Source organism: Sporosarcina sp. NCCP-2222 (assembly GCF_023168145.1).
Classification (GTDB): Bacteria; Bacillota; Bacilli; order Bacillales_A; family Planococcaceae; genus Sporosarcina.
Genome location: NZ_BQYK01000005.1, coordinates 1 through 50149 on the forward strand (window position 1 = coordinate 1; position 50149 = coordinate 50149).

At 44.6% G+C, this 50149-nt stretch carries 43 protein-coding genes, 1 rRNA gene, 2 pseudogenes and 4 riboswitches; of the genes and pseudogenes, 22 read left to right on the top strand and 24 right to left on the bottom strand.

The window, feature by feature from the left end; all coding sequences use genetic code 11:
* From NCCP2222_RS11780 to NCCP2222_RS11815, 8 genes are all read right to left on the bottom strand, one after another.
* Positions 1 to 65 (bottom strand): 16S ribosomal RNA (locus NCCP2222_RS11780); the annotation flags it as partial.
* 647 nt (positions 66 to 712) lie between these two features.
* A complete protein-coding gene (locus NCCP2222_RS11785) occupies positions 713 to 2047 on the bottom strand; it encodes an NCS2 family permease (RefSeq protein WP_248512560.1) in 1335 nt (444 codons plus the stop codon).
* 87 nt (positions 2048 to 2134) lie between these two features.
* A riboswitch (purine riboswitch) is annotated at positions 2135 to 2236 on the bottom strand.
* Complete coding sequence (gene guaA / locus NCCP2222_RS11790) at positions 2232 to 3776, bottom strand: glutamine-hydrolyzing GMP synthase (RefSeq protein WP_248512561.1); 1545 nt, start codon at positions 3774 to 3776, stop codon at positions 2232 to 2234. Its footprint overlaps the riboswitch before it by 5 nt.
* 106 nt (positions 3777 to 3882) lie before the next feature.
* A riboswitch (purine riboswitch) is annotated at positions 3883 to 3984 on the bottom strand.
* 33 nt (positions 3985 to 4017) lie between these two features.
* The gene (locus NCCP2222_RS11795) at positions 4018 to 6207 is read right to left on the bottom strand and encodes a DUF4129 domain-containing transglutaminase family protein (protein WP_248512562.1); all 2190 of its coding nucleotides are present in this window, start codon (positions 6205 to 6207) and stop codon (positions 4018 to 4020) included.
* Positions 6207 to 7415 carry a DUF58 domain-containing protein gene (locus NCCP2222_RS11800; protein ID WP_248512563.1) on the bottom strand — a complete coding sequence of 403 codons (1209 nt, stop codon included), beginning with the start codon at positions 7413 to 7415 and terminating at the stop codon, positions 6207 to 6209. Before NCCP2222_RS11800 ends, NCCP2222_RS11795 begins: the two co-directional genes overlap by 1 nt.
* Positions 7412 to 8362 carry an AAA family ATPase gene (locus NCCP2222_RS11805; RefSeq protein ID WP_248512564.1) on the bottom strand — a complete coding sequence of 317 codons (951 nt, stop codon included), beginning with the start codon at positions 8360 to 8362 and terminating at the stop codon, positions 7412 to 7414. Before NCCP2222_RS11805 ends, NCCP2222_RS11800 begins: the two co-directional genes overlap by 4 nt.
* A gap of 566 nt (positions 8363 to 8928) precedes the next feature.
* The gene (gene nadE, locus NCCP2222_RS11810; protein WP_248512565.1) at positions 8929 to 9753 is read right to left on the bottom strand and encodes an ammonia-dependent NAD(+) synthetase; all 825 of its coding nucleotides are present in this window, start codon (positions 9751 to 9753) and stop codon (positions 8929 to 8931) included.
* Positions 9754 to 9765: 12 nt separating this feature from the next.
* Complete coding sequence (locus NCCP2222_RS11815) at positions 9766 to 11235, bottom strand: nicotinate phosphoribosyltransferase (protein WP_248512566.1); 1470 nt, start codon at positions 11233 to 11235, stop codon at positions 9766 to 9768.
* A gap of 298 nt (positions 11236 to 11533) precedes the next feature.
* Here NCCP2222_RS11815 and NCCP2222_RS11820 point away from each other — a divergent pair.
* Both NCCP2222_RS11820 and NCCP2222_RS11825 read left to right on the top strand, forming a co-directional pair.
* Positions 11534 to 12166, top strand: a pseudogene (locus tag NCCP2222_RS11820) (ABC transporter ATP-binding protein); the annotation flags it as partial.
* On the top strand, positions 12163 to 12915 hold the full coding sequence (locus NCCP2222_RS11825; RefSeq protein WP_248512568.1) for an ABC transporter permease: 753 nt from the start codon (positions 12163 to 12165) through the stop codon (positions 12913 to 12915). The pseudogene NCCP2222_RS11820 and the gene NCCP2222_RS11825, both read left to right, overlap by 4 nt.
* A gap of 150 nt (positions 12916 to 13065) precedes the next feature.
* Here the strand turns inward: NCCP2222_RS11825 and NCCP2222_RS11830 are convergent, their stop codons facing one another.
* A complete protein-coding gene (locus NCCP2222_RS11830) occupies positions 13066 to 13380 on the bottom strand; it encodes a DMT family transporter (RefSeq protein ID WP_248512569.1) in 315 nt (104 codons plus the stop codon).
* Positions 13380 to 13724, bottom strand: coding sequence for a DMT family transporter (locus NCCP2222_RS11835; RefSeq protein ID WP_248512570.1), 345 nt, complete (start codon positions 13722 to 13724; stop codon positions 13380 to 13382). Before NCCP2222_RS11835 ends, NCCP2222_RS11830 begins: the two co-directional genes overlap by 1 nt.
* Before the next feature lie 167 nt (positions 13725 to 13891).
* Positions 13892 to 13998, top strand: a riboswitch (SAM riboswitch).
* Between the two features lie 80 nt (positions 13999 to 14078).
* Here NCCP2222_RS11835 and NCCP2222_RS11840 point away from each other — a divergent pair.
* The 9 genes from NCCP2222_RS11840 to NCCP2222_RS11880 all read left to right on the top strand — a co-directional run bounded on the left by NCCP2222_RS11840 (position 14079) and on the right by NCCP2222_RS11880 (position 23386).
* Positions 14079 to 15212 carry a methionine biosynthesis PLP-dependent protein gene (locus tag NCCP2222_RS11840; RefSeq protein WP_248512571.1) on the top strand — a complete coding sequence of 378 codons (1134 nt, stop codon included), beginning with the start codon at positions 14079 to 14081 and terminating at the stop codon, positions 15210 to 15212.
* Positions 15213 to 15279: 67 nt separating this feature from the next.
* Positions 15280 to 16041, top strand: a complete 762-nt coding sequence (locus tag NCCP2222_RS11845; RefSeq protein WP_248512572.1) for a cyclase family protein — start codon at positions 15280 to 15282, stop codon at positions 16039 to 16041.
* A gap of 318 nt (positions 16042 to 16359) precedes the next feature.
* Entirely contained in the window at positions 16360 to 17346 is a 987-nt protein-coding gene (locus NCCP2222_RS11850) for an ABC transporter ATP-binding protein (RefSeq protein ID WP_248512573.1), read from the top strand.
* Positions 17343 to 18380, top strand: a complete 1038-nt coding sequence (locus NCCP2222_RS11855; RefSeq protein ID WP_248512574.1) for an ABC transporter ATP-binding protein — start codon at positions 17343 to 17345, stop codon at positions 18378 to 18380. Before NCCP2222_RS11850 ends, NCCP2222_RS11855 begins: the two co-directional genes overlap by 4 nt.
* Positions 18381 to 18516: 136 nt before the next feature.
* Positions 18517 to 20340 carry a peptide-binding protein gene (locus tag NCCP2222_RS11860; RefSeq protein ID WP_309295962.1) on the top strand — a complete coding sequence of 608 codons (1824 nt, stop codon included), beginning with the start codon at positions 18517 to 18519 and terminating at the stop codon, positions 20338 to 20340.
* 67 nt (positions 20341 to 20407) lie between these two features.
* A complete protein-coding gene (locus NCCP2222_RS11865; protein WP_248512575.1) occupies positions 20408 to 21373 on the top strand; it encodes an ABC transporter permease in 966 nt (321 codons plus the stop codon).
* An 11-nt stretch (positions 21374 to 21384) separates the two neighbouring features.
* Entirely contained in the window at positions 21385 to 22302 is a 918-nt protein-coding gene (gene opp4C / locus NCCP2222_RS11870) for an oligopeptide ABC transporter permease (protein ID WP_375709183.1), read from the top strand.
* Between the two features lie 409 nt (positions 22303 to 22711).
* On the top strand, positions 22712 to 23008 hold the full coding sequence (locus NCCP2222_RS11875) for a KGG domain-containing protein (protein WP_248512576.1): 297 nt from the start codon (positions 22712 to 22714) through the stop codon (positions 23006 to 23008).
* A 189-nt stretch (positions 23009 to 23197) separates the two neighbouring features.
* Complete coding sequence (locus NCCP2222_RS11880; protein WP_248512577.1) at positions 23198 to 23386, top strand: hypothetical protein; 189 nt, start codon at positions 23198 to 23200, stop codon at positions 23384 to 23386.
* 48 nt (positions 23387 to 23434) lie between these two features.
* On the opposite strand, the gene NCCP2222_RS11885 is transcribed toward NCCP2222_RS11880, so the two are convergent.
* A complete protein-coding gene (locus tag NCCP2222_RS11885) occupies positions 23435 to 23578 on the bottom strand; it encodes a hypothetical protein (RefSeq protein ID WP_248512578.1) in 144 nt (47 codons plus the stop codon).
* Between the two features lie 764 nt (positions 23579 to 24342).
* Here NCCP2222_RS11885 and NCCP2222_RS11890 point away from each other — a divergent pair.
* Together NCCP2222_RS11890 and NCCP2222_RS11895 are read left to right on the top strand one after the other, a co-directional pair.
* Complete coding sequence (locus NCCP2222_RS11890; RefSeq protein ID WP_375709186.1) at positions 24343 to 25137, top strand: squalene/phytoene synthase family protein; 795 nt, start codon at positions 24343 to 24345, stop codon at positions 25135 to 25137.
* Positions 25138 to 25249: 112 nt separating this feature from the next.
* On the top strand, positions 25250 to 25552 hold the full coding sequence (locus tag NCCP2222_RS11895) for a translation initiation factor 2 (protein WP_248512580.1): 303 nt from the start codon (positions 25250 to 25252) through the stop codon (positions 25550 to 25552).
* 178 nt (positions 25553 to 25730) lie between these two features.
* On the opposite strand, the gene NCCP2222_RS11900 is transcribed toward NCCP2222_RS11895, so the two are convergent.
* Positions 25731 to 27287, bottom strand: a complete 1557-nt coding sequence (locus tag NCCP2222_RS11900) for an ABC-F family ATP-binding cassette domain-containing protein (RefSeq protein ID WP_248512581.1) — start codon at positions 27285 to 27287, stop codon at positions 25731 to 25733.
* Positions 27288 to 27353: 66 nt separating this feature from the next.
* Positions 27354 to 27887, bottom strand: a complete 534-nt coding sequence (locus NCCP2222_RS11905; RefSeq protein ID WP_248512582.1) for a hypothetical protein — start codon at positions 27885 to 27887, stop codon at positions 27354 to 27356.
* 123 nt (positions 27888 to 28010) lie between these two features.
* On the opposite strand from NCCP2222_RS11905, the gene NCCP2222_RS11910 reads away from it, so the two are divergent.
* Positions 28011 to 30035: a penicillin-binding transpeptidase domain-containing protein gene (locus NCCP2222_RS11910; RefSeq protein ID WP_248512583.1), complete on the top strand. Its 2025-nt coding sequence runs from the start codon at positions 28011 to 28013 to the stop codon at positions 30033 to 30035.
* 106 nt (positions 30036 to 30141) lie between these two features.
* Here the strand turns inward: NCCP2222_RS11910 and NCCP2222_RS11915 are convergent, their stop codons facing one another.
* Positions 30142 to 32328, bottom strand: coding sequence for a YcdB/YcdC domain-containing protein (locus NCCP2222_RS11915; RefSeq protein WP_248512584.1), 2187 nt, complete (start codon positions 32326 to 32328; stop codon positions 30142 to 30144).
* Positions 32329 to 33159: 831 nt separating this feature from the next.
* Here NCCP2222_RS11915 and NCCP2222_RS11920 point away from each other — a divergent pair.
* Positions 33160 to 34431, top strand: a complete 1272-nt coding sequence (locus NCCP2222_RS11920; protein ID WP_248512585.1) for an Nramp family divalent metal transporter — start codon at positions 33160 to 33162, stop codon at positions 34429 to 34431.
* Positions 34432 to 34464: 33 nt separating this feature from the next.
* Here the strand turns inward: NCCP2222_RS11920 and sda are convergent, their stop codons facing one another.
* The gene (gene sda, locus NCCP2222_RS20740) at positions 34465 to 34632 is read right to left on the bottom strand and encodes a sporulation histidine kinase inhibitor Sda (RefSeq protein ID WP_282570699.1); all 168 of its coding nucleotides are present in this window, start codon (positions 34630 to 34632) and stop codon (positions 34465 to 34467) included.
* Positions 34633 to 34932: 300 nt separating this feature from the next.
* On the opposite strand from sda, the gene NCCP2222_RS11925 reads away from it, so the two are divergent.
* A complete protein-coding gene (locus NCCP2222_RS11925) occupies positions 34933 to 35814 on the top strand; it encodes a LysR family transcriptional regulator (protein WP_248512586.1) in 882 nt (293 codons plus the stop codon).
* An 89-nt stretch (positions 35815 to 35903) separates the two neighbouring features.
* Positions 35904 to 36003, top strand: a riboswitch (purine riboswitch).
* 40 nt (positions 36004 to 36043) lie between these two features.
* Positions 36044 to 37237: an MFS transporter gene (locus tag NCCP2222_RS11930; protein WP_248512587.1), complete on the top strand. Its 1194-nt coding sequence runs from the start codon at positions 36044 to 36046 to the stop codon at positions 37235 to 37237.
* 32 nt (positions 37238 to 37269) lie between these two features.
* On the opposite strand, the gene NCCP2222_RS11935 is transcribed toward NCCP2222_RS11930, so the two are convergent.
* The 3 genes from NCCP2222_RS11935 to NCCP2222_RS11945 form a co-directional block, all read right to left on the bottom strand.
* Positions 37270 to 38430, bottom strand: coding sequence for an MFS transporter (locus NCCP2222_RS11935; protein ID WP_248512588.1), 1161 nt, complete (start codon positions 38428 to 38430; stop codon positions 37270 to 37272).
* A gap of 257 nt (positions 38431 to 38687) precedes the next feature.
* Complete coding sequence (locus NCCP2222_RS11940; protein WP_238083423.1) at positions 38688 to 38804, bottom strand: YjcZ family sporulation protein; 117 nt, start codon at positions 38802 to 38804, stop codon at positions 38688 to 38690.
* Between the two features lie 280 nt (positions 38805 to 39084).
* Positions 39085 to 39195, bottom strand: coding sequence for a YjcZ family sporulation protein (locus NCCP2222_RS11945; protein ID WP_184212006.1), 111 nt, complete (start codon positions 39193 to 39195; stop codon positions 39085 to 39087).
* Positions 39196 to 39423: 228 nt separating this feature from the next.
* Here NCCP2222_RS11945 and NCCP2222_RS11950 point away from each other — a divergent pair, with 228 nt between their 5' ends.
* The 4 genes from NCCP2222_RS11950 to NCCP2222_RS11965 all read left to right on the top strand — a co-directional run bounded on the left by NCCP2222_RS11950 (position 39424) and on the right by NCCP2222_RS11965 (position 43020).
* Positions 39424 to 39693, top strand: coding sequence for a hypothetical protein (locus NCCP2222_RS11950; protein WP_248512589.1), 270 nt, complete (start codon positions 39424 to 39426; stop codon positions 39691 to 39693).
* 157 nt (positions 39694 to 39850) lie between these two features.
* Positions 39851 to 41092 carry a dicarboxylate/amino acid:cation symporter gene (locus tag NCCP2222_RS11955; protein WP_248512590.1) on the top strand — a complete coding sequence of 414 codons (1242 nt, stop codon included), beginning with the start codon at positions 39851 to 39853 and terminating at the stop codon, positions 41090 to 41092.
* Between the two features lie 82 nt (positions 41093 to 41174).
* Positions 41175 to 41762, top strand: a complete 588-nt coding sequence (locus NCCP2222_RS11960; RefSeq protein WP_248512591.1) for a TetR/AcrR family transcriptional regulator — start codon at positions 41175 to 41177, stop codon at positions 41760 to 41762.
* A 55-nt stretch (positions 41763 to 41817) separates the two neighbouring features.
* Complete coding sequence (locus tag NCCP2222_RS11965) at positions 41818 to 43020, top strand: YhgE/Pip domain-containing protein (protein WP_248512592.1); 1203 nt, start codon at positions 41818 to 41820, stop codon at positions 43018 to 43020.
* Positions 43021 to 43368: 348 nt separating this feature from the next.
* On the opposite strand, the pseudogene NCCP2222_RS11970 reads toward NCCP2222_RS11965, so the two are convergent.
* Positions 43369 to 44579: pseudogene (locus tag NCCP2222_RS11970) on the bottom strand (IS3 family transposase).
* 532 nt (positions 44580 to 45111) lie between these two features.
* Here NCCP2222_RS11970 and guaD point away from each other — a divergent pair.
* Positions 45112 to 46479, top strand: a complete 1368-nt coding sequence (gene guaD, locus NCCP2222_RS11980) for a guanine deaminase (protein WP_248512593.1) — start codon at positions 45112 to 45114, stop codon at positions 46477 to 46479.
* 57 nt (positions 46480 to 46536) lie between these two features.
* Here the strand turns inward: guaD and NCCP2222_RS11985 are convergent, their stop codons facing one another.
* From NCCP2222_RS11985 to NCCP2222_RS12005, 5 genes are all read right to left on the bottom strand, one after another.
* Positions 46537 to 47937 carry a serine hydrolase domain-containing protein gene (locus NCCP2222_RS11985; RefSeq protein ID WP_248512594.1) on the bottom strand — a complete coding sequence of 467 codons (1401 nt, stop codon included), beginning with the start codon at positions 47935 to 47937 and terminating at the stop codon, positions 46537 to 46539.
* 14 nt (positions 47938 to 47951) lie between these two features.
* Positions 47952 to 48755 (bottom strand): serine hydrolase, encoded by an 804-nt coding sequence (locus tag NCCP2222_RS11990; protein WP_248512595.1) that lies wholly within the window; start codon positions 48753 to 48755, stop codon positions 47952 to 47954.
* 19 nt (positions 48756 to 48774) lie between these two features.
* A complete protein-coding gene (locus NCCP2222_RS11995) occupies positions 48775 to 49215 on the bottom strand; it encodes an SRPBCC family protein (RefSeq protein WP_248512596.1) in 441 nt (146 codons plus the stop codon).
* A 12-nt stretch (positions 49216 to 49227) separates the two neighbouring features.
* The gene (locus NCCP2222_RS12000) at positions 49228 to 49908 is read right to left on the bottom strand and encodes a DNA alkylation repair protein (protein ID WP_248512597.1); all 681 of its coding nucleotides are present in this window, start codon (positions 49906 to 49908) and stop codon (positions 49228 to 49230) included.
* A 10-nt stretch (positions 49909 to 49918) separates the two neighbouring features.
* On the bottom strand, positions 49919 to 50149 hold a 231-nt coding region (locus tag NCCP2222_RS12005; protein ID WP_248512598.1), incomplete at its 5' end, for a DUF1572 family protein.

A 50149-nucleotide genomic window follows, 5' to 3' on the forward strand; every position in this document is an offset into this window, starting at 1 on the left:
TCGACTTGCATGTATTAGGCACGCCGCCAGCGTTCGTCCTGAGCCAGGATCAAACTCTCCATAAAAGAGAAATTCGTATAGCTCGAGTTTCTTGCTAGCATCATTTAAGATGTCAATTTCGAATCCGAAGATTCATGTTTGTCTTCTTCCCGACAGGGTCGGGTTCCGACTTTATTGTTGACGTTTTGCTGTTCAGTTTTCAAGGTTCATTTGCTGTCGGTTGCTGTTGTTTCTTGTTGCTGTTCCCGACTGCTTTATTACTATACCAAATTGTTTTCACATCGTCAACACTTTAAACATCTTTTTTAAATTTATTTTTAAAATCTTGATGAAAAGCGGCTATTTACTAGTATAAACAGCTGAAATCTGCTTAGAAAGCAGCAATTAACATTCCAACACTTAAACTAAGTTCAATCATTTAAGTAATTCGGATTCCCTTTTCAGATCGATATGCTGTTTTTTCTAAAACGAGCAACTCACTTTCCCAAATGCTCTTTCTAAGTGACAGCTTACCATCCTCAACTCAATATGTTCTCACTAGAGTCTTGAACTTACCCGTTAGGGCCCAAACTAGTAGTTGAAATGAACGCACAGTAATAATTAATTCAAACCCTTTGCTATTCGGTTGTTTTACGCACCTTTTTTGCCCATCCATTCTGAATTCTAAAACGGCTGCCCAATTGAATCCAGGCAGCCGTTTGGTGGTTTTCTTCTATTTAATAAAGATAAAATACAAGATGAACAGTACCGCAAGTCCATACATGATTGGATGAATTTCTTTTCGTCGCCCACTTAGCAACATGGTAATCGGATAAAAAACAAATCCAATTGCGATACCCGTCGCAATACTATACGTCAAAGGCATGGCAACGATGGTGAAAAATGCAGGAACCGCAATTTCAAACTTGGTCCACTCAATATTCCCTAGTGTCGATACCATTAACACACCAACGATAATTAATGCTGGGGCTGTTACTTCAGGTGTAATGACGAACAAGAGCGGCGAGAAGAAAAGTGATAGTAAGAACAGGATCCCAATTATAATAGAAGAAAATCCTGTTTTCGCTCCTGCTGCTACACCAGCTGTAGATTCAATGTAAGAAGTTGTTGTGGAGGTTCCGAAAATAGCACCCGTCACTGTTGCCAATGAATCAGCAAGTAATGCTCTGCCAGCACGAGGGAGTTTATCATTTTTCATTAAACCTGCTTGATTCGCTACTGCTACTAATGTGCCCGCAGTATCGAAAAAGTCGACAAACAGGAATGTTATGACCACAACTAAAAACTGAGTCGTCATTAATGAAGAAGGATCTTCAAAAATAGTATGGAAAGCCGCACCGAAAGTTGGACTGACACTAGGTACTTTGGAGACGATTTGATGAGGTACCTCTATGAGGTTAACTGCCATTCCCACTAAAGTAGTAGCAATCATTCCATAAAAAATCGCGCCTTTGATTTTACGTACCATCATGATAACAGTAATAACCAATCCGAATATAGCCAGCAGTGTAGGGCCAGACGATAGCTTTCCTAATGTCACTAAAGTATTTGGATCGCCGACTATAATTTTTGCATTCTGCATTCCTAGAAACGTAATGAACAATCCGATACCGGCTCCAACGGCAAACTTTAATTGGGCTGGTATGGCATTGATAATCAGTTCACGCAAGCCAGAAAGTGATAAGACAATAAAAATTAGACCAGAGAATAATACACCTGTCAAAGCCGTTTGCCATGGAATTCCGTATGTCAGCACAACTGTGAAAGCAAAAAATGCATTTAACCCCATTCCTGGAGCCAAACCGATCGGATATCTTGCAATAAGCCCCATGAATAGTGAACCGACTGCCGCCGCTAATGCTGTTGCGACAAAAACAGCTCCCTTATCCATTCGCATTGCATCCGGCAAATCTGGAACAGCTTCCAATGACAAAGTAATTGGATTGACAGCTAAAATATATGCCATTGCTAAAAACGTTGTAAGACCCCCGACGATTTCACGACGGTAATTCGTACCCAACTTGTCAAACTCAAAATATTTCTTCATCCCATACCCTCCTGATGGTAAAACATAAAAGAGAGCATACGTATTCAATCGTATGCTCTCTCCATTACCCCTCTTGAAAAAGCGGATGCCTTACAAGAGGGATATCGTAGTCGGATCATTTACGGTGTTCCGGTAGAAACTTCTGGGCCCTATCCCCAAATTTATACGATTATGCTATTTAATTTTATTCCCACTCAATTGTGCCTGGTGGTTTTGGTGTAATATCATACACTACGCGGTTTACATGGTCTACTTCCGCTGTAATCCGGTTACTGATTTTTTCAAGTACATCCCAAGGGATTCGTGCCCAATCTGCAGTCATTCCATCTACAGAATGAACAGCACGCAGACCGACAGCATAGTCATAAGAACGTTTTTCGTCTCTTACACCAACGCTGCGGATATCAGGAAGAATCGCAAAGTATTGCCAGATACTCTTATCTAGGCCAGCTTTGGCGATTTCATCGCGCAAAATCCAATCCGCTTCACGAACGATTGCCAACTTGTCCTCTGTTACTTCACCAAGGACACGAACGCCAAGACCTGGGCCAGGGAATGGCTGTCTGCGAACGATATCTTCCGGCAAGCCAAGCTCAGCACCTACAGCACGGACTTCATCTTTGAAAAGTGCTTTCAATGGTTCGATTAATTCAAACTCCAAATCCTCAGGTAGGCCACCGACGTTGTGATGCGATTTGATCACTTCGTTTGTTGCTGTACCGCTTTCGATGATGTCTGCGTAAATTGTGCCTTGAGCAAGGTACTCAATACCGTCTAATTTAGCTGCTTCTTCATCAAAGACATAAATAAATTCGTTTCCGATCGTTTTCCGTTTCACTTCAGGATCTGTTACACCCTTCAGCTTGTCCAAGAAACGTTTGCGAGCATCCACTTTAATAAAGTTCATATTGAATTTATTGCTGAATGTATCCACAACGCTTTCAACTTCACCTTTACGAAGCAAACCGTGGTCAACAAAAATACAAGTCAACTGGTCACCGATCGCGCGGTGAATCAATGTGGCAACAACGGAGGAATCAACCCCTCCACTTAATGCGCAAAGTACTTTTTTATCTCCGACTTGAGAACGGATCTTCTCTACTTCAATGTCAATGAACGCTTTCATTGTCCAATCTTTTTTCGCTCCACAGATTGAAACGAATTGACTAAGCATGTCACGGCCGTTTTCAGTCTGCTCTACTTCTGGATGGAACATGAAGCCATAAATGCGCTTCTCATCGTTAGCAATCGCAGCAATTTCAATTTCCTTGCCAGAAGCAATTGTTTTGAAGCCAGCAGGTGATTGAGTAACCATCGTGCCTTGGCTTGCAAATACTGTTTGCTCTCCAGCTAATCCGGAAAAGATGGAAGAGGATTGATCAACCGTTACCACTTCGGATTCGTTATTATTTTTAGAACCAAGTGAACCACCGAATTCCTTAGCAATCAATTGCATACCATATGAAATTCCAAGGATCGGAATATCTAAAGAGAAAATTTCAGGATCAATCGACAAAGCATTTGCATCTTCAACTGACTTGTCGCCGCCTGAAAGAATAATGCCGACAGCATTCATTTTCTTGATGTCCTCTGCAGTGACAGTGTGCGGATACAATTCACTATAAACACCCAACTCACGAATTGTGCGTGTAATTAGTTGGTTGTAGGAGCTACCGTAATCAAGTACCACGATTTTTTCTTGTTCGACTAATAAAGGAGCTGTTGACAATTGATCCACCTCTTCCAAAGTATTGTACGATGCTAAATAATTGAAAAGACGCGTTAGAAAGATTCTTTCTACGCGTCTCTACAACTACAAAAAGCAGGAATAGCAAAATAACCATTCCCACCTTCATAGACAAGCCGTTTAAGGTGGCTTGGTAGAGACGTCCGAACCGTATTATCAGACTTATATGAGGGCTGCATCGTTTTGTTCTTTTGTCATATCATACTCTCACGCATATCAAAAATCAACCGGCTGACCTAATGATTAAATCTTCCCATATTTCCTGCAAAACGGGCCAGTTATGCGTTTCGATATGTCCGCCATATACACCCTGTTCATAGACAGCAGTTAAATCCCTCATCCGTCTGCCGCCAAAATGACGATCGACTTTCAATGCATATTCAGAGAGTGTCATGCCGCCTGAACGTTTAATGCCAAAACGATCTAATTGACGCAAAAGACTCTTATATTGTTTATCGAATGTTTCCCAATCACCGCTCGTCTTCTGATGCATGCGAATGAGCAACTTAGGCATCCATTTATGGCGAATGAAGTAGATTCTCCATGTAATGCCTGTTAAGACAAGAACTACGAACACCAATGTCCACACATTCGACTTTACCCATGCGAACGCCTTTTGAAAACCTGTTGGTCCACCCGAATTATTTTCAGGTTTCGCAGCTGGAGTTTGCTTTTCTTTCTCTTCCCTCTCTTTTTCCTGCATTTCTGGTGATTGAGGATCGTCCAGACTCGTTTCGATATCATAATCTATACCAGCCATGTTCGTAAACCCGATAGTCGGTTCAAACGGCATCCACCCGATGCCTGGCAGATATGCTTCCACCCAGGAATGAGCCTCATTGTTTGTGACTTCGTAAATTCTTTCTCGCTTGTCATTCAGTTTTGATTCACCTGGTGCAAACCCTTTTACCCAACGCGCAGGGATATCCACCGAACGCAGCAGTACAACCATTGATGAGGAAAAATTGTCGCAGTACCCGCGTTTCGTATCAAACAAGAATTGATCGACATAATCCTCACCCTCACGAGGGACTGGAACATTTTGCTGGTCATACGTAAACCCATTATTCCGGAAATATCTTTCAATTGCTTTCGCTTTATCATAAACGCTTTCTTCATTTTCCGTAATGGAGTTGGCCAACTCTCTTACCCGATCAGGAACCTGCTCCGGCAGCTGTAAGTACGGTGAAAAGTCAATGCTTGCATCATAATCATCCATCGATGTCGCCCGCAAAGCTTTCATACTATATTTTGGCTCAACAAACTCAATTTCATACGAATCAAGTTCCAGCTCCGAGCCATTCTTGGTCGCCCAAATCTGTTCCGAATCAAACCGTCGATTCAAAACGATGTCTGGTCTCGTATTTATTTTCGCAGCACCATACGGATAAGCAACATAAGGCAAGCTCTCGATGATCTGCAAACTTGCGCTAACCTGTTCAGATTCATTGCCATCTAAAGACGTTTGATCTTCTGCTATTGGGTCGCCAGGGGAAAAGCTCTGTTTCTCGCTTTCTGCAGGATGCTTTTCCCAGCCCTTTGAAGTATACGTGCTCTTCGTTTCAATTTTCCAATATTGCTTACTTGGCACCTTGGCTTCAAAAACAACCGTATGGTCAGGTGTGAAAGGCCCTCCCAATACGGAATCGTCAGGATCATATCCACTCGTAGCCGTCATAGTGCCTAGCCCTTGACCGCCTTGAACTACGGACTTAAAGAATGGCACGGGATCCGGCCAAGCGGGATCCTTCTCAGGAATAATGCTCGCAAAAGCGGAACTGGCAACGACTACGAATAATAAGGGAAGTGAGATTGCCGCATAAACGCCTGTTTTCAATGGCCTATGGTGTTTTTCAGAGAGCCGTAAAATATATAGAAGACCGACCAGCAGCAAACCACTCACCATGATTCGAAAAATAGCATTTTCAGCAGAGTACGGGCTAAACGTGTCAATAAAGGCAATAAAGACAACCGTCATTACATAGAACAACAGAATGCTTCTACGGACTTCAATCCAGTGGCGTATCAAATAGGTCGTCATCCATAACAGAACGAAAAAGAGAATGGTTCGAAACGGGTTTGTAATACCCTCCCAATCACCAGTTTCAAGTATGGATAAATTACTCATAATATCGGTCATGAGCAAAGACAGCGAATCTCTCGTAAAGAATATGAGATTCAAAAAGACAAAGTGAACAGCCCAGAAAATGTATAGTATTTTAACAGGTAAGGTAATCCACCATTTGAAACTGAGTAAAGATGTAAGGAAAGACAGACCGATGAAAACCATGAAGAGACCTAGATAATTCGTGTCCGTTAATGCCATTACCGGCAGAAGCCATTCGCGCAATAAAACGAATGCCAGCGAATATAGGATGATTAGCAATTTCCTGTCCATTTTCGTTTCTTTCATCAGGATGCCACCTCCCGAAATGCTTCTGCAAACTCTGTTTTCCCAAGAACGTGCACCGTAATTCCCTTCGTCCGTAAATATTGGATTCGTTCCAGTTGTATGTCTGTCAGCGGTTGTTGGCGGTCAACCACCGCAAAGCAGATAACAGCTTGGACATTTCGCAAGGTCGTTACAATCGGCTGAATAAATGACCAATCTGGTTCACTTGAAATGAGAATAACACTACCCCCACTCGCCATCGTCATACTAAAATCGATGGCTTCGGGCAGAACATCCACATCGGGCTTCAGTTTTGCTAAATGGACGAGGGTATTGCGGAGGTGTTCAGCAGATTGAAGTAACGGGAAATGATGTACTTTCTCTCCAACTGAGAGAAAACTGACATTGGCCTGTTTCGAAGTAGCTTCTTTCAATATGGAAGCCGCCAATTCAATTTCTTCTTCAAAGAGTTTTGATTTTCTGCCATCCAGGATTATCGTCAACTCTTCAGATTGGCGATCCTCAAATTCTTTGGTCATCAATGTTTGCGTCCTCGCAAACGATTTCCAATGAATCCATGTGACACGGTCTCCTGATTGATAATCACGAACACCTGTAGCCATGGTCGTATCTTTAACGAGCGAAAAAGGAGACGCCAGCGTTCCACGATCATATTGTGCTTTGATCGGCACATAATGAATTTCTTTCATTTTCGGGAAAACCAATACAGCGTCTTTCATATCAATGATTCTGGATTTACGGATCCATCCAAAAAAATCAGAGACCTCAATTTCAATTCCACTTAAAACATGTTCCCCCCGGGGCATGTCTTCTAATACATAAGACCACTCTACTTTTTTACGGAAACCAAAAAGGAATAGCCTCTTCCCTTTTTCCCCCATTAGCTTGGCAATCGCTGGATCCTCCCATTTTTCCGATGCAACTGTATAGAGCAGCGGAAATGGGAGATGACGCTCGATTTCAAGTCGAACCTCCAGCTTCCCACCTCTTTCTAGCGTCCGGGCGGTCAGCTTTCGCCCCGCTTTCATATCACGCAGTGGATAGAAGAACAGCAGACAGGAATAGAGGACGAAAGGCAACAAAATATAAAAAATGCTCCAACTCACTTTCCCGCCTTGAAACATGGCAAATATATAGGTGATGGCAAGCAGAAGGAGGACGAAAACAAACCGGCCAGATTCTGAAAGGAAACGAAGACGCTGCTTCATCTCACCCGGATCCTTTCAATCGGCACATTCACTTTCGTCAAAATACGATCCATAATTTCCTCTGTTGTTATCCCTTCATACTTTGCTTCAGGTTTTAAAATAATTCGATGGCCAAAAGCGAACGGTGCTAAATATTTCACATCATCCGGTGTAACATAATCCCGTCCTCGCATAAGGGCAAACGCCTGGCAAGCTTTCATTAAAGCTAACGATCCCCTTGGACTGACGCCTAAATAGACATAAGGATTTGTCCGTGTCTCCGCAGCGCAATCGACAATGTACTTCTTAATCGTATCGTCCACATTCACATTGGACACACCCTGTTGCAGTTCCCTAAGCTCTTCCAGTGTAATGACCGGCTCCAATTGTTCAATCGGCACTGCCTTCTCAGCACGTTGCAGCATCTCCACCTCAGCAAGCCGCTCTGGATACCCCATTTTGAGTTTGAATAAGAATCGGTCCAGCTGGGCTTCCGGAAGAGAATACGTCCCCTCATATTCGATCGGGTTCTGTGTCGCCATGACGAAGAAAGGCTGCGGAATTCGAAGCGTTTCCCCATCGACCGTGACAGAAGATTCCTCCATACTTTCAAGCAAAGCAGACTGCGTTTTCGGGGAGGTCCGGTTAATTTCATCAGCCAATACAATGTTGCCGACAATTGGCCCCGGCCTGAACTCAAACTCCATATCCCGCGGGTTGTATATCGAAACGCCTAGCACATCCGAAGGCAATAGATCCGGTGTAAACTGAATCCGCTTAAAGGAAGCGCCTATCGATTTCGCCAACGATTTGACCATCATCGTCTTGCCGACACCCGGCACATCCTCCAGCAAGACATGGCCGCCTGCAAGCAGTGCCGTCAAGCTCAGCTCAGCGATGTTCCGTTTACCGATCATCACTTTATCAATATTCGCTAATACCTTGTCGATCGTCTGTGCATGAGTCATAATGAATCCTCCATTTTAGCTGATACAAACAACTATAGTTATCTTACTAACAAGCAAGCCAGTTAGCCTACTTCCACAAAAAACCATATCACTGTCCGAAAATTAACAAAATGTAACTTAATAATACATCACATCCAATTTCCCTACAACCTTTTCACCACTGGTGACGATGTTGCCAATAACCTGGCAGCAGGAGAATTCCCCCTCCAAAGTGACCTTTGTGCAAAAGAGTAGAGTAAGAATAATGCCGTATATTTGTTCGGTTATTCGATCTCTCTCAAATAAACAGGATCTCATGCAAGGGAGTTGAGAAATCTTCTGGACTTACGAGCACTCTCTCAATGAATTCAAATACTCTTCCACTATGTGAGGACTGCCACAGTAAATTTATGCACTTCAGTAGATATACGAAACAAATCCGCCAAAGACTCCAGCTTTATGCACTACATGAATAAATCGGACAGTCAGAAGGTGCAAAAGAAAGTGGTTACTATTTACATTCTACCCAATATCCTCGTCTCACATAAAAAAAGCACCCCAATTAATACCTTTTGGGGTGCTTCTTTTCACTTCCAGAAGTCATCGAATACTGTGATGGGCATATGCCTTTTATGGGCCGAGCGCAAGTAGAGTTTTTCAATTTGCTCTTGCGACTTTACGGAGACTTCTTTTCCTTCGAGATAGTCGTCGATCTCTCCGTAGCTGACGCCTAATGCGACCTCATCCGGGAGCGCCGGACGATTTTCTTCCAAATCGGCTGTCGGGACTTTGTTGTATAGATGCTCTGGACAATTTAATGCTTTCAAAATCTCACGGCCTTGGCGCTTGTTCAAGCGGAAAATTGGCATTAAATCGGCTCCGCCATCTCCAAATTTAGTATAGAATCCGGTTAATGCTTCAGCGGCTTGATCCGTGCCAAGGACGATGCAGCTATGGGCCGCAGCGATTGAGTATTGGACTTTCATCCGTTCCCGAGCCTTTTCGTTCCCTTTTGTATAATCAGAAATGATGACACCTGCTTTGGCGAGAGACTTCTCACTCGCATCGACAGCATTTTTAATATCTACCGTGTAAATGGTGGAAGGCTGGATGTAATCAAGGGCATCTTGACAGTCATCCTCATCAAATTGTGTACCATAAGGCAGTCGGACCGCGATGAATTTGAAATGGTCGGTGTTTTGCTCTTCGTTTAATTCATCGACGGCCATCTGGGCCAGTTTTCCTACAAGGGTGGAATCCTGTCCTCCTGAAATGCCGAGTACAAAGCCATTCAGAAATGTATTTTTCTCAATGTATTCCTTCATGAAGTCGATCGATTTGCGTATTTCAGCCTGTGGGTCAATCGACGGCTGCACTTTTAATGCTTCAATAATCTGTTGTTGAAGTGACATATCTGTTCCTCCTCACCGTAATGAATAGGCATCCACTTTCTCCCGCACTTCGCGGATATTGCGCATTTTATTATCCCAGCACTTCTGGCTTAGATCGACTGGGTATTCTTCTGGATTGAGGGAGCGTTTGTATTCCTCCCATAATAGATCCAAATTGGCATGTGCATACTTTTGCATTTCCTGCAAAGTAGGGTTCGTGTAGATGACGTTCCCTTTCTCCATTACTTTCGCATGGAGATTCACCGCTTTAAAGTTCGTCACAAACTTCGAAATGAAGGTATGGACTGGGTGGAACATTTTAATCCGTTCCTCTGATGCCGGCTCTTCATCATACATCGTAATGTAATCACCTTGCGCTTTGCCGTTTTCCTTGTCGATAATCCGGTACAGTTTCTTGAGCCCAGGCGTGGTGACTTTTTCTGCATTGGAAGAAATTTTAATTGTATCTTCCATTTCGCCTTGCTCATTTTCAATGGATACCATTTTATAAACAGCACCGAGAGCAGGCTGGTCGTAGGCTGTAATCAGCTTTGTGCCGATTCCCCATACGTCTACTCTTGCCCCTTGCGCTTTCAAGTTCAAGATCGTATATTCATCCAAATCGTTTGAAACCACGACTTTTGCATTCGGGAAGCCGGCTTCATCCAGCATGCGGCGTGCTTCTTTTGATAAAAACGCAATATCCCCGCTATCGAGCCGGATGCCAAGGAAATTGATTTGATCGCCAAGTTCCTTTGCGACTTGAATGGCAGTCGGCACTCCGATTTTCAGGGTATTGTACGTATCCACTAGGAAAATACAATCTTTGTGGCGCTTCGCATACGAGTGAAATGCTTCATATTCACTCTTATACGCTTGCACAAGCGAGTGGGCATGTGTACCCGCGACCGGAATGCCGAAGCGTTTTCCGGCTCTTACGTTACTTGTCGCCTCGACTCCGCCGATGAACGCCGCACGTGCGCCCCATACAGCTGCATCCATCTCATGGGCACGGCGGCTGCCGAATTCCATTACCACTTCGTCTTTGACGACCTGCTTAATACGGCTTGCTTTCGTCGCAATCAACGTCTGGAAATTAACGATATTCAAGATTGCCGTTTCTACGAGCTGCGCTTCCGCAAGTGTCGCTTCAACTCGGACGATCGGTTCGTTTGCAAATACAAGTTCTCCTTCGACCATTGAGTAAACATCACCCGTAAACCGGACGCCCTTCAAATAGTCGAGGAAATCCTCCCGGTACCCGACTTCATCACGCAAATAAGCGATATCGCTCTCGCTGAAATGAAAACCCTTCAAGTAGTCAAGAATCCGTTCCAGTCCTGCAAAAATTGCGTATCCATTGCCGAATGGCAAATGCCTGAAGTAAACCTCAAACACCGCTTTCCTTTCATGTATGCCGTCTGCCCAATAGGACTCGGTCATATTGATCTGATAAAGATCGGTATGTAAAGCCAAACTGTCATCTGCATATTGCGAACTCATGCAATTCCCTTCTTCCACAATCACTATTTGGATTTAGTATACACCATTTACCCGGAAATCGAACGGAATTAACATAAATTGTGGCAGATGCGGGTTGCAGGCCAGTCGTTCGATGTGGTACACCGCCAAAAGTAGGTTTTTCTATTTATCTATGGTAAAGTAGCAAACGAAAATACGATTTATCGAAGGAGGGATTCAAGTGTCATCCCACCAATCCCCTGCACTGCAGTTTAGCAACGTCCATTACACCATAGATGATATCGCTATTTTACATAATGTATCCGGCTGCTTTCCAAAAGGAAAAATCACTGCATTGGTCGGGCCGTCAGGAGCAGGCAAAACAACCTTGCTAAAGCTTTGCAATGGTCTTTTATCACCAACATCCGGTTCCATTTGTGTCAACAGCCAACCAATTGATCAGTTTGAACCACCCCAATTGCGGAGGCATATCGGAATGGTTTTACAAAATTCTCCTATGCTTAAGGGCTCCGTATATGATAACCTTGCACTTCCCTTTCGCCTGAAAGGCGAGCAATTGACAAAAGAGGAAGCAGTCAACCTTCTGGAACAAACAGGACTTCAACGTTCTTTTCTTGAGGCGGATGCCCTTAATTTATCCGGCGGTCAGCGACAAAAGGTTTCAATCGCCAGAACTTTGGGAAACCAGTCTTCCGTTTTATTGCTGGACGAAATCACTTCGTCACTGGACCGCACTTCAGTGCAAGAAATCGAAACATTGATTCTTAGGCTGAATAAAGACAACGGCACCTCCGTCATCTGGATCACCCATAATTTAGAACAAGCCATGAGAGTAAGTGATTACTTATGGGTCATGATGAACGGGCAAGTTGTTGAAACAGGAGATCCCTCACTATTAGACTCGCCTGCCAATGAACAAGTCGCAAAATTTGTGAAGGGGGAACAGTCATGAGTTATTTGACTTTGGCACTCACTCTAGTCTTTGTACTCATTCCTCTTCTGTTATCCAAGTCTCTTGGGTTAGGACTTGAAAAGGACACGGTAATCGCCACCGTTCGATCGATTATCCAGCTTCTAGCTGTAGGCTACGTATTAAATTTTGTCTTTGATTCGGAAAGCTTTCTATTCATCTTCTTGATGGTCGCTTTAATGATCGCAGCAGCGACGCAAAACGCCCGCAAAAAAGGGACTGGAATACGTGGTGTAACATGGAAGCTAACATTGACCTTTGTAAGCATTGAACTGTTAACTCAAAGTATTCTCATCGGCTTTAATATCGTTCCGGCAACAGCCCAATATATCATTTCACTCAGCGGTATGGTTGTCGGCAATTCGATGGTGCTGGCCATCCTGTTCTTGAACCGCTTTTCTGCCGAGGTGGAATCAAACCGGGACATTGGGGAATTGATTCTTTCACTTGGCGGGACTCCTAAGCAGGCAATCCATCAGCAACTGATCACATCCATCAAAGCAAGTATGATTCCAACGATCGAAAGCCAGAAAACGATCGGACTGGTTCAACTTCCAGGAATGATGAGCGGCCAGATCATTGCAGGCGCCGATCCAATCCAAGCGGTGCAATTCCAGCTGCTTGTTCTTTTTCTTCTTCTATCAACAGCTGCTTTGACAAGCGTTCTGCTTGGATTTCTTGTGTACCCAACTCTTTTCAATGAACGCATGCAGCAAATACCATGGAAATAGCCAGCTAACAATCCGGCAATCTCCTGCCGGACAAAAAAGCCCCCTGTCAACGAACATACTATCGACAGGGGAATGGCTCATTTATCATATACATTTCTTCCGCCTACACTTGGGCTTGTTCCTCATTCAAATCAAAATTGCATGTTAAATTCATCCGAACAGTTTCAACCCGACTGCACCACCGATAATCAACATTAAAAACAGCATCCGCTTCCAGCCTGTCGGTTCGTTAAAAAATAAGATCCCCACAGTCACAGCACCAGCCGCTCCAAGACCTGTCCAGACCGCATACGCCGTCCCCATTGGTATTACGCGCATAGCTAATGAAAGGAAGAAAAAGCCGCCCGAAAATACAGCAGCTAACAGGATCAACCGAGGGAGCGTTTTCTTTTGAAGAAATAAATTAATGAAATACACGCCAAAGATTTCACCGAAGCTCGCAATGATCAAGTAGAGCCACGCCATTACCCCACTCCCCCTTCCGATTCTTGAGGTTTCTCATCAGTCGTTGTCATCTTGATACCGATAACTCCTATCAAAATCATTCCAATGAATAATACTTTCACGAAAGAAAAATCGGCATGGAAAAGGATAAAGTCGATCAGGACGATTGCTGCCGCCCCGGAACCTGTAAACACGGCATATACAGTCCCGCTCGGCAATTTCTCGCAAGCTTTTATTATGAAAAAGAAACTGAACAATATGGCCACAATAGTGCCCGTCCATTCCAGCAGTGAATCTGAATACCGAAGGCCGACCACCCAAAATATCTCAACAATTGCTGCAAAGACAACATATAACCAAGCCATCGGAAACTACCTCCTGTCATCCTGGATCATTCGCCAGGCAATGTACTGTTATCTAGTAAACAGAATCGAGCTAATCACCAATTAGTATAACAAAAATACCAGCTTGCAAATGCCACTCTTTCATGCTATCTTTAGATAAACTATTTTTAAACAATTCCATATTTTTATTCTTATCAAGAGAGACGGAGGGATTTGGCCCGACGAAGTCTCAGCAACCAGCCCGATTTTGGTATGGTGCTAATTCCAAGTGACGTGCGCGTCATGAAGATGAGAAGATTGATTTCAACACTTGAATGTTGAGGGCCCTCTTCTTGCAGGGTCCTTTTTTATTTTTCACACAGAGGAGATGCAACGATGAAAAAACGATGTTTAGACACGAAATTTGTTCAGCTAGGGAATCAGAGTGATCCAAGTACAGGTGCCGTCAACCCGCCTATTTACCTGTCCACCGCATATAAGCATGACGGACTCGGTAAATCAACGGGATACGATTATACTCGTACAAAAAATCCAACCCGAACGATTCTAGAAGAAGGGATTGCAGAATTAGAAGGAGGAGATCAAGGCTATGCCTGCAGTTCTGGAATGGCAGCGATTCAACTGGTTCTCTCTTTGTTCCGTTCAGGCGATGAATTGATTGCCCCTGAGGATCTTTATGGTGGTACTTACCGGCTGTTTGACCAATACGAAGATCTTTATGGCATCCGGACATCTTACGCTTCCTTTGAAACGGTAGAAGAAATTGAACAATTGCTTACCGATAAGACCAAAGCGTTGTTTCTTGAGACACCAACAAATCCGCTCATGCAGCAAATTGACGTTGCTGCCTTTGCCGAATTGGCAAAGAAACACGATCTCTATCTCATCGTTGACAATACATTCTTGACACCTTTTTATCAAAGGCCGATTGAGGATGGAGCAGACATTGTCATTCACAGTGCTACAAAATATATAGGCGGACACAACGATGTGCTCGCAGGACTCGTCGTTGCCAAGGGAGAGTCATTATGCGAACAGCTCGGTAAAAATCATAATGCCATCGGCGCGACATTGTCCCCATTTGATTCTTGGCTTGTTGTCCGTGGGTTAAAGACGCTGCACGTACGGATGCGCGCCCATGATGCGAATGCCAAGGAGATTGTCGCCTATTTAGAAAAAGAACCGCTTATTGATAGCGTCTTGTACGCTGGGCAAGGCGGCATGGTATCCTTCCGTCTTCAAAAGAGCGAATGGATCGGTCCCTTCCTAGAAAATCTAAAGCTGATTACGTTTGCTGAAAGTCTTGGCGGAGTCGAAAGCTTCATTACATATCCGACGACACAAACTCATATGGATATCCCGCTGGAGGAGCGCCTGCGCCGTGGGATTGACGACCGGCTTCTGCGGTTTTCAGTTGGCCTGGAGGATGCAGACGATTTAATTGAAGATGTTCAGCAAGCGTTGAAAGCCGCCAGCAGAACGACCGAGCAAGTGTCCACCTTATCGTAAAGCGCCGCCGGAGTTACATGAAATTGCTCATTTACTATAGAAAACACGCGTAGAAAGAGGGATGGAAATGACGATTAAAACTAGTACAGAAATACAAGAGGCTCTGCAGCTCCTGAAATCGAAAGAGTGGATTGATCTTACCCATACGTTCGGCCCGGATTCTCCACACTTTTTCATGTTTGAGGACGCGAAATTTGAGACGCTTTTTAACCATGATGATGGTTTTCTAGCTCAACAATTCACGTTTCCCGGGCAATACGGAACACATATCGATGCACCTATTCACTTTGTCCGTGATACCCGCTATCTAGAAGAACTGCAGTTAAAAGAGTTAGTTCTGCCACTTGTCGTGATCGATAAATCAAAAGAAGCAGCGGAAGATAACGATTTCACACTTGGCGTTCATCATATTCTTGAATTCGAAGAGATTCATGGAACGATCGAAGAAGGAACGTTTGTAGCGCTTCGTACAGATTGGAGTAAACGATGGCCGGATGCAGAGGCCTTCAATAATAAAGACAACGAGGGCAACAATAGGATTCCAGGTTGGGGGCTTGACGCTCTCCAATTCCTCTTCGAGCAGCGCCAAGTGAAAGCAGTCGGACACGAAACGTATGATACGGATTCGTCCGCAGATTTCCGTGCCAAAGGAAAATTGGAAGGAGAGTATTATGTACTCGATCAGGATACGTATCAAATTGAGTTGATGACAAACTTGGATAAGTGCCCTGCCAAAGGAGCCATCATTTTCAATATTGTTCCGAAACCAGAAAAGGCATCTGGCTTCCCAGTTCGCTCTTTTGCAATACTGCCCGAATCTATTAAATAATTGTTTGAAATCTCGGCAAAGGGAACTACTTCCCTTTGCTTTTTTTATTACTTTCTATTATTCCCTCTCCTTTCGCATCAGTCTTAGATGGATGAAAAACTGAATATTTTGTAGAATTTCCCCCCTATAAACCCTTCTACTTTTATCATAACTTGTCGAAACCTGTGCTATCTTGTCTAATAAACTGATTTTTCTTAATTTTATATTGACACTCTCTTCATTAGTCATTAGTATCATAGATAATTGTCAGGACAATCTCCTATACGGGCGGCTCTGGCCGTATAAGGAAGTGTCAACACATTGAAATGGAGTGACCCTATGAGCAATCAACCTGTTTTGGATGTCAGTAACCTGAAGACATATTTTTATTTGGAAAAGGATGTTGTGGCAAAAGCAGTGGATGATATATCTTTTTCCGTCTATCCCGGTGAAACAGTTGCAATCGTTGGTGAGTCCGGCAGCGGAAAGAGCATTACAGCACTTTCTATCATGCAGTTGATTAACAAACCAGGGCAAATCGTCGACGGTTCGATCCGATTGAAGGAACGCAATTTGGCCACCTTAAAATCAAAACAGATGACATCCGTCCGCGGCAATCATATCGGGATGATCTTCCAAGAACCGATGACCGCACTCAATCCTGTTTTCACGATTGGAAGCCAAATGACGGAAACGCTTCGCAAACATAAGAAACTCTCGAAAAAGCAAGCACATGAAAAAGCAATTGAATTACTGCGTATCGTCGGCATCCCAAGACCCGAACAAATCATCCACGAATTCCCTCACCAACTATCGGGCGGCATGCGCCAGCGTGTCATGATTGCTATGGCCATTTCCTGCGAACCAGAGCTGCTGATCGCTGATGAACCGACAACCGCCTTAGATGTAACGATTCAAGCCCAAATACTGGATCTGCTTTTAGAAATGCAAAAAAGGTACAATATGGCGCTTTTACTCATCACGCATGATCTTGGTGTTGTCTATGAATACACAGATCGCGTCATGGTGATGTATGGCGGTCAAATTGTTGAACAAGCCCCGACAAAACAACTTTTGAAACTGACTAAACACCCATATACACAAGGGTTGCTCAGCAGCCTGCCAAGCATCGATCAAGACGTTGAACGGCTTGGCACCATTAAGGGCACTGTTCCACCAGCGTACAACTTTCCGAAAGGATGCCGATTTTCTACCCGTTGCCCTTTTGCCATGGAACGTTGCAAAGAATCAAACCCCGTACTGACTGAACTGGAGAAAGATCATTACGTGCGTTGTTTTCTCTACGATGGGGGTGAAACGTCATGACTCTGAAAACCACCGAGTCCAGTCACTATCAAACATCTGAAGAGAAGAAAGAAGTATTGATTGATGTAAAGAACGTCAAAAAATATTTCCCTATCAAAGGCGGCGTGTTGAAGCGTACAATCGGCCAATTAAAAGCGGTTGATGATGTTTCTTTTACTATTTATAAAGGCGAAACATTAGGGATTGTTGGGGAATCCGGTTCTGGCAAGTCAACATTGGGAAGGTTGTTGATTCGTCTGCTGGACCCGACCGAGGGCAAGATCATGTTCCAGAACGCGGATATCACCCATTTGAAACAGCGGCAGGTACGTCCGTATCGGCAGGATATGCAAATTGTATTTCAAGATCCTTTTGCCTCGCTGAATTCCAAAATGAGTGTCGAGCAGCTGATTGAGGAGCCCCTCATTGTCCAAGGACTTTTGAACAAAAAAGAACGCAAAGCGAGGATTTTGGAAATAATCGAGAAGGTCGGCTTGCGGCCAAGTGACCGGCAAAAGTATCCGCATGAGTTTTCCGGTGGCCAACGACAACGAATCAGCATCGCCCGAGCTTTGGTCTTAAAGCCTAAATTTGTCATTTGTGACGAACCCGTATCCGCGCTCGATGTTTCTATTCAAGCACAAGTACTCAATCTCATGAAAGATCTACAAGATGAGTTTGGCTTGACGTATCTTTTTATCGCACATGATTTGAGCGTTGTTAAACATATTAGCGAACGGGTAGCGGTCATGTATTTGGGACGTCTTGCCGAAATTGCGCCAAAGAACCGGTTATACGAAAATCCGTTGCATCCCTATACGAAAGCGTTGCTGTCATCGATTCCAATTATCGATTTGGATGAAGAGGTTGGCAAAATGAAACGGGAAAAAATTAAATTATCCGGGGATCTTCCAAGCCCCGCCAATCCACCATCGGGGTGTACGTTCCGGACAAGATGTCCTCAGGCACACGATCGATGCGCAATTGACCGGCCTGAGCTGATAGAGATTGAGGAAGACCATTTTGTTGCTTGTCATTTATATGACAGCAACTAAATATACTCTAGGAAGCCTTCGTCCGTCCGCATAACAATAGGGATTTCCTTGTAGGGGGTGATGCAGCGAGTTGAGATGTCTGGCTTTCATACGAACTTCAGTTTTTCATCAAACAAAATATAAAGGGGGATTTCAATTGGTAAAACGAAGTAAACAGTACGTATTCCTTCTTCTTTTGCTATTGGTTTTCGGCATGGTGCTGGCAGCCTGCAATAAGGAAGAAGGCGAAGAGAAACCTGCCGAAGCAGAAAAGCCTACTGAAGAGACAAATACAGAAGAAGAGGCTGGCGCTTCTTCCGGCCCTAAGGAAGGCGGAACAATTACTGGAGCTATGTACTCCGCTCCTACTGGTATGTTTAACCCTATATTTTATCAAGAAGCCTATGAAGCAAATATCCTTAATTTCACACATGAAGGCTTAGTTTCACAAGACGAGAATTTAGAGTTCACTCCGAGTCTTGCAAAGGAATGGAAAGTGAATGATGACCAAACCGAGATTACATTTACATTGGAAGAAGGCGTCAAGTGGCACGATGGAGAAGAATTTACTGCGCATGACGTAGTGTATACGTACAAAGCAATATCCGATCCGGATTATGTCAATGCCGGCGGGGTTCGTACGAACTATGTAACACCACTGTTAGGGTATGACGAGTATGTGTCCGGTGAAACAGATGAGTTCATTGGCGTCGTTGCCGATAGCGACTACCAAGTTACTTTTAAATTCAAAGAACCTAACGTCACACCACTCTACACAGCAAGCTTCTCCATCATTCCTGAACATATCTTCAAGGACATCCCAGTTGCTGAAATCCCTGAAGCCGAAGCATCCTTGCAGCCAGGGAAAGTGATTGGAACAGGTCCTTTCAAATTTACAGATATGGTCGAGCGTGAACAATATGTTCTTGAGAAACATGGTGACTACTGGCAAGGCGCTCCACACTTAGACAAAATTGTGTGGAAAGTGATCGCCCAATCGGTCATGACGGGCCTACTTGAAAAAGGCGAAATTGATTTCATTGCTAGCCCAGGCGGTATTGCCCCGGCTGATTATGAAATGGTCAGCGAGTATGGCAATGTAACAATTATCGAACAGCCGGACTTCGGCTATCAGTTAATGGGCTTTAAACTTAACCACCGCACGACAGAGGATGTTGAATCCGGAGCTATTAATCCAGACAATTGGGTTCCGAATAAAAAATTGTCTAATCAGAAAGTCCGTCAAGCGATCGCTTACTCTGTAAATCGCCCAGGACTTGTAGGGGAAGGTCACGGGCAAGGATTGCTGCATGGCCGCGGCCAGCCAATTAATTCTCCAATTGCGACCCAATTCTGGGTGTACGACGATAATGCAGCCGTTAACTACACGTACGATCCTGAAAAGGCGATGCAGATGCTAGATGAAGAAGGATATGTCGATAAGGATGGAGACGGATTCCGTGAAGATCCGGAAGGAAATAAGTGGGTTCTTAATCTTGACTATCCGACTGGAAATGAATTACGCGAAAGATCAGCTCCATTATTGAAGAATGATCTTGAAAAGGTCGGAATCCAAGTGAACATGCGACAGCCGAAGGAAATGTCTGCGTATGTACCAGATTTGACGAACGACAATACAGACTTCGACCTTTATTTGATCGGCTGGACTCTCGGCAGTACCGACCCGGACCCATCCGGCCTATGGGGCACAAAGGTAGGCTATAACTTCTCCCGCTGGAATAATCCGAAGTCTGAAGAGCTACTGCAGAAAGGCTTAAAAGCGCCTGAAGCATTCGACAAAGATTTCCGCGCAGAAGTTTACAAAGAATGGCAAAAGCTTTACTCTGAAGATTTGCCGGCATTGTTATTATATGCACAAAACGCACTTTGGGCTTACAATGACCGAATTCAAGGAATTAAGCCAATGCCGCATACTATGTATCAGGATGCTCACGAATGGTGGGTTGAGGACGCTAAGTAATTGAAGACACTGTGGGAGTATGCCGGCTGGATGCGGCATACTCTCCCTCTTCATGGGAGGATAAAAAATGTACCAGTATATCATACGTAGAATTTTAGTATTCATCCCCATGCTGCTAGCCCTTTCCATCATCGTATTCGGACTGGCAAAAGCTGCTCCCGGCGATCCGTTCTCAGGCAAGATTCTTGATCCGAATGTTGACCCGATCGTATACGAACAGCAACGCGCAGCACTTGGCCTTGATAAATCGATTCCGGAACAATATTTGACGTGGGTCTCTTCCGTGGCCAAAGGCAATTTCGGGAAATCAATTACGTATAACGGCCGCTCAGTTGAAAGCCTGATTAAAGAGCGCGTTAAAAATACCGTTTACCTAGGATTGTTCTCTCTTGGCATAACCTTGATCGTAGCCATTCCAATCGGCATCTATTCCGCCCGTCATCCTTATTCGATTCTTGACTATGGGGCAACGACTTTCGGTTTCTTCGGTTTGGCAGTACCCAATTTCTTTTTCGGTCTGGTAGCCATCTATTTGCTCTCTATCAATCTTGGCTGGTTTCCCGCACAAGGCACCGTTTCAAGCAACGACTTGTCCGGTTTCGCGGAGTTCAAAGACCGAATTCATCATATGGTCCTCCCTGGCCTAACTTTGGGACTGGCAGGAACCGCCACCTATATGCGGTATATGCGCTCTGAAGTAATGGACGTGCTCGGCAGCGATTATATACGGACCGCAAAAGCAAAAGGAATGAGCGACCGGAACGTTTTGTATAAGCATACGCTCCGGAATGCCATGATTCCAATCATCACGTTAATGGGATTTGAATTCGGGGCTCTCTTGGGCGGCGCTATCATTACCGAACAGGTTTTTAATTTTCCTGGTCTCGGAACACTGTTCATCGGCTCTGTCGTGAATCGTGATTATCCCGTCATTATGGCAATTGCCCTTCTGCTTGGAGTCGCCATACTTGTCGGAAATCTATTAGCAGATATTTTCTACAGCATTGTCGATCCGAGGATCCGCTATGATTGAGGTGAATACTAATGCAATCCATATCTAATAATGAACGTCCCACAGAAGAACTAACGCTTGACATGGACCGGAAACATAGAAGCCCCTTCCAATTATCAATGCGTCGCTTCATGCGGAACAAACTCGCCATTGCGGGACTCGTGGTTCTGACACTTATCGTCTGCGCGTCTGTCTTTGCACCTTTGCTGACAGAATATGACCCAGAGGAAGCAAACTTGTTAATGGTTGAGCAAAAACCGAGCAGTGACCATATTCTAGGAACGGACAGCTCTGGACGAGATAATTTTGCCCGGCTGCTCTACGGTTCCCGCATCTCTTTGACCATAGGATTCAGTGCGATGCTCTTTACCGTATTAATCGGGCTCATTATGGGAGCGGTTAGCGGCTACTACGGCGGAATTATCGACAACATCGTCATGCGCATTACCGATTTGATCCTGGCTCTCCCTTTCATCGTCTTGGCGATGACCATCATGGCACTCCTCGAAAAAGTGACGATTGGGCTCTTCATCGTCATTATTGCAGTGACCGCCTGGCCTTCCCTCGCCCGAATTGTTCGAGGGACATTCCTCTCACTGCGTGAACAAGAATTTGTGTTAGGAGCCAGGGCAATTGGTGCCAGGGATTCACGAATCATTTTCAGGCACTTCATACCGAACGCCATAGGTCCTATCATCGTTAACGCTACATTAATGATGGCTTCCATGATTTTGTTTGAATCAGGCTTAAGCTTCATTGGGATGGGCATACCGCAACCGACACCGACTTGGGGCAACATGATTTCAGAAGCTCAAAACATCCGGGTTCTCCGGTACCATCCTGAAGCATGGATTCCACCTGGACTCAGCATTCTAATCACAGTACTGGCGATCAATTTTATTGGAGATGGATTGCGAGATGCATTCGATCCGAAAAGCGACAGAAGATAAGGAGAGCATCCCAAAAACAATCGATCAGTTTTTCAAAAAATGAAGAGGCCTATTCTGTTTCGTATTAACAGAATAGGCCTCTTTTCCTCTGTTAATTTCCGAATCGGTCCTGGATATTGGGACCACCTTATGAAGTCATCTGTCACAAAAGAAAAATCCCTTGGTTTCACTTGGAAAGAACGGTACTCCAAATATCGTTGATGGAAGATAATTTTAATATCCAACAAAAACACAAAAAAATTCCACATGGACTTCCACACCTTAAAAACATGGTGAAAACAGCTTTTCAAGCAAGCAAGCATTGATTCTTACATCATATTTTTTCTAACACAATGTTTAATATAAAGTACTTCAGGGAACTAAAACAATAGCAACACGATACTACTATTTTCAAAGGAGGACTTTACAAATGGCTAACAACGACAACAACAAAGACAACAAAATGACGGTGGAAGAAGCAGGACGTAAAGGCGGAGAAGCAACTTCCGAGAAACATGGTAGAGACTTCTACGAGGAAATCGGCAAAAAAGGCGGAGAAGCAACAGCCCGCAATCATGATAAGGAATTTTACCAAGAAATCGGTAAAAAAGGTGGAGAAGCCCGTGCCCAACAGCATGATGGCAACACCGAAGACGGCAAAATGAGCTTGGAAGAAGCCGGTGAAAAAGGCGGAGAAGCTCGCGCTAAACAGCGTAAAAACGATTAATAACAGATGTTATGGGAAGCCCCGATTAACGGGGCTTCTTTTTTTTGCAGTTCTCATTCATTTTTTCATGCCCTTTATATATGAATCAAAACCTGTCAATTTATAGTATCAAATTTCGAAAACATGCATTATTTTCCGTACGAATAAATTTTGCTCAACCGTCCATATTAACTTTGGAGGTGAAAACCAATGACAAACAATAATAACAACCGCGAAAATAACCGTAACAACCGCAATCAAAATCAAGATCAAAATCAAAACCGCGACCGTGTTGAGTTTGGTACTGAATTTGACAACAACAACAACAACAACAACAACAACAACAACCGCGAAAACAACCGTAACAACAAAAACAACCGCAATAACCAAAACAAATAATTAAGCGACAAAAACCGCCGGGAAATAATCCAGGCGGTTTTTGTTGTATTACAGGAAGAAAGCCCAGATGGCAGACAACTTCCACTTCTTTTCACTTTTCTGGCGGATTTCAGTTCCACGATGATTACGTGCTCTCTGTTGCAAATCCTCCATATGGCGTAATATAACTTCTCTATCGATATGTTGTTGCATAATATTTTATTCTCCTCTTTGACGGAGAAGGAACTTCAATTATTTTCTGGGCAATGGTATCCCAAAATCCTCGGGTGAAGAATCCCACTCCGTTTTCACATTTGTATTTTTTCGTTTGTTTGACTCATTTGACGTCCATAACTTAATCATTTCATTTTCCTCCTTTTTTTATTCATTCCATTTCGTTGACTTGCGGTTTTCACTAACCGTCTTCTACATATTCCTTGATCGCAAACTTGATATTACATACCTTTTCCATGTTGATGCACTCCTTTAATTTATTTATGTCACACGCTTTTGCGTGGGGACACCCTCATTTTTAGACACAAAAAAGCACACGCCTTTTGCATAAGCGTGTGCTCATAGTAAAAGAACGGCAAATCCTGCCATTCCAAGTGTCAAAATTAATTGATTACCAAGCGGAACGGCACGAATACAATATGGAAATGGTGTTGGAAAAAATAACATTAGTCATGATAATCGTACCTCCCTTTCTTGATTTGGTGGATCTAACTTCTTGAGGATAGCATTTCCAGTTACTCATTGTCAATACTTTTCATATATTTTTTTAAGATAATGAATTCGATCTATTCATTATTCCTTTCCTCTAGACCAAATTAGGATTGCTCCAAATGCAGTTTCTGGATTGGCATGTGTCCACTTAAATAGTGTATGATGGATAGTATGTAAATGTGATTTTTGAACGTGTTTAGTTAAAGGAGGGAGTTTACTTGATTACCGATACAAAATTGCAAAAAGAAGCGATGCGCGTATTGAAACAAACGAGCAGAACCTTTTATATACCGATTAAACTTCTAAACCCGACATTGCGGATGGCAGTTGGATCAGCCTACCTATGCATGCGCGCCATTGATGAAATCGAAGACCATGAACAGCTGGATGCTGGCGTGAAACAGCAGTTGCTTGAGGAAACCGGAGCAATGCTGGCGAATGGATTTGACAAAGAAGCCTACCTTCAACTTCTCTCCCCTTATGCAGAGCTGCTGCCTGAAGTGACGTTGCGTTTGGACGATTGGCTCACAGTCTGCCCTGCAGATTACGTCGATAAAGTTAAAGACTCGACAAGCATCATGGCAGCAGGAATGGCCAAATGGGTCGGAAAAGCATTCTTAGTCCAAACGAAAGAGGACTTGGATGAATATACATATTATGTGGCAGGACTCGTCGGTGTCATGTTGTCGGATATTTGGAAGCAGTATGATGGCACAGAAACCGATCAGGAACTTGCCATTGGATATGGACGCGGCCTACAGGCAGTAAACATCTTACGGAACCAAGAAGAAGATTCGGAACGCGGTGTCCGGTTCTTCCCTGCCGGATGGACAAGAGCAGACATGTTTGCTTACGCGGAAGCCAACTTGCGGATGGCAGATGAATATATTGAATCCATTTCGACAAAAAACATTTTACTCTTCTGCAATATTCCTCTTGCTCTGGCAAAACGAACTTTGCATGCTTTGAAGAGCGGTGAAGACAAGATGAAACGGGATGAAGTCGTGTCGACAGTCGATGAGATATTAAAAGAATATGAGGCATAATTCGGGAATGCAGGCGCTCCAACTGGTGCTTGCATTCTTTTTCGTGTTCCCTAACAATAAACAACATCCACGCATAAAATAATGGAGATGAGATGAAGCGGGGGGTGGAATCGTGAATAAAGACGGGCTGTTTTATCAAGCTGATAACGGATCAACATACGACGAGGTGCTCATAGCGAAACTCGCATTCATCGGAAGTCTGCTTGCAACAATCGGCGATGGGATTACTACTATTTCGGCTGCGATGGCGCTTGAGAATTTAGCGAACAGCAATGCGAAGTCTTCAGGGAACGGGAATTCCTCAGGGAATGACTCTAACCGGGGCAACGACTTGGAAAAGATGCAGCAACAATTGGACGCATTAACTAAAGAAATGGCTCAAATGAAGCGTTCATCCAATCCGAGAAGATGGTAACCGGTAGAGACTCCCAAAAAAAGAACGCTTCGGAACATACTGCTTCCTAGCGTTCATTAAAAGGCGCGATACTTATAAGGCAATCATTTGGAATTCAAGCAGATGACCGGCAACATTTGATGGTTCTTTTCAAATATGCACAAATGATTGCCACCCCCCAAACACTCATTTTAAATCATTAGAATACCTTTGTTGTCCATGTTTCCCCATTCCATACATCGGTCACAACATCCTCGTAAAAATGAGGTTCATGCGATATGAGAAGGACGCTTCCTTTGTATTCCTGTAAGGCGCGTTTTAACTCATCTTTCGCGTCTTGATCGAGATGGTTGGTCGGCTCATCAAGGACAAGCAAATTGGTTTCTCGGTTAATTAATTTACATAGCCGTACCTTTGCACGCTCTCCCCCGCTTAACACCTTCATCTTGCTCTCAATATGCTTTGTCGTCAGCCCACATCTTGCAAGCGCAGCCCGTACTTCATACTGCGTGAAGTGAGGAAATTCCTCCCATATCTCTTCTAAACAAGTCCGGTTATTCTCCGATTTGATTTCTTGTTCAAAATACCCGATATGTAGATGCTCTCCCAGCTCCACTGAGCCAGATAGTGCTGGAATTTCACCAAGGATACTCTTCAAAAGCGTCGTTTTTCCGATACCGTTAGCGCCGGAAAGGGCAATCTTCTGGCCTCGTTCCATTGTCAGGTTCAAAGCGCTTGATAATGGTTCATTGTAGCCAATGACAAGATCTTTCGTCTGGAATAAGAAACGTCCTGGCGTCCTGGCGGGCTTGAAGTCAAATTGCGGCTTCGGTTTTTCAGCATCCAATTCGATGACGTCCATTTTGTCTAGCTTCTTCTGGCGTGACATCGCCATGCGGCTTGTTGCAGCATTCGCTTTATTGCGGGCAACGAAGTCTTTCAAGTTGGCAATTTCTTTTTGCTGCTTTTTATAAGCCGCTTCCAGCTGTTGCTTTTTCATATCATAAACACGTAAAAACTCATCATAATCCCCCGGATAGCGGGTAATTTGTTGATTCTCCATGTGATAAATAAGATGGACAACACTGTTCAAGAAGGGAATGTCATGGGAAATGAGAATAAAGGCATTATCATAATTCTGTAAATAGCCTTGAAGCCATTCAATATGCTCCACGTCCAAATAGTTGGTCGGCTCATCGAGAAGGAGGATATCCGGCTTCTCCAGAAGCAGCTTGCCAAGAAGCACCTTCGTCCGCTGGCCGCCGCTCAAATCGTTGACATCCCGTTCCAGGCCAAACTCATCCAAGCCGAGACCGTTCGCCACTTCATCAACTTTCGAATCAATAATGTAGAAATCTTTATTCGTCAGATCATCTTGCATTTGCCCCGTCTCTTCCAGCAGCTTTTCCAATTCTTCTGGGCCGACTTCGCCCATCTTTCCAAACAGCAGATTCATTTCCGCTTCCATATCATACAAATATTGAAATGCCGTTCGCAGCACATCACGGATGCTCATTCCCTGCTTCAAGGCAGCGTGCTGATCCAAATAACCGACACGGACTCGCTTCGCCCAGCTTACTGTTCCAGCATCAGGTTCCAGCTTCCGTGTAATAATATTCATGAACGTGGATTTACCTTCCCCGTTCGCACCGATTAAACCAATATGTTCGCCTTGCAACAAACGGAACGAGACATCGTCAAATATTGCGCGGTCTCCAAATCCGTGGCTCATGTTTTTTACTGTTAATAAACTCATTTTCGTGCACCTTTTCTATTTTAGATTTCTCTTATTATATAGGGATTTGCGGTACAGGGATAGGGGTTATTCCTGAATCGCTTCAATGATGCGCCCGAGCGCTTCCATTGTACGCAGCACATGAACGAGGAAGTTCCCTATTTCCTGCATATGCTCTTCATTTATCCGCGTATGGAATGCAGCTTCAATTGTATACGTAAACTCTGCCGGCTCCTCACCGAGAACGGAACTGACCGTCTGCGTGATATCGATTTCCTGCTCCCAAATCGTATGCAGCACCTGTCCGATTTCTCGGTATGGAACCGCATTTGAAGGGACCGTACTTACAAAACGGAGCGTCAGAGAACAGCCGGGCTCTTCTCCTTTCATCTCCAGAATTTCACCAGCCAGGTCTCGCAGCGAAGTGCCCAGAACAATCTCCGCCCGCAGATCTACATTGTCGAGCAGAATAAATTCAATACCAAACCGGCGGGACAAAATAGCGAAATCCATTTGATCGGTTCGATTCGTTATCAAAATTTTTCTTTCCAGTGTATCTAAATCATAAACGCGGTTTTCTAGCGCCACTTTAATATTCTCAAATATTGTCGGATCGTACATATTGGGAGCCCCTTTCCAAATCCAATTGAAGGAAATCTTTTCTAAGTTTATAATAAGGGTACTATTCTAATGCAAAAGAAGCTAGATGCACACGTAAAGACATGAAAAGAATGGAGGAAATGCATGAGAAATCGACTACTCACTCTGCTAGGATTTTGTTTTTTATTCATATTAGCAGGATGTGAAAAAGAACCGACGCCTGTAGAACGGCTTGAAGCCTATGTAGATCTTTGGAATAAACATGATTTTACACAAATGTACAATCAGTTTTTGACGAATGAGACAAAACAGGAATTTGACACCGCCAATTTTATCGATCGTCAAGATAAATTGATAAAGGATTTAGCTATTGATGATTTGGAAGTCACCTATACAAAACCGGATCAAGAAACGGAATGGGACCCAAAAGAACCTGCAGCTTTCAACATTCAAGTGAAGATGAACACGCTAGCTGGCCCTGTCTCTTTTGAGAAGAAGCTAGTTTTCATTCATGAAACACACGACGAAGAAGAAAATTGGTTTGCCAATTGGGATCCGTCCTTCATTTTTCCCGAGCTTGATGCAAAGGATACAGTAGGAATCGCAACAATTGAATCAAAACGCGGAGAAATTTTAGATCGCAATGATCAGCCGATCGCTATTAACGGCAAAGGCTTTGAAGTTGGCATTGTCCCTGGGAAATTTGATGATGCCAGAAAAGCTGAGTTCGCCAAATCGATTGGAGTTACTCCGGAATTTATCGATAAGCAATTAAACCAAAGTTGGGTGAAGCCTGATTATTTCGTACCGATTGCCAAAATGGCGAGAACAGATGCCAATCTGCTTGATTCCCTCATTGCCATTCCTGGCGTCACCTACCAGAAGACGCCGATGCGTGAGTACCCTTATGGTGAAGCTCTTGCCCATCTCTCCGGCTATATCGGTAAGATTACGGCCGAACAGTTGGAGGAAAAAAAGGATCAGGGCTACAAAGAGTCTGACTTGATCGGACGCCAAGGCCTCGAACGATTGCTGGAAGACCGTTTGCGAGGGCAAGATGGCATCCGGATTTTCATTAAAAAGCCGGATGTCGGAGCGGAGCCGGTTGTCATTGCAGAGAAGCCAGCCACCGATGGCGAAACCATCCACGTAACTATAGACGCAGATTTACAAAAGCTGATTTATGATTCGATGAAAGGGGAACCCGGTACCAGTGCAGCAGTAGATCCAAAAACAGGCGAAACACTTGCTCTAGTCAGTTCACCAAGTTTCGATCCTGCCCATTTTATGCTCGGCATGAGCGGAGAACGGTACAAGCAATTGTCGGAAGATCCGTTGCAGCCATTATTTAATCGTTTTGCCGCTGCCTATGCCCCTGGATCGACGATGAAACCAATTACGGCAGCTGTCGGAATGGAAGTTGGCACACTGAACCCTGCTGAAGGCATTGTCATCAACGGACGCACTTGGCAAAAGGATGCTTCGTGGGGCAATTATAAAGTATCGCGTCTCCATCCTGAAGCACCGAACCCAATGGATTTGAAAAAAGCGCTTATCTACTCGGACAATATTTACTTTGCCCAGCAGGCATTGAAAATGGGACGCCAGCCTTTCATTGACGGTGTGCATAAATTTGGATTCGGCGAGACCATGCCGTTTGCCTTGAACCTTTCAGCATCCCAAATTTCAAATGACGGTAAAATTAGCTCGGAAGGCCAGCTTGCCGACAGTTCGTTCGGACAAGGACAAATGCTGACGAACATCTTGCATCTTGCCTCCATGTATGAGGCCTTTCTGACAGATGGCGTGATTTATAAGCCAACGCTTTATGCCGAAGAGGAAAAGGGACAAGTCTGGAAGAAAGATGTTCTTAGTGCAGATCATGCATCTGTAATGCGGTCGAATTTGCGGAGCGTCGTTGTGGACGGATTCGCACAAGCCGCCAACTTGCCAGACATCCCGCTCGCAGGCAAGACCGGCACTGCCGAGTTGAAAGCGACCGGCGAAGGAAGAGGACAGGAGAACGGCTTTTTCGTGACGTATAATTCAGAGAATCCGACACTCCTCCTTGCCATGATGATCGAGCATGTGGAAGACAATGACGGCAGCGGTTATGTTGCTGCTATGGCAGCTGAAGTATTCAAGGCATATCACGCTAAATTACAGTAGGAAGGCATTCCGAGTCGGCCGTTTCTACGTCTTTTTGGAATATAAACAGGCAGAGCGGATCTTTCCATCCGACTCTGCCTGTTTGGCTTCTGCTTATCTGATTGTATTAATAAAAGAATCTGCCCTTCCGATCGGCCATTTGATGAGCCAAACGGATTGTGGAAACAGCTAAATCTGCATAGGATACTTCTTGTTTCGGATTAAACTTATTGTTTTCCGCTTTCACAAGTCCTTTTGCATTGGCGATCGCTACATAGCCTGCAAACTCTTTTGAGATCTGATCTTTATCCTCAAAGTCTACCTTATATAAGTCTGTATGCTCTGCTGCTTTCTCCAAACCGAGCACCTTGACATACCAGACCGCCAATTCTTCTCGCGTCATAGGTGCATCTACATCAAATTTGGCTTGGTCTGCATTAATCAGGCCAATTGAAACGGCGTGTTCGATCGCTGGGTAAAGCGGGTGTTTGGGATCAATGTTTTCAAACGTTTGTTTTAACTCCTCTTGCCTGCCGAAACGAGTATCATAAAAATACGTCATGGAACTCAGTATTACACGAAGAGCCTCCCCCCTTGAAACAGTAGCATCTCCGTTGAAAGCTTTTCCATCTTTCACTTCCAGTATATTGGCGCTGATTAAATAGTTTAACTCTTTTTCAGCCCAAGGATGCGAGACAGTTACATCACTTCGCATGCCAAAGCGCTCCGTCCACTCACCTGTCAGCGCGTCGATTGTACCAAACAGATTGTCATTGAACTTCGGAGAATAGATAAGATCGTAATTCTTAGACTCCCCTTTCCGCATATAGTTCATTTCAACTGAAAGGTTTTCCTTATACTTTGCCAATGCCTCTTCTTCGGCTACCGCTTTGGCAGGATCCGGCCAGTCGCTGAATTCGCTATAATCACTGCCAATGGAGTTTAGCGTCCCGTCCGCATTGATGGATACATATAGTTGATCGCCGATGACAGTGATCCCCTTTTCTACCCGCGGGAATGTAAATTGATAAGTGCCAACCCGCTCGTCAAACTGCCCATCTATTGTAGGCTTGGCATACAAATGCAGCTTGGACGGCATTAACTCCTTCAAATATCCGATAGCGGCTTCTTTTGCTTCTGCCTCGGAAATCGCATGACTCCAATCCTTTACTTCTTCCTCCATTGTCCAGCTGTAGTCGCGCATCTGATAGTAGTTCAATAAATCTCCGCTCTTTTTGTCAAATTCCAAGCTGGAGCCAAATCCTCCATTGCGCGTCTCATACATGTAATGAACACTGATGACTTCCGCGCCATTATAATTTGTCCTTTCATCGATCCCCTCGATTTTCAGTTTCCCATTCGCATCTGGTACTTTCAGCAATTGCTCTGCTAATTTCTTCGCCTCCTCAGGCGTCATATCTGACTCCCTAGGCGCTAATGGTTCGGTTACAATCCGTTCGATCTTTGGTTTAGCAGGCGGCGCATCCCCAAAGCCTTTGAGCGTCTCCCACTTGCCAGTCAGCGCATGAACATTCGAAATCCTAGGTGTATAAACAAGGCCAACTGTTCTTTCACCCGTCCGGAAATCCCAATTGACTTCATACTGCAAGTCGACAGCCAAATTCTCCTTAATCTGTTTCAGCACTTTTTCCTTATCCAAGCTTCCCTCTGTCTTGTCAAACGTCAAATCCTTGGGCTGGTTGGACATATAATAAAATTCCACCACATCTCCATTACCGAGGACCGCTACTTGAGCACTCTGATCGGAAACCGGTACCCCTCCCTTCAGCTTTTTGAAGGAAAATGTATAACGGACCGGTTCAGTAAGCTTCACATTATAATAATAGTACGGAGATTCTTCCAGCTGAAAATCTTTTTCATCTAACATTCTCTTTACAAAAGACTGTGCAATTTCCTTTGCTTCGTCATTTGAAATCTTCGGAGGAAATAACGCTTCAGCTGCGTTAGGAGGATTGTAAGAAAAACTTTCTAAAGCCAAGTCCTCCCCAATAAAACTGACACTTGCATAAAACTCCTTTCCACCCTTCACACCGTTAAGGGACAAGTAAAAACGTTTCTCCTCATCTCCTCGAAAACTGCTGCCACTGTTCATATGGGATTCGCCGTTAGCCACAAACTCCAGTTCAGGAAACAAAGCTTTAAATTTTGCAACCAAATCTTGTTTAGTAACTGTTTGTGCGACCGCTTCGGCTGCTTGTCCTGTCGGATTTTCCTGTGCCGCCACTGCAGAAGTTAGTAGAGTAAATGCCAATGCCGAAGATGATAGTGCCATTCCAAATTTTTTTAATTTCACAATAATATCCCCCTATATTTGGATGTCATTTTTACACTCCAATTTATGTCTATGTCTCGCGCTCCCCCAATATGCCTGATATGCTATGCTCCCCCTTCCCTTCAACCCAAAGCGGGCATGTCCTAATTTCTCACCCATTCAAAGCAGCAGCTTTCAATGGATGAAATGGCACAAACTCGTGCCCACGCCTCATATAATTCCCCAATAAGCCAACGAGCACTTTCATTCATGTCAGAATTCATCCGCCACCCCGCTTCCAAATCCTGTTTCGAAAGGAAACAACATCTAATTAAATAGTACCATAAGCTATCATAAAAGAAACGAAATTTATTAAATTAAATAAACAATTCTTAAAACAGACAATATCATCTTATTTTTGGAGGATTAGAAAGGTCTTAGGAGTCTTAATCGAGTACTTGGAGAGCATATACGAGCTGTCTTTCGATTAATCGAGCACTCACACGGCACATACGAGCAGTCTTTTAATTAATCGAGCACTCACTAAAATATACGAGCAGTCTTTTTCTTATTCGAGCACTTGTGCGTTATATAAGAGCACTTCCAAAATTCACACGCTACTGCGTGACGCCAACAACACATACATACTACTGCCACAACAAGTACGATAATTACTCCATACACAACTATCAGGCCACCAGCATGAAACAAACGGCACCCCAACTAGCAACAGAATGCACTTACACGAAAAGGATTTATTCTCAAACGAAATGCGCATCCTAACGATTGCGCATACATTAAAATAGGTTTACATTATTCAAATAGTGTTACATAGTAAAGAAATACTTCATTACAGCCGGGAGGGATGCATTCATGCGTGATACGGGTGGACGTGAGAAAACCACAATCTCAGCGGAGGCTGCGCTTAGGGGAGAGTTAAAAGGGATCCGCAAGTATCTTCCGTTTCTCGGACCTGCTTTCATTGCAGCCGTCGCGTATATTGATCCCGGTAATTTTGCTACAAATATTACGGCAGGGTCTACTTATGGATATTTGCTATTATGGGTTATTGCCGTTTCCAATTTGCTTGCTGTTTTAATTCAATCTTTGTCCGCCAAACTGGGAATTGCAACGGGGATGAATTTGCCGGAGGTTGCGAGGGAGCGGTTCCCAAAGGGCGTTTCTGTTTTTTTATGGATTCAGGCAGAGCTGGTAATCATTGCGACAGACTTGGCAGAATTTATTGGCGCCGCTTTAGGGCTTTATCTGTTATTTGGCATTCCCATGCTGCCTGCTGCGCTAATTACTGCGGTCGGCTCGTTTGTTATTTTGGAATTGCAGCGCCGAGGGTATCGCATGTTGGAGGCAGTTATTGCGGGCATGTTATTTATCGTCGTGCTTGCCTTCGCGTTTCAAACATTTCTAGCCAGACCGGATATTGGAGAAGTTGTGCAAGGTATTGTGACACCCCGTTTTGATGGCGTGGACAGCATTTTATTAGCAGCGGGCATTCTTGGCGCAACCGTTATGCCGCATGCGATTTATCTCCACTCTTCATTGACGCAGAGACGAATTGTCGGGCGGAACGAAGAGGAGAAAAAGCGGATATTCCGGTTCGAGTTCATCGATATCATCATCGCCATGATCATTGCAGGAGCCATTAATATGAGCATGCTCATCATTGCGGCGGCCCTTTTCTTTAAAAAGGGCGGAGTTGTGGAAGATTTGGATGTCGCTTTCACCCAACTGGGCGACACAATCGGGCCAGTTGCTGCTTTGTCCTTTGCACTTGGTCTTCTCATTGCCGGGCTGTCCAGTTCATCGGTTGGCACGATGTCTGGAGACGTCGTTATGCAAGGCTTTATCAACATGCGGATCAATTTATATCTTCGGCGTGCCATTACGATGATTCCGCCGCTTGCCATCATCATGTCAGGCGTTAATGCGACTCATGCCCTTGTGTTAAGCCAGGTGATCTTATCCTTTGGTATTGCATTTGCCCTTATTCCGCTCGTCATGTTCACTTCCAACAGACGGATTATGGGCGGGTTAGTCAATCATAAGCTCACTACAATTGCAGCTTGGGCTGTCGCCATTGTTGTCATTTTGCTAAATCTGTTCCTGCTCTATGAAACAGTTTTTTAACATCAGCAGAAACTGAAAAGTGATCCATCCCTATTATGAACTTAAGGATGGATCATTTTTTTTAAATACCATGATTTTCTTGAGATTGATGGAACGTCGCCTTAGCTCCGATTCCAACAAGTTAATGAAATGCGGATCAAGACCAATTTTCTTCGCTAAGATGTAAGCCTGCATGAGACTATTTGCTGATAACTTTTCCATGGTTTCTCACTATACACCCTTCTTGGATGGCTACATTTGTGATTTACTTTATGTATAAGGAGACCTGTTACTGGTCGTTCTCTTTCCCCGTGCCTTTTCTATGCTAATCATTTGCATGACGACTAATCTTAAAATCGTTAAATATTTGGCATGTTTACGGTTTCCCAACATACGAACTACATGTTTCCATCTCTTTTTCTAGCTTACTGAGTATGGTATCATGAAATTAATTATATGAAAAATATAAAAAAACTATATTTTATATACTTTTATCATATACAGAAGAGGAGTGCCTGCCGATTGGATATTAGACAGCTGCGTTATTTTATCGCGATAGTGGAAGAAGGTAAAATTTCGGCTGCAGCAGATCGACTTCATATTTCACAGCCACCGCTTAGTCAGCAGTTAAAAATTATGGAAGAGGAGCTCAATTCCCAGCTGATTATTCGCAAAGGGAAACGCTTTGAAGTGACAGAAGCAGGAAAATCCCTCTATGCCTATGCGTTGCAAGTGACACGGTTAATGGAAGAGGCCGAAATGGAAGTGAAATCGGTTGGCAATGGAGCAAATGGAACCTTATCATTAGGCATTAATACGTTGTCTTTGGCAGAATTGCCCGGGTTGCTTCAGCGTTTCCACGTCCAATACCCAAAGGTTTACATGAAAATTAAACAAAACGAGTCCACTCATCTTTGCAAGCTAGTCAGAGATCGGGTTGTGGAACTCGCCATCATTCGGCTCCCACTGGAAATTGGAGATCTTTCCGTTATTCATCTGCTCGAGGAACCTTTTTATTTCATTACTTCCGAACAATATGAGCCCTTTGAAAATGACGTGTCCCTTCAGGACATCAATGAGTACCCGCTGATACTGCCAAGCAAGGAAGGAATGGGGCTTCATTACATCATATTAGAGGGGTTTTCACGCTTAGAGTTGAAACCGAATATTATTGGGGAATGCTCCGATATTTCCACCTTATTGGATATGGTATCGTCAGGCATCGGCGCTTCCATCGTTCCCGAAACGGTTTTAAAACGCCATCCTGAAAAATTGATTCGTTCCTATCGTTTAGCAAAACCGGACAATCTATTTGCACCTGTCGGCCTTGTATGGTTAAAAAACCATTACTTATCCAAAGCCGCACAGCATTTTGTTGATATGATTCGAAGAGAATATTGTTAACCTGTTTTTATTGCTTCACCGCTATTCCACGTGACGCCAGTATGGGAGGACTTGATTTCCTTTCGGATCCATGATAGATTGGAAAACGGAAAACTTGATAGCAAACATAACGTATAATCTCAATAATATGGTTTGAGAGTCTCTACCAGGAACCTTTAAATCCTGACTACAACGGAACATTTGTGGTCAGGATTTTTTATATTTTTCAGACCATTTAGGAGGGATGTTCATGGACTTTAGAGTATTCATATTAGCGGTATCCACAATAACAGTTGGGTTAGTCGAATTGGTGGTCGGCGGTATTTTACCGGTAATCGCAGATGATTTAGGAGTTTCCATTGGGACAGCGGGTCAATTGATCACTGTTTTCGCTCTCGTTTATGCTATAGCTGGACCCGTTCTGCTATCCTTGACGGCCAAAGTGGAACGCAAAAAATTGTATCTCATTACACTTTCCATTTTCTTTGCCGGGAATGTTATGACATTTTTCAGCCCGACTTTTACAATGATGATGGTGGCACGAATCATTACGGCAATGAGTGCAGCACTTGTCATCGTTCTTTCCTTGACCATAACAGCCCGCATCGCTAAACCGGAAGTACGGGCAAAGTCGTTAGGCTATATTTATATGGGAATCAGCTCATCACTTGTGCTGGGTGTCCCATTAGGCATTCTCATTACCAATGCATTTGGATGGAGAACTGTCTTTTTAGGCATTGCGATTCTGTCTGTCGGGTCAATCATGCTGATCTCTACCTACCTTGAAAAGATTCCGACTGGGGATGTGCAGCCGCTATCTGAGCAAATCAAAGCTCTTGCGAATAAAAAAATCGTTTTTGCTCATCTGGCAACGATGTTCATGCTGGCTGGCCACTACACTGTTTATGCCTATTTCACTCCATTTCTTGAAACAACGCTTCAGCTGAATCAGTATTGGATCAGCATTTGCTATTTCCTTTTTGGCCTGGCAGCGGTGAGCGGAGGAGCATTCGGTGGCGCACTTGGGTCTCGGCTCGGTTCGAAAAAGAGTATTTTATTCATCTTAGGTACCTTTGCCATCAGTTTGTTCGTGCTCCCTTATTCAACTTTTTCGTTCCCAGTATTTATTGTCTTCATGATGATTTGGGGGGCTCTTAGCTGGGCCTTGGCACCACCGCAACAGGATTACATCATACAAACCGATCCGGTGTCCTCGGATATCCATCAAAGCTTCAATAACTCCGCTTTGCAAATCGGCATTGCGCTCGGCTCTGCTATCGGCGGAATGGTTCTTGGCCATACGGAATCCGTTGTCAGTACAGCGACAGCTGGATCAGGAATCGTTGTCATTGCGTTTCTTTGCGCTGTCATCTCCTTATCCATGGCTGTGCCTGCAAAGCAAACGCACCAGCAGACAAACCAAGTCAGATATGAAGAAAGGTGAAGGGAGCCAGTCCCTTCACCTCTTTTATTTTGTTATAAGCTCTCTTTTGGCTGCTTCCAAAACAGGACCAGCACCAGACCGAGCGCAAGGAAAATGGCTCCAGCGTAGAACGGATAATCCAAATTAATATCAAATAGTGCCCCCCCCATAATCGGGCCAAAGATATTGCCGATACTCGTGAACATGGAATTCATTCCCCCAACAAAACCTTGATCATTTCCTGCTATTTTGGAGAGGTACGAGGTGACTGCCGGCCGAATAAGATCAAAGCCAACAAAGACAATCATTGTCACGAATAAAATACTGTAATACGAATGAACGATTGTCATAAAATACACAAGCACTGCCGAGAAAAGCAGGCTCACAAAAATGACTCGAATCTCCCCCATATACTTGGTCAATCGATCGAATAAGGCTACCTGCGCAATGGCCCCGACCAGACCTCCCCCGGTAATAATAATGGCAATGTCCTTAGGCGTGAATTGAAACTTATGATCGACAAACAGGCTAAAGATCGACTCAAACGACGCTAATCCGAAAGACGAAATCAAAATGACCATAAACGCAATGAAATACATAGGGATGAAAATTTTTCGAAGTCCTGATTGTTTTGGGCCCTCGATAGCATCTTGCACATGTCTTTCCGGTTCCCGCAACAAAACCATAGAGAATAGGCCCGCAAAGCAAGCCAGGCCAGCCGCGAAGAAAAACGGAACCCTTGTGCCAAAATCCGCTAGAAACCCACCAATTCCTGGACCAATGATGAATCCCGTTGAGATGGCAGCTGACATATAACCAAGCGCTTTGGCACGCATTTCCGTCGTTGTAATATCCGCAATAAAGGCAGTAACGGCAGGCATTATGAACGCAGCACTGATACCGCCAAGCATTCGGGAAATAAAGAGCACCAGCAAGGATTGTCCCATTCCAAATAACAGCTCTGATAAGCTGAAGATAAACAAACCGATGACAATCATCCGCTTCCTTCCGAACGTATCGGCCCAGCGTCCAGCTAGCGGGGACACTACTAATTGCGCAATGGCAAATACCGCTACCATATACCCGACGACCTTGCCCGAAATATGCAGCTCATTCATCAATGTCGGTAAAACAGGGATGACAAGGCCGATTCCAAGGAAAGCGATAAATAGATTAATTAACAGGATTAGTAATGTAACTGTCGTTTTTTTCATAGTTGACCTCTTATTTTTTCTAAGTTTGTTGTCATGTCACTTTGTTATGTAACAGCTAGTTCATTATATCAACTCCGGGATGAACCGTCCCTTATCCTTACTCAGAACATAAAAAGGCACACAGCTGCCGTCAGCGCCTGGTGCAAATCTTCTCACGGTCTCCCTGGTTTTGGTACATCCATAGAAGACGATTAAACGATCCGCAAGCAGGTCCCCGATCATGCTGTGGCCAGATTTTCTTTTACATTTACTTAGTATTAATAGCCGCCGCCCCACCAAAAAGCAGCGCCTACAATGATCAATAAAATGAATAGGACGACAATTAAAGCGTAACCGCCACCGTATCCTCCTGTTCCTCCCTCAGCTCCGGACATATTGAAACACCTCCAAACGGTTGATGTACATATTGTATGTGCAATGGCAATCGTCTACCGGGACACAAACCCAAGCTCTTTCATTTTCCTCGTTGCCATAATAAAAATCAGGTAAAAAAGACACACGTGCCATGTGCCTCTGCTTGTCAATAAAAGCTCCCAGCTCCAACTCACGGGTGGAATTCTAACTGAAGCTCCCATTCACAAGCTTGCCATTTGACACGTATGTCTTTACAAAATCATGACAGAGTGTACTGCCTCGCATTAGATGTACGAGGAATTAATAGTACCCACCGCCCAAGAAAGCAGCACCAACAATAATCAACAGGATAAACAAGACTACGATCAAAGCGAAACCGCTACCGTAGCCGCCTCCTCCGCCTCCAGACATTCCACAACACCTCCTTTGCAGGGGATAGTGATAGTGTATGTGGCTGATTCGATTTGGCAACTGACAATTCCCTATATTTTTTGCATGTTTTCTAATGTGCTGCGGCTGCCTAATGGTTAAACTGGGAACAACTCCGATTCATATAACGCTAACTAGTTTGTCCGCCCCTCTATTGCTTCAGCGGACTCATATACTGATGTATATGTAACGGAAGTGGGGTGAATAGAAATGTCTACTTTTGAGCATCATCATGCCATGTGCAATCGCTATATGGGCAGAGCGGTCGTTATCGGGACACGAGATGGACAAACACATAGAGGCGTCATTCAAGGAGTTCGCAACAATAAAGTTTATTTGCAGCCACTTGGCAACCAGCGAAACTCAAGAGGCTTCGGATTCGGCTTCGGATTTGGATACGGCGGAGGCTTAGCCTTCGGATTTGGAATTGCTATTGGTTCCATTGTTACGCTAGCGCTTCTTCCCTTCTTCTTTTTCTAATTACACAGCGCCAGAGCCGCAAAAGCTCCTGGCGCTTATTGTATTTAGACAGGAAACGTTTGAAATCAATTCTTTTAGGCAATCCCATAAAATAAGGAATCCTATATTTCTGATCGTTTCAATGCGGCGTCTACTCAATACATAAGGAGGGTTTTCCTTGAAGAAAATAATAACAGGCTACCTTCACGCTTCATTGATTCTAAAAATCACAATTGCTCTCATACTTGGGATACTCGCCGGATTTCTTTTAGGAGATAACGCCTCTGTTCTTGCTCCGTTCGGTGATCTTCTCCTCCGTTTATTGACATTTTTGATCATTCCCTTAATTCTCTTCACACTTATTGTCGGGGTCAATCAAACAAACATCAGTAATCTAGGGCGAATGGGAACCAAAGTCTTTGTCTACTACACATTCAGTTCGGCCATCGCAATTGGAGTCGGTCTCGCAGTAGCCAGTCTGTTCCATCCTGGTACAGCAATGAAGCTGACCGGGAATGAAACGTTTGAAGTGCCTGAAAATCCGGGCATCGTAAAGGTTCTGCTCAATATTGTCCCTTCCAATATAGTGACAGCTTTTTCAGAAATGAACTTGCTCGGCATCATTTTTACTGCTCTCGCTTTTGGCATTGCCATCTCTGCTATGCGTTCCACACCAAAATTAAGCGAATACGGAGAGACGTTGCTCAAATTATTCAATGCGTTAAATGAAGCATCGATGATCATCTTAAAAGCGATTCTCCAATATGTGCCGATTGGCGTATTCGCCATTATGGCGAACACTGTAGGAAGCCAAGGGATAAAAACGCTTGTATCGCTCAGTGGCTTGATTGGCGTTTTTTACATTGCCCTTCTCGTTCATATTGTGCTGTATATCCTGTTTATGCTCTTGTTCCGTGTGAATCCTTTGCACTTTTTTAAATATGCCAGAACTCCGATGCTCACTGCATTTGTGACGCAAAGCAGTGCAGGCACACTTCCTCTGACGTTAAATGCAGCGAATCATATGGGGATCTCCAAAAGTCTTTATAGTTTCAGTTTGCCGCTTGGCGCTACGGTCAATATGGACGGAGCGGCGATTCGGATTGCCGTTTCTACTGTCTTCGCAGCCAATGTGACCGGCCACCCGCTTAGTCTTACCGATATGCTGATGGTTGTTTTGATCGGAACACTTGCTTCAATCGGAACGGCTGGTGTCCCGGGTGCTGGTATCGTCATGATTGCAACGGTGTTTGTGCAGCTCGGTCTGCCAATGGAAGCTGTCGCTTTGCTGACATCCATTGATGCCTTAATAGGAATGGGCGCAACCGCTTTGAATATTACCGGAGATTTGGTTGGGACCCGTGTAATTGATCAGCATGAAAAAGGAAGGCAAAGAAAATCGCTTGGACATCCATTATGATGTCTGGCGATTTTTTTGTAGTTGCTTCTTTTAGTTCGACGTGATAGGATGCAAGTACACACTTACATTCAGTAGGGAGAGGGTGCTGTTGTCCACAAAATCGACAACGGAACGAATTTTGGATGCGGCCATTGAGCTAGTTAGCGAAAAAGGATATGCTGCCGCCACAACAAAATCAATTGCAGAACTGGCTGGAGTCAATGAGGTGACGATATTTCGCCACTTTGGCAATAAACGAGGCATCTTAAAAGCAATCATTGAAAAATTCTCCTATGGGCCGATTTTGCAGAAAACCATCCAATTGGAAGTATCATACGAGTTACAGGACGACTTGCTTCTCTTTTCCAAGGAATACCTGCGTTATATGCTGTCCATTAAGGATTTTGTGCTAATCGGTTTTAGAGAAGCGGGATCGTTTCCGGAAATCGATGAAGAGATCGCCAATGTCCCCCGTGCAATTAAAGAAGAACTTATGAAGTATTTCACGGAAATGCAGCGCAGAGGAAAAATTATCGACATGGATGTGGAACCGATCTCCATGTCTTTCATTGCCATCAATTTCGGCCATTTTATTTCAGCGGCAAGGCTTGGCAATAATGTGACGGCAATCGATCTGGCAGAACTTTTGCAAACGAGCGTTACCATTTTTTCTAGGGGTATTACCCCCTAGAAAAAATTTTATCATATATGCAAGCAAGTACTTACATTAATAGGAGGCAAACTAAATGAAAGCTTTACAGGCTTTATTACGTTTACGAGGAACTTATATTGGAATCATTGCGGCGGTCATGTTCCAGCTAATTTTCTTTTCAGTTTGGCTGACTGCCTATGACGGTGTCCAGGATCGGACTGGCAACTTAACCATCGGAATCATCAACGAAGATCAGAAGGCTGACATGATTGCGGAAGAAATCAAAGGGAACATCCCATTCCAAACAAAACAATTTAAAACCGTGGCGCAAGCTCAGGAACAAATGAACGCTAAAGAAGTGAGCATGGTCATTCACATCCCTGATAATTTCATGTCGAAATTGTCCTCCGGAGATCAAGCTTCTATTCAATATTGGATTAATCAGGCAAACGCCACATCAAGCAAAACAATGATGGAGCAAGTCGCTGCTGAATTGACCAACAAATTAAATGAACAAGTATCTTTACAACAAAAAGCGGCTGCAGCAGAAGCCATCGAACAACAACTAAGCCAGATGCCAGTTGAACCACCTGTTGCCTTAGCAATCGGAGAAGCATTTGAATCTTTCACGAATGCCATCCAACCTGAACCGATCAACAAAGTCATCAACAAAACGAATGCAGTCGATCAATTTTCAGCCAACCTCGTCCCGTTGATGGTTATCATTTCCTCATTCGTAGGGGCGATGGTCATGATTATGCAAATCAACGAAGCAGCAGAAGTACTGCGCACCTTCCATTCCAAATGGGGATTATTTTTCGGCAGGCAGATCATTAATGTCGCTGTCGCATTCCTTCTGCCTTTTCTAACGATTGGATTAATGAAACTGTTTGACGTGGCTTCCGGGGAATCATTCCTCGCCATCTATTTATTCCAAAGCGTCATGTTCCTTTCCTTCTTACTGTTTGCCCAACTATTCGTCTACGTTTTCGGGAACTACGGAATGGTCTTCAACATTCTTGCCCTTTCCCTGCAACTCGTAACTTCAGGCGTCTTAGTTGCAAGAGAATTGCTGCCATCCGGCTACCATGCACTAGCTTCCTTCCTGCCCGCCACCTATGGTGCAGACGGCTATTACACAATTGTCTTCGGCGGCAATGAAGGAGCCCTCTTCTCCAATATCGGCCCGCTCCTCCTCATCGCAGGAGTCGCACTGCTCGTCACAGCAGGAGCAGTCTTTCTACAGCGAGATAGAAAAAGCGTATCGGTGAATGAATCGAGCTTAGTAATGGAATGATAAGTCCTGCCCCCTCCCTCTTTGTGGAGGGGGGTTTGTGTTTTAGGAGAACTTTCGTGATGAATGATACTGATTGATCGGTTGAGGGGATTATTCGAGAGGTTCGGGAGAGGATACGAGGGGTTGACGGAGTTATTCGAGCGGTTCAAGGAGAATACGAGGGGTTACCCGAGTTATTCGAGCGGTCCGGGGAGGATACGAGGGGTTGCCCGAGTTATTCGAGCGAGTGTTTACCACCGACTCTCAGGCACTTATGGACTTCTGTCAAGTTCGTAGACACGTTTTCGTGAGCGGTTCACTTTCAAATGCCTACCGCGCTTCGCTTGGTGTACTTTCGTGAAAGAGCAGTTAAAGTGACAACTGCTCTTCCACGAAAGTTGCGAGTGGTTCTTGCCCATTTTTCTTCCGTGACTCTTCGTACAACCTCTCAAATTCATTTGGTGTTTGGTATGCCAATGTCGAATGGCTTCGCTGTTCATTGTAAAAGGAGATAATATACTCTAGCACCACTTTTCCCGCTTCTTTCTTCGTTTTGAAACCCCGGCGATAGATTAGTTCTTTCTTAATGGTCGCGTGAAAAGATTCAATACATGCGTTGTCATAACAGTCACCCTTGCGGCTCATGCTGATTTTGCACTGCTTCTCCGTGAGGAGGGCAATATAGTCATGGGATGCATACTGTGACCCTTGGTCGGAGTGATGGATCAATCCCTTTTCTGGCGAGCGAAACTGAAAGGCCCGTTCTAATGCCAAGAGCGGCAGCTCCTTGCTTAAGGTGGTAGCCAGATTAAAGCCAATGATTTTTCGGGAGAATAGGTCCATGACGGTCGCCAAGTACAGCCAACCCTCGCTTGTCCAAATGTAGGTGATATCCACGACCCACACTCGGTTGGGTGCTTCCGCATGAAACTCCCGGTTTAACAGATTGGGATAGATGGGATGTTCGTGATTGGATTGGGTCGTCACGGTATATTTGAACGGAACCGTCGCAGATAGTCCAAGCTCGTGCATGTAGTTCGCGACAGTCTTCTCGGATAAAACCATGCCTACTTTCTCCAGTTCTCTCTTGATTCGTGGACTGCCATACACTTCTCTTTTCGCATGGAAGATCCGTTTGATTTGGGCTTGTGCCTTCTCCTTTTTGAGTTGCGTGTCGCTTTTCTGTCTGCCAAGCCATTTGTAGTAACCGCTTTTTGACACACCGAGCACTTTGCACATCTTATTCACGCGGTATTCTTCCGAATGCTTCTCGATAAACGCATAGATTACTTCGGGTTTTTGGAGAAGATGTGCATGGCCTTTTTTAAGATTTCATTTTCCTCCTGCAGTTCCCGAATTTCTTTCTCCAACGCTCGTTGCCGTTTCATCTGCTCAGTCGGTGTGAGGTATTCCTGGCCGTTCTGTTCTGCCTGCTGCTTCTTCCGGTAGTCGCTTACCCATCTTCTCAAGGTGCTAACACCGACTCCCATTTCCCGAGAAACCTCTGTCTGTTTCTTTCCTTCTTCTACTACAAGTTTAATTAAATGCTCCTTCAACGCATCGTCAATTCGTTTACTCATTTGGGCACAACTCCGTCCGTTTTATTCGTGTCTCAATCGAAACACACTCACAAAACCGTGTCCACTTTTTATACTACCTTCACTTACCACCGCCGCTCGGGCGTTTACCACCGACTCTCGAGCACTTACCACCGACTCTCAGGTACTTACCGCCGACTCTCAAGCATTTATCACCGACTCTCAGGCATTTACCACCGACTCGGGAGTTTACCACCGACTCTCGAACTTTTACCACCGACTCTCAAGCACTTACCACCGACTCTCAAGCATTTACCACCGCCCCGGCTTTCCCCACCAAAGATCAGGTGTACTTACGAGCACTCACCCGACGTACCCATGCCACTCATCCAACTACTTTCAAGAACTTACCCGCTAGAATCAATCAACTCCCCATTCAATCACAAGCTTTCAACACGCGGTTTGCAGAAAACTATTGCATTCGCCTGTAAAAACTTTTAGTGTGTTAATGTATTAGTAATTCCCCATACTACATTTGCATAGTTCGACCTACTACATAGAAGGAGTGGTACGATTGGGTTCCTATAGACGAGTGTTCCATGGCACGGCCTTTACGAGCAAGTCGCCGAAGGAAGTGGCGGTTTGGAAGGATTGTTTGTTTTGTATTGATGAAAACGGGTTGATTGCCAACATTGTTCAACCGAGCGATTCGGAGTATGCGGAGCTGCTGGAAACGTATGAGCAGACGGATGCATTCCAACGGCTTGAAGAAGGGACCTATTTACTGCCTGGATTCGTGGATTTGCATGTGCATGCACCTCAGTGGATCCAAGCAGGAACGGCACTTGATATTCCGTTGAGTGATTGGCTTCAGACGTACACCTTCCCGTCCGAGGCGAAGTTTGAAGATGTGGAATTTGCCAGAATGGTGTATGCGGATGTAGTCGATACATTATTGGCGAATGGTACGACAACCGCCCTCTATTTCGCAACAATTCATAAAGAAGCGAGTCTCGCGCTTGCTGAAATTTGTGTACAAAAAGGACAGCGCGGCCTTGTCGGCAAAGTTGTCGCAGATAATATCGAACAAACGCCTGACTTCTATCGCGATGAGGATACTGGAACAGCACTTCAGGAAACTGAGGAATTCATTGTGGCAGTCCAAGAACTCGCGAAAAATGCAAAGCAAGGGGTCTATCCCGTTGTGACACCCCGGTTCATCCCGAGCTGCACAGATGAAGCGCTACAAGGACTTGGCAAATTGGCTGAGAAATATGACACGCATATTCAATCTCATTGCAGTGAAAGTGACTGGGCGCATGGGTATGTACAGGGTCGGTTTGGCATGAATGATGCCAAAGCATTGCATGGTTTCGGACTGCTCCGAGAGAAATCGGTCATGGCGCACTCCAATTTCCTAACGGATGAGGATGCCCGCTTGTTCGCGAAAAACGGCAGTGCCATCGCACATTGCCCGGTGTCTAATGCTTATTTTGCCAACAGCGTCTTGCCGCTTGCCCGCTTCATGGAAATGGGCGTGGAAATCGGATTGGGCTCTGATATTTCAGGAGGCTTTTCTCCTAGCTTGTATGACAATGCACGCCAGGCTGTTATGTCGTCCAGAATGCTGGAAGATGGTGTGGATACGGGGCTGCCAGCGGAAAAACGCGGTGTACCAAATTCCCGTATTACGCTGAACGAAGCATTTTACTTGGCGACTGCTGGCGGTGGAGAAAGCCTCAGCCTGCCGGTTGGCCGCTTGGAAGAAGGCTACGCATGGGATGTGCAGCTAGTTGATACGAAAAAAGAATCAGCCCGGCTGCCGCTTTATGATCCGGAGGAAAGCAATTTGGATATTTTCCAGAAGATCATCTATTTGGCAAGACCAGAAAACATCCGCGAAGTGTGGGTTCAAGGCGAAAAGGTTCACAGCCGAAATTGACATAGCAAAAGCGAGGAAATTATCTTCCTCGCTTTTTTATTTGTGCTGTATTCCGCATTACTGTCTCAAAATATGTCTTCCGCCGTAAACGATCCGTTCTATTTCTCCGCTATTATTCTCAATGAATTGAAGGATATCCGATTGATCCTCCAACCCCATGAATACATTTTTCCCAATGCATCGAAGAGGACGAAAGAATCCATTGGACTCCACGCCAAATTGGCCGTCCCGAATAGCTATTTCCACATTCATTCCTTCACCGGAAATATAAAACCCTTCAAATTTACGAAGTTCTTCCTCGAAAACTTGCATGGTGTCATACGTGAACGGGGACGCATCATAGGAACGCCCTTCCACTTTATTCAATCCATCCATCAATAAGTCGCCCGCTTCCACATCCGCCACATTCGTCAAAATGACGCCGGACAACTTCTTATCCGGTATCGCCGCCATATAAGAGGAGACTCCTTTTAATCCGCCTCCATGGCTGATAAGCTTCGAGCCAAAATAGTCCGGAATGATGCGCAGGCCATACCCGTAGCATTTGCCTGGTTCATATTCCACGTGTGGCGTCATCATCTGCTCGATGCTTTCCTTGGATAAAATGCGAACGCCATCGACGATTCCTTCGTTCATATACATCTCGAGATACCGGAGAATATCATGCACTGTTGATTTCAAATAACCGACCGCACGCATTGAAGGCGCGTCCCACCAAAGTGGCGCTTCATATACATGGGATCCATCCTTCGCTTTCATGTATAGCGTCGTCACGTCATCTAGTTCGTCCAAACATTTCATATCAAAGAAACTGCGGGTCATGCCTACAGGAATCAACACATTTTCTTCAATAAAAGATTCATACGACTGGCCGCTCGCACGGGCAATAATGACACCGAGTAAACCATAGGAATCATTCGAATAGCTATAGTACTCTCCAGGCGCGCCAAGCCATTTGAAATCATCATTCGCCATGAATGCAAGCATTTCATCGTACGTTTCGATATGCGGTCCAGGGTTATTCAACAAATCCAGTCCGTAATCTTTCGCGGATGGGTCTGCCTCAATGCTATTTTTCCGGGCATACACATGCGTCGCGAGCGGCGGATAGCCTGCTGTATGTGTCATAAGATGATGGATCGTAATTTGTTCCGCCTGTTCACTGGAGCCTTTCAGTTCCGACAAATACGTGACAATCAAATCATGGACGGATAGTTTGCCTTCTTCCTGAAGCTTCATAATGCCAGCACATGTGAACGACTTTGTCATCGACGCGATGCCGAATACCGTGTCAGCTGTCACGGGCAACTGCTCCTCTACATTCCGGAACCCAAACCCGTTTTCATAAATAGATTCACCGTCCCGTTTGATGCCGAGCATCGCTCCAGGAACCAATCCCTTTTCAACCCACTCCGCGGCATGCTGATCCATTGATGTTTCTGTAATTGTACCTTTCATATCCATTCCCCCAATTATGTTGTCATGTATGAATAAATGCTCTTGCCGATTTGCGCTATCGTTTCCTGCGCCTGCCGTTCAGCGACACCCTCTACAAGGATCGTAATAGCCACGGCACGCTTTCCAGCGTAGAGGATAGCCGTTTCATGTGTTATCCCTTCCACATTCCCGGTCTTGCTTGCTGCTTCCCAATCGTTTATAGATCCGACCACAGTTTCCTGAAGAGCTGGCAATAAAGACGTAAAACCATTCGACAGCTGCTGTTGCTTCATGATATGTATCATTTGCTGGCTCGCATGCAATGAGACACATTCGCCTTTTGCCATTAGGCGGAGGACGGCTGTCACATCTAGCGCGGTTACACAATTGGTCGCTTTTCGATCAACAGCTACAATCATTAATTTATGATGGATTTCGCTCTGCGTCATGCCAATCTCCCGCATGACCGATTGAATCCGTTCCATACCCACCAAATCAATCAGCATATTCGTCGCCGTATTATCACTTTGAATTATCATTAAAGTGACCAGATCATGAACAGGCAGTTTGATGCCCGGAGACATATGCTGCAAAACACCGCAGCCGCCGACTTGATCTTCCGCTTCTAAGGTAAGCTGATCCCTGAGGCGCAGATCACCTTTCTCAGCTAACTTGAACGCAGCCACCATAATTGGAACCTTAATTAGGCTCGCAGCATAGTACTGCCGGTCGCCCTGTAAGATGAATGTTGAGCCATTATTTATCTCTTCTGCGGCTACAGCCCAGTTTCCTTCAGCCTCCCCAATGCAGATTTCAATCGCTTTTTGCAACCCTCCCATAGCCCTCCCCCTCACTCATTTAATGGACTAAAGAAGCCCGCAATGAAGATATTCCATTTTCCAAATATCCCTTCAAACAGGTAAGCATATACACCCAACCTTCTTTTTGACCGAGCATTTTAGCGATGAGATGTGGATCTTCCTCAGAAAGCCACGCCTCTTCCACTGTCACTAAAGTTGTTTGGTCACCCAGGTCTTCTAAGCTGATTGTTACCGTCGTCTCCTGGCCTTCCTCTCCCCAAACGAACCGGATTTTTTGCGGTTCCTCCACTTCCTTGACATGCACTGTGCCTTCCGCATTGTACTCCTCATATCGCCAAATGATCGTCTTTCCCGGCTCCATTCGAAGTGACCCCGATGAAAACCAATAATGAGACATTTGTTCAGGGTCCACAATCGCTTCAAATACATCTGCAGCCCGTTTTTGCATCTTCATCTTCGTAACAATTCTCGTATCCATTTCCATTCTCCTTTAGTCGTTACCAATATGCTTAAGCGCTTCACGGCGGCTTAATGGTTTCAACTTGTTTTCACTAACAAATGTCCTAACTGCAACGGCATCTGTTTTCGCATACTCCCGCAGCACCCAACCGATTGCTTTCTGTATGAAAAACTCACCCGAATCGGCATGCTGGCTGATGATCCTAAACAATAAATCCACATCCGTGTCATCTTTAAATTTCAATTGATGCAAAATGGCAGCACGGTTAACCCACATATTATCTGCATCCGACCATTCCAACATGATTCGTTCTCCGAGCGCTCGGTCCAGCTTGACGATGTTGCCGACAAAAGCCGGCGCAATGGCATCGACACTATCCCACCACGATTTCGTTTCAATAAACTCACGCAAAGTCGAATAATCTTCAACCGTCAAATGCTTCCGCATCTTTTCAATTAAGCCGATTGCAGCATATTGATACTCCCGTTCCGGCATGTTATATAACTTCCATGCTTCAACGAACAGATCTTTCGGCTCAGGCAGCTCATATTCAGTAAACTGCTCCCGCATCAGCTCTTTCCGTAACGGGCTTTTTATTCCCAGGAACGGGAAGTGATTCTTCATATACGCTTCCATCGGTCCTGCAAGTTCTTCATTCCGGTGCGCTTCAAATTTTTCAATGAGTCCTTTATGATCCCATGGCTTTTTCATGTTTTTTCTCTCAATTCACCGAACCGTGTTCTCTCAACATTTTCTCCAAATAGGCAGCTGAATTACCTTTAGGAATACTGAGGCTGTTCCATTCATCCCCTTTAATTTGCTTGCCAATAAACATGATCTGTCCCACATGAGCAGCGTAATGAGCCATTTGCCGCTCGATCGCATCGATAGCGGAATGAATCTGTCCTCGAATTCGAACCTTCGCCAGCAAATCTTCTTCTCTCAATTCGGC

Coding starts and splice junctions, on each gene's coding strand:
- NCCP2222_RS11785 (WP_248512560.1), bottom strand. CDS start 2,047: ATGAAGAAATATTTTGAGTTTGACAAGTTGGGTACGAATTACCGTCGT.
- NCCP2222_RS11795 (WP_248512562.1), bottom strand. CDS start 6,207: ATGAAAGAAACGAAAATGGACAGGAAATTGCTAATCATCCTATATTCG.
- NCCP2222_RS11800 (WP_248512563.1), bottom strand. CDS start 7,415: ATGAAGCAGCGTCTTCGTTTCCTTTCAGAATCTGGCCGGTTTGTTTTC.
- NCCP2222_RS11805 (WP_248512564.1), bottom strand. CDS start 8,362: ATGACTCATGCACAGACGATCGACAAGGTATTAGCGAATATTGATAAA.
- nadE (WP_248512565.1), bottom strand. CDS start 9,753: ATGTCACTTCAACAACAGATTATTGAAGCATTAAAAGTGCAGCCGTCG.
- NCCP2222_RS11815 (WP_248512566.1), bottom strand. CDS start 11,235: ATGAGTTCGCAATATGCAGATGACAGTTTGGCTTTACATACCGATCTT.
- NCCP2222_RS11825 (WP_248512568.1), top strand. CDS start 12,163: ATGAGTTATTTGACTTTGGCACTCACTCTAGTCTTTGTACTCATTCCT.
- NCCP2222_RS11830 (WP_248512569.1), bottom strand. CDS start 13,380: ATGGCGTGGCTCTACTTGATCATTGCGAGCTTCGGTGAAATCTTTGGC.
- NCCP2222_RS11835 (WP_248512570.1), bottom strand. CDS start 13,724: ATGGCTTGGTTATATGTTGTCTTTGCAGCAATTGTTGAGATATTTTGG.
- NCCP2222_RS11840 (WP_248512571.1), top strand. CDS start 14,079: ATGAAAAAACGATGTTTAGACACGAAATTTGTTCAGCTAGGGAATCAG.
- NCCP2222_RS11845 (WP_248512572.1), top strand. CDS start 15,280: ATGACGATTAAAACTAGTACAGAAATACAAGAGGCTCTGCAGCTCCTG.
- NCCP2222_RS11850 (WP_248512573.1), top strand. CDS start 16,360: ATGAGCAATCAACCTGTTTTGGATGTCAGTAACCTGAAGACATATTTT.
- NCCP2222_RS11855 (WP_248512574.1), top strand. CDS start 17,343: ATGACTCTGAAAACCACCGAGTCCAGTCACTATCAAACATCTGAAGAG.
- NCCP2222_RS11865 (WP_248512575.1), top strand. CDS start 20,408: ATGTACCAGTATATCATACGTAGAATTTTAGTATTCATCCCCATGCTG.
- opp4C (WP_375709183.1), top strand. CDS start 21,385: ATGCAATCCATATCTAATAATGAACGTCCCACAGAAGAACTAACGCTT.
- NCCP2222_RS11875 (WP_248512576.1), top strand. CDS start 22,712: ATGGCTAACAACGACAACAACAAAGACAACAAAATGACGGTGGAAGAA.
- NCCP2222_RS11880 (WP_248512577.1), top strand. CDS start 23,198: ATGACAAACAATAATAACAACCGCGAAAATAACCGTAACAACCGCAAT.
- NCCP2222_RS11885 (WP_248512578.1), bottom strand. CDS start 23,578: ATGCAACAACATATCGATAGAGAAGTTATATTACGCCATATGGAGGAT.
- NCCP2222_RS11890 (WP_375709186.1), top strand. CDS start 24,343: ATGCGCGTATTGAAACAAACGAGCAGAACCTTTTATATACCGATTAAA.
- NCCP2222_RS11900 (WP_248512581.1), bottom strand. CDS start 27,287: ATGAGTTTATTAACAGTAAAAAACATGAGCCACGGATTTGGAGACCGC.
- NCCP2222_RS11905 (WP_248512582.1), bottom strand. CDS start 27,887: ATGTACGATCCGACAATATTTGAGAATATTAAAGTGGCGCTAGAAAAC.
- NCCP2222_RS11910 (WP_248512583.1), top strand. CDS start 28,011: ATGAGAAATCGACTACTCACTCTGCTAGGATTTTGTTTTTTATTCATA.
- NCCP2222_RS11920 (WP_248512585.1), top strand. CDS start 33,160: ATGCGTGATACGGGTGGACGTGAGAAAACCACAATCTCAGCGGAGGCT.
- sda (WP_282570699.1), bottom strand. CDS start 34,632: ATGGAAAAGTTATCAGCAAATAGTCTCATGCAGGCTTACATCTTAGCG.
- NCCP2222_RS11930 (WP_248512587.1), top strand. CDS start 36,044: ATGGACTTTAGAGTATTCATATTAGCGGTATCCACAATAACAGTTGGG.
- NCCP2222_RS11935 (WP_248512588.1), bottom strand. CDS start 38,430: ATGAAAAAAACGACAGTTACATTACTAATCCTGTTAATTAATCTATTT.
- NCCP2222_RS11940 (WP_238083423.1), bottom strand. CDS start 38,804: ATGTCCGGAGCTGAGGGAGGAACAGGAGGATACGGTGGCGGTTACGCT.
- NCCP2222_RS11945 (WP_184212006.1), bottom strand. CDS start 39,195: ATGTCTGGAGGCGGAGGAGGCGGCTACGGTAGCGGTTTCGCTTTGATC.
- NCCP2222_RS11950 (WP_248512589.1), top strand. CDS start 39,424: ATGTCTACTTTTGAGCATCATCATGCCATGTGCAATCGCTATATGGGC.
- NCCP2222_RS11965 (WP_248512592.1), top strand. CDS start 41,818: ATGAAAGCTTTACAGGCTTTATTACGTTTACGAGGAACTTATATTGGA.
- NCCP2222_RS11985 (WP_248512594.1), bottom strand. CDS start 47,937: ATGAAAGGTACAATTACAGAAACATCAATGGATCAGCATGCCGCGGAG.
- NCCP2222_RS11990 (WP_248512595.1), bottom strand. CDS start 48,755: ATGGGAGGGTTGCAAAAAGCGATTGAAATCTGCATTGGGGAGGCTGAA.
- NCCP2222_RS11995 (WP_248512596.1), bottom strand. CDS start 49,215: ATGGATACGAGAATTGTTACGAAGATGAAGATGCAAAAACGGGCTGCA.
- NCCP2222_RS12000 (WP_248512597.1), bottom strand. CDS start 49,908: ATGAAAAAGCCATGGGATCATAAAGGACTCATTGAAAAATTTGAAGCG.